The organism is Sphingopyxis sp. GC21, assembly GCF_025727575.1.
In the GTDB taxonomy this organism is placed as follows: domain Bacteria; phylum Pseudomonadota; class Alphaproteobacteria; order Sphingomonadales; family Sphingomonadaceae; genus Sphingopyxis; species Sphingopyxis terrae_A.
Window position 1 is genome coordinate 681116 of record NZ_CP095845.1, and the last position, 57671, is coordinate 738786.

General features: G+C 66.8%; 53 protein-coding genes (2 of these 53 running past the window's edge). 27 read left to right on the forward strand and 26 right to left on the reverse strand.

The annotated features are described in order from the left end of the window. The 14 genes from MU856_RS03275 to MU856_RS03340 form a co-directional block, all read left to right on the forward strand. Positions 1-255: the 3' portion of a TonB-dependent receptor domain-containing protein gene (locus tag MU856_RS03275; protein ID WP_062902103.1), read on the forward strand. It extends 2496 nt beyond the left edge of the window; 255 of the gene's 2751 nt are visible here — the last part of the coding sequence; its start codon lies beyond the left edge, outside the window; it ends in the stop codon at positions 253-255. Between the two features lie 173 nt (positions 256-428). Further along, a complete protein-coding gene (locus MU856_RS03280) occupies positions 429-1307 on the forward strand; it encodes a type II secretion system protein N (protein WP_062902104.1) in 879 nt (292 codons plus the stop codon). Positions 1308-1312: 5 nt separating this feature from the next. Beyond that, the gene (gene gspD, locus MU856_RS03285; RefSeq protein ID WP_058811989.1) at positions 1313-3505 is read left to right on the forward strand and encodes a type II secretion system secretin GspD; all 2193 of its coding nucleotides are present in this window, start codon (positions 1313-1315) and stop codon (positions 3503-3505) included. Continuing rightward, positions 3502-5004, forward strand: coding sequence for a GspE/PulE family protein (locus MU856_RS03290; RefSeq protein WP_263588364.1), 1503 nt, complete (start codon positions 3502-3504; stop codon positions 5002-5004). The genes gspD and MU856_RS03290 overlap by 4 nt, the downstream gene beginning before the upstream one ends. Continuing rightward, complete coding sequence (gene gspF / locus MU856_RS03295; RefSeq protein WP_062903155.1) at positions 4997-6214, forward strand: type II secretion system inner membrane protein GspF; 1218 nt, start codon at positions 4997-4999, stop codon at positions 6212-6214. Before MU856_RS03290 ends, gspF begins: the two co-directional genes overlap by 8 nt. 12 nt (positions 6215-6226) lie before the next feature. Then, positions 6227-6706 (forward strand): type II secretion system major pseudopilin GspG, encoded by a 480-nt coding sequence (gspG, locus tag MU856_RS03300; protein WP_040589238.1) that lies wholly within the window; start codon positions 6227-6229, stop codon positions 6704-6706. Next, positions 6681-7169: a GspH/FimT family pseudopilin gene (locus MU856_RS03305; protein WP_062903157.1), complete on the forward strand. Its 489-nt coding sequence runs from the start codon at positions 6681-6683 to the stop codon at positions 7167-7169. The genes gspG and MU856_RS03305 overlap by 26 nt, the downstream gene beginning before the upstream one ends. Further along, the gene (gene gspI, locus MU856_RS03310) at positions 7159-7536 is read left to right on the forward strand and encodes a type II secretion system minor pseudopilin GspI (protein WP_062902105.1); all 378 of its coding nucleotides are present in this window, start codon (positions 7159-7161) and stop codon (positions 7534-7536) included. Before MU856_RS03305 ends, gspI begins: the two co-directional genes overlap by 11 nt. A 35-nt stretch (positions 7537-7571) precedes the next feature. Next, on the forward strand, positions 7572-8261 hold the full coding sequence (gene gspJ, locus MU856_RS03315; protein WP_263588365.1) for a type II secretion system minor pseudopilin GspJ: 690 nt from the start codon (positions 7572-7574) through the stop codon (positions 8259-8261). After that, positions 8258-9265, forward strand: coding sequence for a type II secretion system minor pseudopilin GspK (gene gspK, locus MU856_RS03320; protein ID WP_263588366.1), 1008 nt, complete (start codon positions 8258-8260; stop codon positions 9263-9265). Before gspJ ends, gspK begins: the two co-directional genes overlap by 4 nt. A gap of 1 nt (position 9266) precedes the next feature. Next, entirely contained in the window at positions 9267-10412 is a 1146-nt protein-coding gene (gspL, locus tag MU856_RS03325) for a type II secretion system protein GspL (protein ID WP_062902107.1), read from the forward strand. Next, positions 10409-10891: a type II secretion system protein GspM gene (gene gspM / locus MU856_RS03330; protein ID WP_062902108.1), complete on the forward strand. Its 483-nt coding sequence runs from the start codon at positions 10409-10411 to the stop codon at positions 10889-10891. Before gspL ends, gspM begins: the two co-directional genes overlap by 4 nt. Continuing rightward, the gene (locus MU856_RS03335; RefSeq protein ID WP_263588367.1) at positions 10891-11610 is read left to right on the forward strand and encodes a type II secretion system protein N; all 720 of its coding nucleotides are present in this window, start codon (positions 10891-10893) and stop codon (positions 11608-11610) included. Before gspM ends, MU856_RS03335 begins: the two co-directional genes overlap by 1 nt. Position 11611: 1 nt before the next feature. Next, entirely contained in the window at positions 11612-12385 is a 774-nt protein-coding gene (locus tag MU856_RS03340) for a prepilin peptidase (RefSeq protein ID WP_062902110.1), read from the forward strand. Here the strand turns inward: MU856_RS03340 and pal are convergent. The 14 genes from pal to MU856_RS03410 form a co-directional block, all read right to left on the reverse strand. Next, positions 12372-12887: a peptidoglycan-associated lipoprotein Pal gene (pal, locus tag MU856_RS03345; protein ID WP_174531846.1), complete on the reverse strand. Its 516-nt coding sequence runs from the start codon at positions 12885-12887 to the stop codon at positions 12372-12374. The genes MU856_RS03340 and pal overlap by 14 nt on opposite strands. A gap of 112 nt (positions 12888-12999) precedes the next feature. After that, entirely contained in the window at positions 13000-14367 is a 1368-nt protein-coding gene (tolB, locus tag MU856_RS03350) for a Tol-Pal system beta propeller repeat protein TolB (protein WP_082819925.1), read from the reverse strand. A 5-nt stretch (positions 14368-14372) separates the two neighbouring features. Beyond that, positions 14373-15197, reverse strand: a complete 825-nt coding sequence (locus MU856_RS03355) for a hypothetical protein (RefSeq protein ID WP_062902111.1) — start codon at positions 15195-15197, stop codon at positions 14373-14375. 10 nt (positions 15198-15207) lie between these two features. Beyond that, positions 15208-15723, reverse strand: coding sequence for a protein TolR (gene tolR, locus MU856_RS03360; RefSeq protein WP_086456699.1), 516 nt, complete (start codon positions 15721-15723; stop codon positions 15208-15210). Then, on the reverse strand, positions 15723-16421 hold the full coding sequence (gene tolQ / locus MU856_RS03365; protein WP_003039244.1) for a protein TolQ: 699 nt from the start codon (positions 16419-16421) through the stop codon (positions 15723-15725). Before tolQ ends, tolR begins: the two co-directional genes overlap by 1 nt. Further along, entirely contained in the window at positions 16415-16879 is a 465-nt protein-coding gene (locus MU856_RS03370; protein ID WP_058811999.1) for a YbgC/FadM family acyl-CoA thioesterase, read from the reverse strand. The genes tolQ and MU856_RS03370 overlap by 7 nt, the downstream gene beginning before the upstream one ends. Positions 16880-16981: 102 nt before the next feature. Further along, a complete protein-coding gene (gene ruvB, locus MU856_RS03375; protein ID WP_062902113.1) occupies positions 16982-18022 on the reverse strand; it encodes a Holliday junction branch migration DNA helicase RuvB in 1041 nt (346 codons plus the stop codon). Beyond that, entirely contained in the window at positions 18015-18425 is a 411-nt protein-coding gene (locus tag MU856_RS03380; RefSeq protein WP_062902114.1) for a GFA family protein, read from the reverse strand. Before MU856_RS03380 ends, ruvB begins: the two co-directional genes overlap by 8 nt. Beyond that, positions 18422-19021, reverse strand: coding sequence for a Holliday junction branch migration protein RuvA (gene ruvA / locus MU856_RS03385; RefSeq protein WP_062902115.1), 600 nt, complete (start codon positions 19019-19021; stop codon positions 18422-18424). The genes MU856_RS03380 and ruvA overlap by 4 nt, the downstream gene beginning before the upstream one ends. A gap of 49 nt (positions 19022-19070) precedes the next feature. Then, positions 19071-19544 (reverse strand): crossover junction endodeoxyribonuclease RuvC, encoded by a 474-nt coding sequence (gene ruvC, locus MU856_RS03390; protein WP_062902116.1) that lies wholly within the window; start codon positions 19542-19544, stop codon positions 19071-19073. A 105-nt stretch (positions 19545-19649) separates the two neighbouring features. Further along, positions 19650-20396, reverse strand: coding sequence for a YebC/PmpR family DNA-binding transcriptional regulator (locus MU856_RS03395; protein ID WP_003039229.1), 747 nt, complete (start codon positions 20394-20396; stop codon positions 19650-19652). 82 nt (positions 20397-20478) lie between these two features. Next, complete coding sequence (locus tag MU856_RS03400) at positions 20479-20796, reverse strand: YbjQ family protein (RefSeq protein WP_058812003.1); 318 nt, start codon at positions 20794-20796, stop codon at positions 20479-20481. A 216-nt stretch (positions 20797-21012) separates the two neighbouring features. After that, entirely contained in the window at positions 21013-21255 is a 243-nt protein-coding gene (locus MU856_RS03405; RefSeq protein ID WP_003039223.1) for a DUF2312 domain-containing protein, read from the reverse strand. A 63-nt stretch (positions 21256-21318) separates the two neighbouring features. Next, entirely contained in the window at positions 21319-21639 is a 321-nt protein-coding gene (locus MU856_RS03410; RefSeq protein WP_062902117.1) for a DUF1244 domain-containing protein, read from the reverse strand. A 113-nt stretch (positions 21640-21752) separates the two neighbouring features. On the opposite strand from MU856_RS03410, the gene pyk reads away from it, so the two are divergent. The 6 genes from pyk to MU856_RS03440 all read left to right on the forward strand — a co-directional run bounded on the left by pyk (position 21753) and on the right by MU856_RS03440 (position 30604). Next, positions 21753-23207: a pyruvate kinase gene (gene pyk, locus MU856_RS03415; RefSeq protein WP_003039219.1), complete on the forward strand. Its 1455-nt coding sequence runs from the start codon at positions 21753-21755 to the stop codon at positions 23205-23207. Between the two features lie 205 nt (positions 23208-23412). Next, positions 23413-24186, forward strand: a complete 774-nt coding sequence (locus tag MU856_RS03420; RefSeq protein ID WP_003039216.1) for an arginyltransferase — start codon at positions 23413-23415, stop codon at positions 24184-24186. A 254-nt stretch (positions 24187-24440) separates the two neighbouring features. Beyond that, positions 24441-26876, forward strand: a complete 2436-nt coding sequence (locus MU856_RS03425) for a cyclic nucleotide-binding domain-containing protein (RefSeq protein WP_263588368.1) — start codon at positions 24441-24443, stop codon at positions 26874-26876. Beyond that, positions 26876-27769, forward strand: coding sequence for a hypothetical protein (locus MU856_RS03430; protein ID WP_263588369.1), 894 nt, complete (start codon positions 26876-26878; stop codon positions 27767-27769). Before MU856_RS03425 ends, MU856_RS03430 begins: the two co-directional genes overlap by 1 nt. Before the next feature lie 10 nt (positions 27770-27779). After that, positions 27780-29717, forward strand: coding sequence for a cytochrome c3 family protein (locus MU856_RS03435; RefSeq protein WP_263588370.1), 1938 nt, complete (start codon positions 27780-27782; stop codon positions 29715-29717). Between the two features lie 38 nt (positions 29718-29755). Then, positions 29756-30604: a metallophosphoesterase gene (locus tag MU856_RS03440; protein ID WP_062902120.1), complete on the forward strand. Its 849-nt coding sequence runs from the start codon at positions 29756-29758 to the stop codon at positions 30602-30604. Here MU856_RS03440 and MU856_RS03445 read toward each other — a convergent pair. From MU856_RS03445 to MU856_RS03480, 8 genes are all read right to left on the reverse strand, one after another. Next, a complete protein-coding gene (locus MU856_RS03445) occupies positions 30601-31362 on the reverse strand; it encodes a haloacid dehalogenase type II (RefSeq protein WP_263588371.1) in 762 nt (253 codons plus the stop codon). The two genes, MU856_RS03440 and MU856_RS03445, sit on opposite strands and share 4 nt — an antisense overlap. Positions 31363-31435: 73 nt before the next feature. After that, complete coding sequence (locus tag MU856_RS03450; protein ID WP_263588372.1) at positions 31436-32395, reverse strand: D-2-hydroxyacid dehydrogenase; 960 nt, start codon at positions 32393-32395, stop codon at positions 31436-31438. A 76-nt stretch (positions 32396-32471) separates the two neighbouring features. Continuing rightward, on the reverse strand, positions 32472-33926 hold the full coding sequence (gene cysS / locus MU856_RS03455) for a cysteine--tRNA ligase (protein WP_412072813.1): 1455 nt from the start codon (positions 33924-33926) through the stop codon (positions 32472-32474). Between the two features lie 52 nt (positions 33927-33978). Beyond that, positions 33979-41475 carry a hypothetical protein gene (locus MU856_RS03460; protein ID WP_263588374.1) on the reverse strand — a complete coding sequence of 2499 codons (7497 nt, stop codon included), beginning with the start codon at positions 41473-41475 and terminating at the stop codon, positions 33979-33981. A gap of 2 nt (positions 41476-41477) precedes the next feature. Next, positions 41478-43271 carry a ShlB/FhaC/HecB family hemolysin secretion/activation protein gene (locus MU856_RS03465; protein ID WP_263588375.1) on the reverse strand — a complete coding sequence of 598 codons (1794 nt, stop codon included), beginning with the start codon at positions 43269-43271 and terminating at the stop codon, positions 41478-41480. Between the two features lie 177 nt (positions 43272-43448). Then, positions 43449-44213 carry a hypothetical protein gene (locus MU856_RS03470; protein WP_263588376.1) on the reverse strand — a complete coding sequence of 255 codons (765 nt, stop codon included), beginning with the start codon at positions 44211-44213 and terminating at the stop codon, positions 43449-43451. After that, on the reverse strand, positions 44200-46287 hold the full coding sequence (locus tag MU856_RS03475) for an adenylate/guanylate cyclase domain-containing protein (protein WP_263588377.1): 2088 nt from the start codon (positions 46285-46287) through the stop codon (positions 44200-44202). Before MU856_RS03475 ends, MU856_RS03470 begins: the two co-directional genes overlap by 14 nt. Before the next feature lie 4 nt (positions 46288-46291). Beyond that, positions 46292-49402 (reverse strand): CHAT domain-containing protein, encoded by a 3111-nt coding sequence (locus tag MU856_RS03480; protein WP_263588378.1) that lies wholly within the window; start codon positions 49400-49402, stop codon positions 46292-46294. A gap of 215 nt (positions 49403-49617) precedes the next feature. Here MU856_RS03480 and MU856_RS03485 point away from each other — a divergent pair, with 215 nt between their 5' ends. From MU856_RS03485 to grxD, 3 genes are read left to right on the forward strand one after another with little or no spacing between them, the layout of a single operon-like run. Beyond that, positions 49618-49944, forward strand: a complete 327-nt coding sequence (locus MU856_RS03485; protein WP_003039183.1) for a DUF1476 domain-containing protein — start codon at positions 49618-49620, stop codon at positions 49942-49944. 26 nt (positions 49945-49970) lie between these two features. Then, positions 49971-50204: a BolA/IbaG family iron-sulfur metabolism protein gene (locus MU856_RS03490; RefSeq protein WP_062769264.1), complete on the forward strand. Its 234-nt coding sequence runs from the start codon at positions 49971-49973 to the stop codon at positions 50202-50204. Positions 50205-50252: 48 nt separating this feature from the next. Further along, positions 50253-50582: a Grx4 family monothiol glutaredoxin gene (gene grxD, locus MU856_RS03495; protein WP_003039178.1), complete on the forward strand. Its 330-nt coding sequence runs from the start codon at positions 50253-50255 to the stop codon at positions 50580-50582. Positions 50583-50649: 67 nt separating this feature from the next. On the opposite strand, the gene MU856_RS03500 is transcribed toward grxD, so the two are convergent. Beyond that, positions 50650-50964 (reverse strand): DUF2218 domain-containing protein, encoded by a 315-nt coding sequence (locus MU856_RS03500; protein WP_263588379.1) that lies wholly within the window; start codon positions 50962-50964, stop codon positions 50650-50652. Between the two features lie 11 nt (positions 50965-50975). Then, positions 50976-51542: a PadR family transcriptional regulator gene (locus tag MU856_RS03505; RefSeq protein WP_003039172.1), complete on the reverse strand. Its 567-nt coding sequence runs from the start codon at positions 51540-51542 to the stop codon at positions 50976-50978. A gap of 450 nt (positions 51543-51992) precedes the next feature. Between MU856_RS03505 and rplJ the strand changes: the two genes are divergently transcribed. Both rplJ and rplL read left to right on the forward strand, forming a co-directional pair. Beyond that, a complete protein-coding gene (gene rplJ / locus MU856_RS03510; protein ID WP_003039169.1) occupies positions 51993-52508 on the forward strand; it encodes a 50S ribosomal protein L10 in 516 nt (171 codons plus the stop codon). A gap of 56 nt (positions 52509-52564) precedes the next feature. Continuing rightward, complete coding sequence (gene rplL / locus MU856_RS03515; protein WP_003039166.1) at positions 52565-52939, forward strand: 50S ribosomal protein L7/L12; 375 nt, start codon at positions 52565-52567, stop codon at positions 52937-52939. Positions 52940-53077: 138 nt separating this feature from the next. On the opposite strand, the gene MU856_RS03520 is transcribed toward rplL, so the two are convergent. Then, positions 53078-54097, reverse strand: a complete 1020-nt coding sequence (locus MU856_RS03520; RefSeq protein WP_263588380.1) for a hypothetical protein — start codon at positions 54095-54097, stop codon at positions 53078-53080. 144 nt (positions 54098-54241) lie between these two features. Next, positions 54242-55684 carry a carotenoid oxygenase family protein gene (locus MU856_RS03525; RefSeq protein WP_263588381.1) on the reverse strand — a complete coding sequence of 481 codons (1443 nt, stop codon included), beginning with the start codon at positions 55682-55684 and terminating at the stop codon, positions 54242-54244. Between the two features lie 51 nt (positions 55685-55735). Between MU856_RS03525 and MU856_RS03530 the strand changes: the two genes are divergently transcribed. Both MU856_RS03530 and MU856_RS03535 read left to right on the forward strand, forming a co-directional pair. Then, positions 55736-56356: a TetR/AcrR family transcriptional regulator gene (locus MU856_RS03530; protein ID WP_263588382.1), complete on the forward strand. Its 621-nt coding sequence runs from the start codon at positions 55736-55738 to the stop codon at positions 56354-56356. Positions 56357-56447: 91 nt separating this feature from the next. Beyond that, positions 56448-57671: the 5' portion of a sensor domain-containing diguanylate cyclase gene (locus MU856_RS03535; RefSeq protein ID WP_263588383.1), read on the forward strand. The gene runs 576 nt beyond the window's last position; the window shows 1224 of its 1800 coding nt (coding positions 1-1224); the start codon lies at positions 56448-56450; its stop codon lies off the right edge, out of view.

Here is a 57671-nt window from a genome sequence, read left to right on the forward strand (position 1 = left end):
TATGCATCCGATCGCGTCACGCGGCGCGGCCCGTCGGGTCAGCCCGACATCTTCGAACGGCCGGGCATCCAGGTCGATTTCGTCGCGCGCCAGGGTATCCCGCTGTTTGGCAAGGAACTCGAACTCAAGTTCGAGGCCCGCAACATCTTCGGTACGAAATACAAGGAAATGCAGGAAAGCGGCGACAACCGCATCTATTACAACCTGTACAAGACCGGCACGACCTTCTCGCTGGGCGGGTCGCTGAAATTCTGAGGCATCCCTTGCCAGCCGCTCCGGCCGCAGCGCCGGGGCGGCACTGGCGGGTGCCGGCGCCAGCCCGGACTCGCCCCTCTGACAAAAAACTGTAATCTTCCCGTCAACTGATTGTCACGGACGGCGCCTAGGCGATTCGCGAGATAGGTTTCAGCTGGGGGACAGATAGGGTCATGGCGACGCTGATGAGGGGATCGGCCGTTCGGCTGCCGCACTGGCTGCGTGCCGGCAGGCGGGCGCCGCGCGATGCCGCGCCGCTGATCGGCGTCGTCATCCTCGGCGCACTGCTGATCTGGCAATGCGTCAATCTCCTCTGGGCGTTGATCGTTCCGCTCGCCCCGCTCGGCGCGTGGCAGCCGCAGACCGCGGTCATCGCATCGCCGGCCGAACGCCGCGCGATTTTCTCGAGCTTCGACCCCTTCTTCCGCAGCGGGCCGCAAGGGCCGGCCAGCGCGACGGTCACCTCGCTTGGCCTGACGCTGTTCGGGATCAATCTCAACGAAGCGACCGGCGGGGGCTCCGCGATCATCGCGAGCGATGACGGTCTACAGAACAGCTATGCCGTCGGCGACGAGATCGCGCCGGGCGTCAAGCTGGTCGGCGTCGCCTTCGACCATGTGCTCCTCGACCGCGGCGGCACGCGCGAAAGCCTGTTTCTCGATCAAAGCGGCGACGCGCCGGTCGCCAATCCCGCAGCGCCGTTGCCCGCCCCGACGCCCGAGGTCGGATCCCCCGGTGCAGCGACCAACGGCACCACCGCGAGCGGCGAGATGTCGCCCGCCGCGCTCAAGGCCGGCATCGGCTTCGCGCCGCGCACCGAAGGCGGCAAGGTCACCGGCCTTTCGGTCCAGCCGCAGGGCGACGGCGCCGTCTTCCGCGCTGCGGGCCTGCGCCCCGGCGATGTCATCCGTTCGGTGAACGGCCGTCCGATCGGATCGGCCGCCGATGCCGCCGCGCTCGCCAGCCAATTTGCGCCCGGCGCGCGCGTCTCGCTCGAGGTCGAGCGCGGCGCGAGCGTCGTTCCCGTCGCCCTGTTCCTTTCGAAACAATAGGTTTTATGCGCCTCAAACTCTCTCTCATGCTGGCCGCCGCCCTTGTTTCGGCGACCCCCGTTCCCGTGCTGGCCCAATATACGCTGAACGTCCGCGACGCCGACGTTCGCGCCTTCATCCAGGATGCGGCGCGGATCACGGGGCGGACGTTCGTGATCGACGGGCGTGTCAACGGCAAGGTATCGGTCGTCACCGACCGGCCGCTGTCGCGCAGCGAATATTTCGAAATTTTCCTCTCGACGCTGCGCGCGAACGGACTGGTCGCGGTGCCCAATCCCAACGGCAGCTATCGCATCCAGCCGATCGACGGCGCGGCGACGCAGCCGACGCGCATCGGCAGCGGCGGTGCGGCGCAGAACCAGTTTGTCACCGAAATCATCCGGCTGCGCCATATCGACGCGATGGCGGCTGTCGAAACGCTGCGCCCGCTGGTCAGCCCGCAGGGCTCGCTGACCGCAAACCGCAATGCGAACAGCCTCGTTGTTGCTGATTTCGCCGACAATATCCGGCGCATCCGTGCGCTCGCGTCGAGCATCGACCGCGATACATCGACCAGCGAGGTCGTTGCGCTGAAAAACGCTGGCGCGCGCGAAATTGCCGCCGCGCTTCAGGCGCTGGTCCCGGCGGCGGGCGAGGGCGCGCAGGCGCCGGTCGCGATCGTTCCGATCGACAGCAGCAATGCGGTGGCACTGCGCGGCGATCAGGCGATGGTTGCGCGCTTCGTGTCGATGGCGCGCGACCTCGACATGCGCGCAGCGGGCGGTACCGAATTGCGCGTCTATTGGCTGGAACATGCCAATGCCGAAACGCTGCTCCCGACGCTGCAACAGCTTGTCGGCGGCGGCAGCGACCCGGCGCAGAAGGCGGGATTGCCGCCGGCATCCTCATCGTCTTCGTCGGGTGGCAGCGGCGGCACTCCGGCCCCCGCGGCCACGACCACCGCCAGCGCCGCGCCGACCACGGTCAGCGGGGCGGGCGGCAGCATCGCGACGCGCGGTCCGGCGATCGTCACCCGCTACGAAGGCGCGAACGCGATCATCGTCGCCGCCAATGCCGATGTGCAGCGGATGCTCGGCGAACTGATCCGCCAACTCGACGCGCGCCGTCCGCAGGTGCTTGTCGAGGCGATCGTGGTCGAAATCGGCGACGATGCGGCAAAGCGCCTCGGCGTCCAGTTCCTGCTCGGCGGCAAGAATATCCCCTTCGCCGCGACGAGCTATGGCAATGCCCAGCCCAATATCCTGACGCTGGGGGGCGCTTATGCCGCGACCAAGCTGACGCAGGATTCGACGACCGTCGACGGCACGACCGTCGTGACCCAGACGTCGAGCGCGCTCGGCAGCAGCCTGCAGGAAGCCGCGGCGGCGTCGCTGCTCTCGGCCACCGGCGGCTTTGCCGGCTTCGCGGGCGACATCGGCAAGAACACGGTGTTTGGCGCGATCATCAATGCGGTGAAATCGGATACGACGTCGAACCTGCTCGCGACGCCGCACATCGTCACGCTCGACAATCAGGCCGCGAAATTCCTGGTCGGGCAGGAAGTTCCGATCACCACCGGCGAGGCGCTGAGCAAGAATTTCGACAATGCCTTCCGCACCGTCCAGCGCGAGGAGGTCGGCATCAAGCTGGAAGTCACGCCGCAGGTCAATGGCGCGGGCGAGGTCAAGCTGTTCCTGCGTCAGGAAGTGTCGAGCGTCGCCGGCCCCGTGTCGTCGCGCAACAGTGACCTCATCCTCAACAAGCGCTCGTTCGAAACGACGCTGACTGTCGACGACGGTCAGATCCTCGCTATCGGGGGACTGCTCAACGACGACGAACGCAAGACGATCGAGCGGATTCCGCTGCTCAGCGACATCCCGCTGATCGGCGAACTGTTCAAATCACGCAGCCGCAGCCGTGCCAAGACCAATTTGATGGTCTTCATCCGCCCGACGATCCTCAAAAATGCCGAGGACAACGCCGCACTGACGGCGCGCCGCTATGGCTATATCCGCGACTTCCAGCTGCGCCGGAATCCCGGCGAGGAACCCGCGATCGACACGCTGGTGCGGGATTATATGGGCACGACGCCGCCGCTGCCGAGCGCGGCGACGGCCGCCGACGTGACGGTCGGGCCGGGGGAGCAGCCTGCGCTGCGCCGTCCGGACGGCAGCGTCACGCCCGTCGATGTGCCGCCGTCCGAGGGAGGCCAGCCGTGACCGACGCTGTGCCGGCCGCCGCGCCGCAGACGGTGCCGGTCGACATCCCCTATGGCTTCGCGCGCGGTCACGGCGTCGTTATCGCACCCGACGGTGAAGGCTGGCTCGCGACGCTGCGCGAGGGGAGCGACCCGGCGGTGCTGATCGAGGTAAAGCGCTACCTCGCCGCCCCGCTGCGGGTCGTGACGGCAAGCGTCGCCGATTTCGACCGGCTGCTCTCGGACCATTATGCGGTCGACGCGTCGGCGGCGGCAATGGCAGGCTCGCTCGATGGCGGCGACATCGATCTGATTGCGAGCGGCATGCCGAGCGCCGAGGATCTGCTCGACAGCGCCGATGATGCCCCCGCGATCCGCCTCATCAACGCGATCATCGCCGAAGCGGTGCGCCAGGGGGTCAGCGATATCCATATCGAACCCTATGAGAGCGGCCTTGTCGTGCGGATGCGCGCCGACGGCGTGCTGCGCGAACATCTGCGCATGCCCCCGCATGTCGCGCCCGTCGTCGTCAGCCGCATCAAGGTCATGGCGCGGCTCGACATTGCCGAACGCCGAGTGCCGCAGGACGGTCGCATCGCGCTGACGCTGGCGGGCAAGGCGATCGACGTCCGCGTGTCGACGCTGCCCAGTCGCGCGGGCGAGCGCGTCGTCATGCGCATCCTCGACAAGGATACCGCGGGCATCGATTTCGACGTGCTCGGCCTGTCCGGCGAGGCCGACCGCATCCTGCGCGAGGCGCTGGCCGAACCCAATGGCATCATTCTCGTCACCGGGCCGACGGGTTCGGGCAAGACGACCACGCTCTATGCAGCGCTGAAGCAACTCAACGACGGTCAGCGCAATATCCTCACCGTCGAAGATCCGGTCGAATATGCGGTCGAGGGCGTCGGCCAGACGCAGGTCAATGCGAAGGTCGGGCTTGATTTCGCGGCGGGGCTGCGCGCTATCCTGCGCCAGGACCCGGACGTCGTGATGATCGGCGAAATCCGCGACCGCGAAACCGCCGATATTGCGGTGCAGGCATCGCTTACCGGCCACCTCGTCCTGTCGACCGTCCACACCAACGACGCGGTCGGCGCGATCACGCGCCTCAAGGATCTGAAGGTCGAACCCTTTCTGCTCGCCTCGACCCTGCGTGCCGTGCTCGCGCAGCGTCTGGTGCGCAAGCTGTGCCCGACGTGCCGCGAGCCGGTGCAGGCCGACAATGGCATTGCCGCGATGCTCGGCCTCGACATCGGCACCGTGATCTGGCGGCCCAAGGGCTGCGATGAATGCGGACATACGGGCTTCAAGGGCCGGATCGGCGTGTTCGAGGCGATCAAGGTCGATGAGACGGTGCGACGCTACATCTATGCCGGCGGCGACGAGTCGATGATCGCGAAGCACGCCTTTCTGAAGGCGCCGACGCTCGCCAGCGCGGCCCGCGCGATGGTCGCAAAGGGGATCACGACGCCGGAGGAAGCGATCCGCATCGCGCGGCGCGAGGATGTCGATGCCTGATTATCGCTATGTGGCGATCGATCCCCAGGGCCGCGAGCGCAAGGGACGATTGACCGCCGCCAACGACGACGCTGCGCGAGCCAACCTTGCCGCGCGAAAATTCCATATCGTCGCGGTCGAGGAAGCGGGTACGCGCGCCGCGCCGGCGCGGTCGCTTTTCGCCTTTCGCAGCGCGCGGTTGAGCGCGAAGGAACTGGCGCTCTTCACGCGCCAGCTTGCGACGCTCGCCGAAGTCGCGCCGCTCGAAGAGGCGCTGCGCACGTTGACGCGCCAGAGCGAGGCCGAAAGCGCGCGCGCGGTGATCGGCGATGTGCATGCGGGCCTGCTTGAAGGCCGCCGCCTTGCCGACGCGATGGCACGGCAGCCGGCCAGTTTCCCGCCGCTCTACCGCGCGATGGTCTCGGCGGGCGAAACCACGGGTAGTTTGACGACGATCCTCGCGCGGCTGGCCGACCTGCTCGAACGCCAGGCGCAGGTGCGCGGCAAGCTGATCGCCGCGCTTGCCTATCCTGTGGTGCTCGCGGTTGTCGCGATCGGGGTCGTCGCGGCGCTGATGATCTTTGTCGTCCCGCGCGTCGTCGAACAATTCGACGACGTCGGGCAGCAACTGCCTTTCCTGACCCGCGCGGTCATCGCGGTTTCCAGCTTTGCGGCGAACTGGTGGTGGCTGATGCTGCTGCTGATCGCGGGCGCGATTTTCGGCTGGGTCAGCGCGATGCGCCGCCCAGCCTTCAAGGCGGGGGTCGATGCCCGGTTGCTCCGCCTGCCGCTGCTCGGCCGCCTGCTGCGCGACCTCTATGCCGCCCGCTTCGCCCGGACGCTCGCGACGATGGTGTCGAGCCGGCTGCCGCTGGTCGAGGGGTTGCGGCTCACCGTGCCGACAATCCGCAACGCCGCGCTTGCCAGTGCAACCGGCCGCATCGTCGATCAGGTCCGCGCGGGCAGCAGCCTGTCGTCGGCGCTGCGCGATGCCGGCGTGTTTCCGCCGCTGCTCGTCTACATGACCGCGAGCGGCGAAAGCGCGGGTCGACTCGAACAGATGCTCGAACGCGCCGCCGATTATCTCGAACGCGAATTCGACCGTTTTACCGCCGCTTCGATGGCGCTACTCGAACCTGTCATAATTGTCATTATGGGGTCTTGCGTCGCGCTTATCATCCTTTCCATCCTGCTTCCGATCCTCCAGTTGCAGAACCTTGCAGGGCTATAATAAATGTCGCTGATGCAGCTTTTCCTTCGCCTGATGCTCGATCCCTCACGCCCGCCGCGGCGCCGCCGCAAGCGCGACGAGCGCGGCTTCACGCTTACCGAATTGATGGTCGTTATCTTCATTATCGGGCTGCTCGCGACGGTCGTGCTGATCAACGTCCTGCCCAGCCAGGACAAGGCGATGGTGACGAAGGCTAAGGCCGATATTGCGACGCTGGAGAATGCGCTCGAACAATATCGGCTCGACAATCTGACTTATCCGGCGACGACCGACGGGCTGAACGCACTGTCGACGCCGCCGCCGTCGCTGGCGCAGCCCGAACGCTACCGCCGCGGCGGCTATATCAAGAAACTGCCGAGCGATCCTTGGGGACGTCCCTATAATTATCAGGCACCCGCCGCGAACGGAAAGCCGTTCGACGTCTGGTCGCTCGGCGCCGATGGCGCGCCCGGCGGGACCGACGAAAATGCCGACATTCACGGGGACAGCTGACCGCGGTCGCCTCCGGCGCGGCAAGGCGCGCGGCTTCACGCTGGTCGAACTGATGGTCGTTCTGACGATATTGGCGCTGGCCGCGACCGCCGTCGTGCTGACCATCCCGGGCGAGGAACGCAGCGTGCGCAACGAGGCCGATCGGCTGGCGGCGCGGCTCGCCGCGGCGCGCGACGTCGCGGTGGTCGAGGGGCGCAGTGTCGCGGTCAATTTCGCGCCGTCGGGCTATGGTTTCGAACGTCGCATCGACGGTGCCTGGGCGCCTTTGCCCGGCCGGGCCTTTGCGCAGCGCAATTGGCCCGCCGATATTCGCTTCGCCGCTGGCGACGGGCAGGGCGCGGCGCGCATCTTGTTCGACCGCGTCGGCACCAGCCCAACGCCGCAGGCGGTGGTGCTGGCGGGCGGCGACGCGCGCGAAGTGGTCCGCGTTTCGGCAACCGGAGAGGTCAGCCGTGATCGCTAGGCCGTCCATCGCCGGCCAGCGCGGGTTCACGCTGCTCGAAATGCTCGTTGCGCTCAGCATCATCAGCATTGCGGCGCTGACGCTCGTCCGGCTCGATGCCTATGCGGTGCGAACCGCGGGCGATCTCGACGAGAGCACCGTCGCGGGCATCGTCGCGCAGAATCGTGCCGTCGAACTCTGGACCGATCCGGCGCCGCCGACGATCGGCGCCAGCACGACCAGCGTGACCAATGCCGGGCGCAACTGGCGCATCGAACAACGCATTGCGCCGACCGCCGACGACAGCCTGCTGCGTATCGACCTGATCGTCCGGCCGGAGACGGGGCGCGGGCAGGCGGCGCTGACGATCATCCGGGCGGCGCGATGAGGCACATTCGCATTTCTTCTCCCTTTGCCCTGAGCTTGTCGAAGGGCCGTCCTTTCTTCGGCGTCAAAGAAAAGAGCGGTGATTCGACAGGCTCAGCACGAACCGAGGTTGCGATAGGCCAGCACGGCTTCACCCTCGTCGAAATGCTCGTTGCGCTGTCGCTCTTTGCCGCGATCGCGGCGATGGGGGTGAGCCTGCTACGCAGCAGCGTTGACACACAAGAGGCGGTACAGACGCGGCTCAAGGCCATGAGCGGGATGAACCGCATCCGCGCGGTCATGGCGAATGATTTGGCGCAGGCGGTGCAGCGGCCGACGCGCGGCGCGGCGGGCGAGGCGGTTCCGGCCTTCACCGGCTCGGCGAACGGCTTCGCCTTCGTTCATGCGGGCGCGGCGACGATCGAGGGAGGCGCGCGGCCCGATGTCGAACGCGTCGGCTATGCCCTGATCGGAGGTGAGTGGCGCCGCGCGGTGCAGCCGACGCTCGACGGCACGACGCTCGGCGACGGTGACCGGCTGGTCGGCGACGTTTCGGCGGCTGCGGTGCGCTACCGCGACGAGCGCGGCAACTGGAGCGAAAGCTGGTCGAGCGATCCCGACGACCGTTTGCCGCGCGCGGTCGAGGTGCGATTGACCCGTGCCGGGCGGCCGCCGCTGACGATGCTGTTCCTGACCGCGCCGACGCTCCCACCACCGCCGCCTTCGCCGACTGGGGCGACGCCATGACCGGGCCGACACGGGACGATCGCGGGGCGGCGCTGCTCAGCGTGTTGCTGCTCGTCGCGGTCATGGCGGTGATCGCAGCGACCGCGCTCGACCGGTTGACGCTTGCGACGCGGATCGCGGGCAGCGCCGCGACGGTCGATCAGGGACGCGCCTATGCCTTTGCCGCCGAACAGATTGCGCTGCGGCGCGTCGCCAATCTGGTGGCGCGCGATCCGTCGCGACTGTCGAATGATGGCGATTGGCTCGACCGCGATTTTATCCTGCCGCTGCCGGGCGGGCAGGGGAGCGCGCGACTGAGCGATGCCGACAATTGCTTCAATCTCAACAGCCTGGCCGCCGAAACCGCGCCGAGAAAGCTCAGCCAGCGGTCGGGCGCTACCGCGCAATTTACCGAGCTGATGGTGCTGCTCGGTATCGACCGCGGGCAGGCGATGGCGATTTCCGGCGCGGCGGCCGACTGGATCGACAGCGACGGCAACGACGGGCCGCTCGGCGCCGAAGACGGCGTCTATCGCGCGCTCCCCGGCGCCTACCTGCCCGCAAACCGCAAGATGGCCGATGTCAGCGAATTGCGCGCGGTGCGCGGCGTGACGCCCAAAATCTATGCGCGGCTGAAGCCGTGGATATGCGCGTTGCCGCGCGCCGAACCGGTGAAGCTGAACGTCAACACGCTGCGCCCCGAACAGGCGCCGCTGATCGCGATGCTGATGCCGGGGCAGATCAGCATCGCCGATGCGCGGGCGGCGCTGGCGGCCCGGCCCGCTGGCGGCTATGGCAGCAGCGTGCGATTCTGGGAGGCGCGCTCGCTCGCCCGGCTCGATCCGCCCACCGACGTGGGCGAACAGGCCGCGGTGACCAGCCGGTGGCTCACGCTGACGACGCAAGTGACGATTGGGGACGGGTTTTTGACGGCACATTCGCTTATCGACGTCAATGGCGGCGCGCCGGGCGCCGGTCAGGCGCCGCCGGTCATCGTCCGCCGGGACTGGGGCGAGGCCGACTGACGTGGCGCGGACGCTGATCCTCTGGCTGCCGTCGGCGGCGGCGCTCGGTGGCGACGAACCCGCACGGCCCGCCTGGCTGCGCATCGACGATGGCGTGATCGTCGACAGCGGGCAGGACGACGGCTGGGTCGACGCCTGGGAGAAACCACAGGACGACGCGGGCGACGATCGACTCATTGCACTCGCCCCTGCAGGCGACGTGCCGATCCATTGGCGCGCCTATCCCGATGCGGCCCCCGCGCAGGCGGCGGCGGCGGCGCGGATCGACGCGCTGCGCGACAGTCTGGGCGACGCGGCCGGACTGCACATCGTGGCCGGTGAGCCGGCCGAGACCGGACAGGCGGTGCCGGTGGCCGTCACCGCCCACGCCGCGATGACGGCCTGGACTGGCTGGCTCGCGGCAGAGGGGCTGACCGCCGCGGCGATCCTTCCCGCCGCCGCCATCTTGCCGCCGCCCGACGCCGATCATTTGTGGACTGCCGAACTTGGCGGCGAAGCGATCCTGCGCTCGGCCGATCGGGCATGGCGCTCCGATCCGGAAATCGACGCGCTGGTCGCGCAGGAGCGGACGATCGTCCCGCTGGGCGCCGATGCGGCGCGGGAAGCGTTGCTGCTCTCGCTCGCCGCGCCGCCGCTTGATCTGTTGAGCGGAAGCTGGAAGCCGAAGCGCCGCTGGGCGGTCGATCCGGATCTGGTGCGGATCGGCAAGCGCCTGCTCGCGGCGTTGCTGATCGTCAGCCTGCTGATCCCGGTCGCTTATGCGGTGCGCCTTGCCGCCGACACCCGCCGCGCCGATGCCGCAGTTGTCGCGGCTGCGGCGACGCTGGGGATCGAAGCTCCTGATGCGACCGCGGCGGAAGCCGAAGTCGATCGCCGGCTGGCCAGCGCGGGCGGCGGCCCGCTTGCCTTTTCGGTCCCGGCGTCGGCGCTGTTCGATGCGATGCGCGACACGCCGGGGGTGACGCTCAAGACGCTGTCGCACCGCACCGACGGGACGCTGACGACGACGCTGGCGGGGCCGCGCGTCGATGATCTCAACAAGGTGCTGCTGGCGCTGCAGGCGCGCGGCTATCGCGTGACCGCGCAGCCGATGGCGGGCACCGACGGCCAACAGATGGCAAATATTACGGTTCGGGCGGTGCCATGATCGACAGGATGCGCAATTGGTGGGCGGGTTTGTCGCGGCGCGAGCATTGGCTTGTCGGCGTTGCCGCGGCGCTGGCGCTGACGGTGCTCGTCTGGGCGCTCGGCCGTCCGGCCTATGCGGCGCTGGTCGATCTTGGCAGCGACCATGCCGCCGCGATCGAGCGCGAAGGGCGCGTCGCGGCCAAGGTGCATCTTTTGTCGCAGCGTCCGGCGAAAGCGGTTGCCGCCGCCACCGATGCGGTAGCGATCGACCAGTTTCTGGCGCAATCCGCGGGCGAGATCGGCCTGACGCTCGACCGTAACGAAGCGCGCGGAACGGCGCAGGCAACCATCGCCATCGCGACCGCGAAGGCGCCCGTCCTCAACGACTGGCTCGCCGCGCTCGAGACGCAGGGGTTCGTTGTCGATCAGCTCACGGTCACCCCGGCCGCCGACGGCACGGTGGGCATGACCGCCGAACTGCGCAAGGGCGGACAGTGATGGCCCGCTCGCACCGTCTCTGGATCGCCGCCGCGGCACTGCTCGCGCTGCTGCTGATCGCCGCGACCTTTCCGATGCGGCTGGCATTGTCGCTCGCTGGGGTCGCCGACGCGGGCTTCAGCGCGCGGACGGTGCGCGGCTCGGTCTGGTCGGGCGAACTTGTCGACGCGCGATTGGGCGCTCTCCCGCTCGGCACGGTCAAGGCCAGCCTGTCGCCGCTCGCCCTGCTGACGGGCAGCACGGAACTCGCCTTTGCGCGCCAGGACGATCGGCTGGGCGCCTTGTCGGGCCGACTCTACGGCACCAACCCGCGCGGCGCCGCCGACGTTAACGGCGTCACGACGCTCGCGGGCGGCCTCCGCGCGATCCCCGTCGACACCCTCCGCTTCGAAGGCGCCACCACACGCTTCGACAATGACGGGAAATGCGTAGAAGCAAGCGGACGGGTGCAGCTTTCGATCGCGGCGCCGATTGCCGGTCTGGATCTGGCGCGCGGGCTGTCGGGCCCGCTGAGCTGTGCGAACGGGCGTGCACAGGCGGCGCTGAGCAGCCAGTCGGGGATGGAGCGGCTGACGCTGGGGTTTGACGGTCGTGGCGCGTGGCGCGCGCAGTTCGCGATCACCGTCGACGACGATCCGTCGATGGCGGCGGCGTTGACGATGCTCGGCTTCCGTCCGGCGTCGGACGGCTACGTGCTGGCGACCACGGGCCGATTCTGACATGGCGGCGTTCGACGCCTTGCCCTTTGGCATGGGCGTCGGCTTGGCCGCTTTGGCGGGGTTGCTGCTCGGTAGCTTCCTGGCGACGCTGGTGCTGCGCTGGCCGCTGGGGCGGTCGGTGTTGCGCGGGCGTTCGCATTGCGATGCGTGCGGCACGGCGCTGACCGCGCGCGACCTTATACCCCTGCTGTCGGCCATCGCGGCGCGCGGTCGCTGCCGTCATTGCGGCGCACCGATTGACGCGCTGCATTGGCGGGTCGAATTGTTGTCGGCGGCGATCGGGGCAGCGGCGCTCGCGCTGATGCCCGGCACGGCGGGCTGGCTCTGGGCGCTGTTTGGCTGGCTGTTGCTGCCGCTCGCGCTGCTCGACGCGCGGCATATGTGGCTGCCCGATCCGCTCAACGTGGTGCTGGCGCTCGCCGGACTGCTGCTCGCCGGGCCGCTGCTCGAAGTAAGTCTGCTCGATCGCTGGATCGGCGCGGTGGCGGGTGGGCTGGTCCTTGCAGCCATCGCTGCCGCCTACCGGCGCGTGCGTGCGAGCGAGGGGATGGGGGGCGGCGATCCCAAGCTGGTCGCGGCGATCGGGTGCTGGATCGGGTGGCAGGCACTGCCGCTGCTGTTGCTGCTCGCCAGCCTGGGCGGGCTGGTCTGGGCGTTTGGCGCGCAACGAAAAGGGGACGGCCCGCTGTCGATGCGGGCCGTCCCCTTCGGTGTGTTCGCTTGCACCGCCGCTTGGGCGACGGTGCCGCTTTGGCCGTTGATCAGCGGCCGATAACGACCGTCACCGCGCGGCGGTTCTTCGCCCAGGCTTCCTCGTTCGATCCGAGTTCGGCCGGCCTTTCCTTGCCATAGCTGATGACATTCATACGGCTCGGGTCGATGCCGAGCGAGGCGAGATAATTCTTCGCAGCGTTGGCGCGGCGTTCGCCGAGCGCGATATTATAGTCGCGGGTACCGCGTTCGTCGGCATGACCTTCGATCGTCACGCGCACCGCGGGATTGCGCTGCAGCCATTGCGCCTGGCTTTGCAGCGTCGCCATATCCTCTGCATCGACATTATATTGATCGAAGCCGAAGAAGATGCGGTCCGAGGCGACGTTGGCGATGAAGTCCTGCTGCGACCCCGGAACGACCGCATTGGGGTCGGTTCCCGTACCGGTCCCGGTGTCGGTTCCTTCGGGGGCTGGCGGCAGCGTTTCGGGGGCCTTCTTCGAACAGGCACCCACAGTCAGCATGGTGATCGCCGCGATCATCGCGGTGGTTTTGCGTATCGTCATGTCGTCTGTCCTTTTTGTTGCGTTTTCAGTCGTGGCGAAATGCGATGAACGTCAATTTAACACAGGATTGAACCCCGCGGTTTTCCTTTGGTTCCGCGCGCGCCGGCGCGCCTCAGGGCAGGATCGGGCCCCAGCTCGGGTCGGACCCGTCCTGCGGCGTCGGCAACCGGCGCAGGTTCACGCCGGTCAGGTCGACCTGCCAGATCGTCGATTTGCCCTCGCGGCCCGATGTGGTGCGGAAGAACTGGATCACGCGGCCGTTGGGCGACCAGGTCGGCGCTTCGTCCTGCCAGCTGTTGGTCAGCAGCCGCTCGCCGCTGCCGCTGGGGGTCATCACGCCGATGCGGAACTCGCCGCCGCCCATTTTGGTGAAGGCGATCAGGTCGCCGCGCGGCGACCATTCGGGCGTCGCATAGCGACCGCCGCCGAAGCTGATCCGGCGCTGATCGGACCCGTCAACATTCATCGTATAGATTTGCTGGCTGCCCGACCGGTCGCTTTCGAAGACGATCTTCTTGCCGTCGGGCGAAAAGCTGCCGCCGACGTCGATGCCGGGGGCATTGGTCAACCGCACCGGCGTGCCGCCTTCGGTCGAGATGCGATAGATGTCGGTGTTGCCGCCGACCGCCATCGAAAAGAGGATCTGCCGGCCATCGGGCGACCAGCGCGGCGCGAAGGTCGCGTTGCGGCTTTCGGTCACCAGCTTCTGCGTGCCCCCATTGACGTCATAGATGAAGACGCGGACGCGGTCGTTCAGATAGCTGACATAGACGATCTTCTTGTAATCGGGCGAGAAACGGGGAGACAGCGCCAGCGCCTGACCATTGGTGATGAAGCGGTGGTTGCCGCCGTCCGAATCCATGATCGCAAGGCGCTTGATCCGGTTCCCCTTCGGCCCGCTCTCGGCGATATAGGCGACGCGGCTGTCGAAGAAGGGCGATTCCCCCGACAGACGCGAATAGATGGCGTCGGCGCATTTGTGCGCGGCACGGCGCCAGTCGCCCGGCTGGATTTCGAAACCCTGCCGCACCAGCTCGCTGCCGAGCTGGGTGTCATAGAGATAGCAGCCGACGACGAAGCCGCCGGTGCTGTTCGTCTGGACGAAGCCATGGACGACATTTTCGGCGTTGCGCGCCTGCCAGTCGGCGAAGCGCGGCGCGCGCACTTCCGCCATGCTGATCGCGCGAACGCTGCCGGGGCCGAGCGGCGCGTAAAGCCCGCTGCGTTCAAGGTCGGCGGCGATCACATCGGCGATCTGCCGCCCCAGATTGTCGGTGCGCAGCCCGGCGACGGTGGTGACGGCAGGCGTGGCGAAAGCGGGAACCGCGATGACCGTGCGGTCCTGGGACAGCGTGCCTTCGATCGTTTCGCGCGGTTCGGTGGGGACCGCGAGGGCGGGTGTGGGCGATGCGACCTGCGCCAACGCCGGGGCGACGGACAGCATGAGCGCGAGCGGGAGGGCGATGGAGCGAAGCGGCATCTCTCTTACCTCTTGATGAAATCGAGCGTGTAATTCTGCCAGAAGCTGTAATTTTCCTCGGGCAGGTCGAAGGGGGCGGCGAGTTCGATGGCACGCTTGGCGCATTCCTGATGCCGCTGGACCTGGAATTTGTTGCTGTCGTTCTGGCCGCTCGTCTCGACGCTGGTAAATCCGGCGAGCGCCCCCGACTGGGTCAGGCGGAATTTGACCACGGTCTTGAGTTGATCGACATCGACGCCGCTGATGCGGCATCCGTTCCAGCGCGGACCGACGGCGGCCTTGATGCTGACGTCGATCGAGCGCTTGACCTCGGCCGCCGTCGCGGCGGCCGGTGCGCCCTTGGAAGCCGGTGCCTTTGGCTGCGAACGGCTCAGCCCGTCGACGATGCCGTCGAGACGGCCAGTGGGCCGCGACGACTGTTTTTTCGGTTCGGCCTTGGGTGTCGGCCGCGGCGGCGCCTTCTGGGCCGCTGGCGGGGATTTCTTGGGTGTCGCCGGAACGGGCTTCGCGACCTGCTTTGGTGCAGGGGCGGGCGTCGGGCGGACGACGGGCTCGGGCAGCGGCGGCGTCGGCACCGGTTCGGGCGGCGCGGCGATATCGGCCGCATCCTCTTCGCCCAGCCGTGCGGCGGGGGGATTGGCGTTGATGACCGGCGCGGTCGATTGCGGCGCCGTCTCCGCGATCAGATCGACCTCCATCGGCGGATTGTCGAAACGGCGCTGGCCCGCGGTCCATTGCACTGACAACAGTACGATAATCACGACATGCGCGGCGACGGCCACGGCGATGCCGCGTCCCTGTGTTGCCCCATATGCCCGCGTTTCGGCCATGATCTTGACCCTATGGCTGCGTTTCTGAACCGTCCGTGACCGCGCTTTCGGCGGCAGCGGCGGTATCGGTGTCGGCGCCTGTCGTCACCAGCGCGATACGCGACAGGCCGGCGCGGTTGAGTTCGCCCATCACGCGCATCACCCGGCCATAGTCGAGCCCCTTGTCGGCGCGCAGCATGATCTGGCGCGGCTTGTCGCCGTCCTTCGTTTCGCGCGCGATGGCATCGAGGCGGGCCGGCAGTTCGGCCTCGGGGACGACCTGATCGCCGATATACAGCGTGTCGTCGGCATTGATCGACAGTTGCACCGGCTCCTGCTCCTCGGTTTCGATCGGCTTGGCCCGGCTTTCGGGCAGGTCGATCGGCACCGCCGAGGCAAGCAGCGGCGCGGTGATCATGAAGATGATCAGCAGCACCAGCATGACATCGACGAGCGGGGTGACGTTGATCTCCGACATCGGCGCCCGGCGCCCGCCGCGCCCGCGACGCCGGCCGCCGACGCCGCCCGAAGGTCCGGTCATCGCCATCAGGCTTCGACCTCCAGTTCGCGGCTGAAGGTCGCGTGCAGGCCATCGGCAAAGCGGCCGAGCCGCGATTCGAGCCGGTTCAGCCGCTGCGAAAAGGCGTTATAGGCAATCACCGCGGGAATGGCCGCGAACAGCCCGATCGCGGTTGCGAACAGCGCCTCGGCGATCCCCGGCGCAACGACGGCGAGGCTGCTGTTGTTCGACGCGGCAATCGCGGTGAAGCTGCGCATGATCCCCCACACCGTCCCGAACAGGCCGACGAAGGGCGCAACCGAACCGATGGTGGCCAGCGTGCCGATCTTTTCGGCGAGCCGATCGACCTCGCCGGCGACGGCGCTGTTCATCGCAATGCCCAGCCGTTCGCGCGTTCCTTCACGGTCGATGACCTTGCTCCGCGTCGAACGGCGCCACTCGCCGATCCCCGCAGCCAGCACCTTCGCGCTCGGCAATTCTTCATTGCCATTCTTGTCGTAGAATTTGTCGATATTGTCGGCGCGCCAGAAATCGCGCTCGAAGCTGTCCGACGCCTTCATCATTTTGCCGACGCCGCGGCCGTGGGTGAAGATCACCGCCCACACATAGATGGACGCGGCGAGCAACCCGATCATTACCGCCTTCACGATGATATCGGCCTGCAGGAACAGCGCGATGGGGGACAAGGTCGCCGCGTCGGCGGCCAGCTTGATATTGTCTAGCAAGGGATGGTCTCTCCATTCATGATCGCGGTAAAGCGGCTGGCCCACCCGGCGGGCTGGCGGCGCGGCCGGCCCTCGGGCGACAGAAAGGCTGCGGTAACACGCCCGTTGGTTAACTCGTCCTGACCGCGAAGGATGCGTTGCGCGATAATCACGCTCGCGCCGCGCACCGCCTCGACGGTGCTGATAACCAGCAAATCGTCGTCGAGCTTGGCCGGGCGTACATATTTGATCGCAAGGTCGGTTACGGCCCAGGCGCCTTCGCCCGCTTCCATCGCCGCGCGCTGGTCGATCCCGGCGATGCGCAGCATGTCCGACCGGGCACGCTCCATATAGCGCAGATAATTGGCGTGATAGACGATGCCGCTGAGGTCGGTGTCCTCGAAATAGACGCGCAGCCGGTAATGATGCGCGGCCCCGACAAAGGCGCCGGGGATGAAAGGAGGCGGAACGTCAACCATAGTTGCGAGCGATAGCGATGCTTCGACTCGTCGCAAAGCCCTCTTGAACGGTTCGTCGCAGCGCGGGGCCGGTTGACGGATTCAAAGCCGCACTTTTCCGTCCTATTTTGCCGCGCCGCCGCCAGAATCGAATAGTCCGTCCTGCACGCCAGCGGGCGGATTGAGGCCCAGATGCTTCCACGCGCTGGCGTTGAGGCAGCGGCCGCGCGCGGTGCGGGCGATCAGGCCGATCTGGAGGAGGTAGGGTTCGATCACATCCTCGATCGTGTCGCGCGGCTCGCTGAGGCCCGCCGCCAGCGTTTCGGCCCCCACGGGCCCCCCGCGATAGATGTCGGCGATCATGGTAAGGTAGCGGCGGTCCATGGCGTCGAGGCCCAGCGCATCGACCTCCAGCCGGTTGAGCGCCGCGTCGGCCACCCGCGCGTCGACGATCTGCGCCCCCGCCACTGTCGCAAAATCGCGCACGCGGCGGAGCAGGCGCCCGGCGATGCGCGGTGTGCCGCGCGAACGCTTCGCGATTTCGAGCGCGCCGTCGGGCGCGATGCCGAGGCCGAGCAGGCGGGCGGCGCGGCCGATCACCTGTTCGAGTTCGGCATGCGTGTAGAAATTGAGCCGCACCGGGATGCCGAAGCGATCGCGCAGCGGCGTCGTCAGCAGCCCCTGCCGGGTGGTCGCGCCGACGAGGGTGAATTTGGGCAGGTCGATCCGCACGCTGCGCGCCGACGGCCCTTCACCGATCATGATGTCGAGCGCGCGGTCCTCCATCGCGGGATAGAGGATTTCCTCGACCGCAGGCGACAGGCGATGGATTTCGTCGATGAAGAGGACGTCGCCATCCTCCAGATTCGTGAGCAGCGCGGCAAGGTCGCCCGCCTTGGCGATGACCGGGCCGCTGGTCGACCGGAAACCGACGCCCAGCTCCTTCGCAACGATCTGTGCCAGCGTCGTCTTGCCCAGCCCCGGCGGGCCGAAGAAGAGCACATGGTCGAGCGCATCGGCGCGCGCCTTTGCCGCCTCGATGAAGATGCGCAGATTCTCGCGCGCCGCCGCCTGACCCACGAACTCGGCGAGCGACTTCGGCCGCAGCGCGGCGTCGGCATCCTCGGGGGTGCGGATCGGCGTCGTCAGGGCGGGCTCAGTCATAATGCTCTATTGCCTCGCCGGTGATCGAAACCCAAGGCTCCTTGCGTTCCTCATACACCGAATAGTCGGGGACGAAGCCGTGGCCGGGCGCGAAATTGCCGAGCGGGATCGCGTAGGCATCGTGATAGGGGCGCGCGCGATACCAGACGCCCGAACCGCAGGTGCCGCAAAAGAAGAAGTCGGCGGTGTTGCCGCTGTCGCCGGTATATTGCCACATCTTCGCGCTCGCTTCGCCCTCGATGCGGACCTGCTCGACGGGAAAGCGGACCTGCGCGGCAAAGGCGCTGCCGCTGCGCGCCTTGCACTCGCGGCAGTGGCACACCGACACGCGGATCGGCTCACCGGTGCAGGCGATGCGGATCTGGCCGCAGCGGCACGAGGCGTGGCGGGTGAGGGCGGTCATTTCGCCGCCTTTTTGAGCGCGACGCGAACCAGCGCATCCAGAGTGGCGCCCGCGCCCAGTTCCTCGCTCGCCGCGCCGACGGCGGCGCTCGCTTCGCCAGGTTTGAAGCCGAGGCCGGTGAGGGCGGTCACGGCATCGCCGAGCGGGCCGGCGGCCGGGACGGCCGCGGGACCGGTGCCGGCGATCCCGCCCAGTGCGCCTGCCTTGTCCTTCAGTTCGTGCGCGATGCGTTGTGCGAGCTTCGGTCCGACCCCGTTCGCGCGCGCGATCATCGCGCTGTCGCCGCTGGCGAGCGCGCGTTGCAGGTCGGCGACTTCGAGCGCGGAGAGGATCGCGAGCGCGACCTTTGCGCCGACGCCCTGAACGCTGGTGAGCAGCCGGAACCAGTCGCGTTCCTCGGCGCGGGCGAAGCCGAGCAGGCGGAGGAAATCCTCGCCCACCAGCATTTCGGTGTGGATGGTGACATCGCCGCCGACCGGGCCGAGCGCGTCGAGCGTGCGCGCCGATGCCTCGACCAGATAACCGACGCCGCCGACATCGATCACCGCATGGCCTGCGCCGCTGCTGTCGAGCCTTCCAGTGAGTTTTGCGATCATTTCGCCGTGCTAGCGCGGTAGGAATGAAAAGGGAACAAATTTGAAATCATCAGAAGCGCGGCCGGTGGTTCGCATGGCAGATCGCGACCGCCAGCGCGTCGGCCGCGTCGGCGCCCGCGACCTTCGCGCCCGGCAGCAGGATACGCAGCATCGCCTGCACCTGCTCCTTCGCCGCGCCGCCGGTTCCGACGATGGCCTTCTTGACGAGGCGCGGCGCATATTCGGCGACGGTCAGCCCGCCGCGCGCGCAGCCGAGCAGGACGACGCCGCGCGCGTGCGCGAGCTTCAGCGTCGATTGCGGATTGTCGTTGACGAACACTTCCTCGACCGCTGCCTGCGCCGGGGCATGGTCGGCGATCACGGCCGCGAGTGCAGTATCGAGATACGCCAGCCGGTCGGGCAGGGGCGCCTTTGCGTCGGTCTTGATCTGACCGTTGGCGATGTGGCTGATCCGGCTGCCCTCGACGCGGATGATGCCCCAGCCGGTGCAGCTGAGCGAGGGGTCGAGGCCGAGGATGATCATGTTAGAAGCCCCTCCCGCTTGCGGGAGGGGTTTGGGGTGGGCAAGCGGCGCGCCGTGCATCGGCCCACCCCCGGCCCCTCCCGCAAGCGGGAGGGGAGGGGTTTGTCATCCGAGCTTTTCCATCACCGCGTCGGGGATTTCGTAATTGCCCCACACGGTCTGCACATCATCGTCGTCGTCGAGCGTGTCGATCAGCTTGAACAGCGTTTGCGCGACGCTTTCGTCGGCGACTTCGCTTTTCAGCGTCGGGCGCCAGGCGAGTTTCACGCCTTCGGCTTCGCCCAGCTTGGCTTCGAGCGCCTTTGCGACTTCGTGCAAGGAATCGACGCTGGTCCAGATGTCATGGCCGTCTTCGGTCGATTCGACATCGTCGGCGCCCGCATCGAGCGCGGCTTCGAAGACGGTGTCGGCATCGCCCGCACTTGCCGCATAGCTGATCATGCCGAGCCGGTCGAAGCCGTGGCTGACGCTGCCCGACGTGCCGAGGTTGCCGCCATTCTTGCTGAACGCGGTGCGCACGTTGGTCGCGGTGCGGTTGCGATTGTCGGTCAGCGCCTCGACGATCAGCGACACGCCGCCGGGGCCATAGCCTTCGTAACGGATTTCCTCGTAATTCTCGCCATCATTGCCCGCGGCCTTGTCGATCGCGCGCTGGATATTGTCCTTGGGCATCGACTGCGCCTTGGCGGCGTTAACCGCCGCGCGGAGGCGGGCATTGGCGTCGGGATCGGGCAGGCCCATCTTCGCCGCCACGGTGATTTCGCGGCTGAGCTTCGAAAAGAGGCTGCTGCGCTTTTTGTCCTGCGCACCCTTGCGGTGCATGATGTTCTTGAATTTGCTATGGCCGGCCACGGCCTACCTCCCTTAACGGAAAAATCTGGGGCCGCCCCTAGCGCGAAGCGCGGTCGCAGACAACTACGGGCGGCGGCGCCGATCAGACAACCACGGCGGTTCCCGAAGCGCTGACCATCAGCATCGACCCGTTCTGGCCGAGCACTTCATAGTCGAGATCGACACCGATCACGGCGTTGCCGCCAAGGCGCGCGGCTTCGGCTTCCATTTCCCCAATCGCTTCCTTGCGGGCGCGGGCGAGGACATCTTCATATTTGCCCGAGCGGCCGCCAACGATGTCGGTGATGCTGGCGAACAGGTCGCGGAACAGGTTCGCGCCAACGATCACCTCGCCGGTAACGATGCCCAGATATTCGCGGACCGGATGGCCTTCGACAGCGTTGGTCGTGGTGCTGAACATATCTTCCTCCCTGGCGTCTGCGGTCAATGCTTCAAGCGGAGAGGCGGTGCCGGACCGCCGGTTTCGCGGAAGTTGTCAAACTTGTCGCTCCCCTCCGGTGCCATGATACCCGTCACGCCGAAATTGCCTGGTGGACCGGGCAAAGGAAGGCGTGACGGGTGACATGGCGAAGGGGGTGGCGCGGCCCGATAATGTAGGACAGCGATTTTTCGGAGTTCAGACGATGCCGAGCGCCGATTTGTAAACGTCGAGGATCGCTTCCATTTCCTTGCGGTCGTGGACCGGCATTTTGCGCAGGCGCACGATCTGGCGCATGATCTTGGGATCATAGCCCTGCGACTTCGATTCCAGATAAACGTCGCGAATATCGTCGGCGATGCCCTTTTTCTCTTCTTCCAGCCGCTCGATGCGCTCGATGAAAAGGCGCAGTTGTTCGTCGGCAGTCGTGGCTTCGCTCATTTTATGCTCCGATGGATATGGATGGTTGTGGCGAGAATCGCCTCGGGCGTCCGATTAGCGGGGTCAGGGATTCTTGGCCATGCTTTCTTCCATGCGGGCAAGCTGCTGAGGGGTGGCGACAACGTGAAAGCGCGCCTTCCATTCGGCGGTCGGCATGCCGTGGACGATGGCGCGGGCGCTTTCCTTGTCGAGGTCGCCCGCTTCGGCGATCCAGTCGCCCAGGCAGTTGCGGCAAAAACCCGCGAGGCCCATCAGGTCGATATTCGCCGCGTCGCTGCGGTGGCGGAGCAGGCGGACAAGGCGGCGGAAGGCCGCCGCGGCGACGGCATCGTCGATGCTGTCGAGGGGGTCGGCGGTCATCGGTTGGTCATCGCTGCACGACATGACATTCTCCGGTCTGTGGATGAATAGCTATACGGCGGTTGCGCTTCGGCAGGCAACGCGCCATGCCACGCGGCCGTAGCGATATTGTAGATCAAGAGACAAGCGGAGCAATCGTGGTCCAGAGCTTTACCCCCCGCCAGCGCAAGGTGCGTATTCTTGCCACGCTCGGTCCCGCGAGCGCCAATGCCGAAATGATTGCCGCACTGCACCGCGCCGGCGCCGACGCCTTTCGCGTCAACATGAGCCATGGCGACCATGAAGGCCATGCCAAGGTCATCGCGGCGATCCGCGCGCTGGAAAAGGAAACGGGGCGGCCCACGACGATCCTGGTCGACCTGCAGGGGCCGAAGCTGCGCGTCGGCACCTTTCGCGACGGGCCGGCCGAACTGGCGACAGGCGCCACCTTCGTTCTCGATACCGACAAGGCGCCGGGCGATGCCAGCCGCGTCCACCTTCCGCATCCCGAACTGTTCGCCGCGCTCGAACCCGAAACGCGCCTGCTGGTCGATGACGGCAAGCTGGTGCTGCGCGTCAAGAGCGTCGCCCCCGACCGCATCGAGACGCTGGTCGAGGTCGGCGGCAAGATTTCGGACCGCAAGGGCGTCAACGTCCCCGACGTGGTCGTGCCGCTCGCCGCGCTGACCGAAAAGGACCGCCGCGACCTTGCCTTCGCGCTCGACCAGCATGTCGACTGGATCGCGCTTTCCTTCGTCCAGCGGCCCGAGGATGTTGCCGAGGCGCGGCGGCTGATCGGCGGCAAGGCGGCGCTGCTCGTCAAATTCGAAAAGCCCGCCGGGGTCGCGCGGCTGGAGGAAATATTGGAGATCGCCGACGCCGCGATGGTCGCGCGCGGCGACCTGGGCGTCGAATTGCCGCCCGAGGCGGTGCCGCCGCTGCAAAAGCGGATCGTTGCGGCGGCGCGGCGGATGGGCAAGCCGGTCGTGGTCGCGACCCAGATGCTCGAATCGATGATCGTCTCGCCGACGCCGACCCGCGCCGAAGTGTCCGACGTCGCGACCGCCATATATGACGGCGCCGACGCGATCATGCTCTCGGCCGAGACGGCGGCGGGCGCCTGGCCGGTCGAGGCGGTGACGATGATGGATTCGATCGCGCGCTCGGTCGAAAGCGATCCCGACTATTACCGGCGGTTGCACTTCACCGAGACGCAGCCCGATGCGACCACCGCCGATGCGCTGGCCGAGGCCGCGGGCAGCATCATCGAGACGATCGCCGCCGATGCGATCATCTGTTTCACCGCATCGGGATCGACCGCGCGCCGCGTCGCGCGCGAGCGGCCGAATGCGCCTTTGCTCGTGCTGACCCCGAAGCGCGATGCGGCGCGGCGCATGGGGCTGCTGTGGGGGGCGCATGCGGTGCCGACCAAGGATATCGGCAGTTTCGAGGAGATGATCGCCAAGGGCAAGCGCATGGCGCTGCGCCACGGCATCGGTAAGGCGGGGGCCAAGCTGGTGATGATGGCGGGGGTGCCCTTCGGGACGCCGGGTTCGACCAATGTGCTGCACGTCGCGACGCTGACCGGCGACGAACTGCGCGGCTATAGCTGAACCGGACGCCGGCGCGGCCGAGTCGATTCAAATCGAGACAAGAGTTAGCGGCGGATTCAGAAAATTTTCGCGCTGATTCAGTTCGAGACGCTTTAAAATGGTAAATGGACTTTGCACCATTGACCGTGCGCGGCATAGTCGCTGGAACGAAGGCGACGGCGCACCGCGGTGGGGGCGCTTCTGCAAATCCGGAGGTTGAGCCCGCGTGTCCGCACCGTTCCGTTTTCCGCGCTTTTTCGTGACCAGCCCGGCGCCGTGCCCCTATCTGGCCGGCAAGACCGAGCGCAAGGTTTTCACCGAACTGAGCGGCAATAATGCCAATGAGTTGAACGACGCGCTGGGCCGGATCGGCTTTCGTCGTAGCCAGTCGGTCGCCTATCGCCCAAGCTGCGCCGATTGCACCGCCTGTGTGTCGGTGCGCGTCTGTGCAGGCGAGTTCAAGCCGAGCGGATCGCAGAAGCGGACGATCCGCCGCAACGCCGATCTGGTCGTTACCGCGTGCAAACCCTGGGCGACCGAGGAGCAATATGCGCTGCTGCGATCCTATCTCGGCGCGCGCCACCCCGATGGCGGCATGGCCGATATGGATGAACAGGATTTTGCTGACATGGTCGAGCAGACTCCGGTCGACAGCTATATGATCGAATATCGCGAGCCGACCACCGACGGTTCGCGCGGCCGGCTCGTCGGCTGCTGCCTGACCGACCGTCAGGGCGACGGCCTGTCGATGATCTACAGCTTCTTCGATGCCGCCCATCCTCTGCGCGAGGGGCTGGGCACCTTCATCATCGCCGATCATATCCGCCGCGCGTCCAAGGCGGGGCTGCCCTATGTCTATCTGGGCTATTGGATCGAAGGATCGGCCCGCATGGCGTACAAGGCGCGCTTCCGCCCGCTGGAAAAGCTGGGGCCGGAAGGCTGGACGCGGTGCGAGCCGGTGGCCTCCGATCGCATTGCGGCGATGTTCGAGATCGCCTGACCGCCCAAGACGCGGCATTGTCGCTTCGAAAATCAAGTTCGCCGGCCGCCGCGCGCGCGTCGCCGGTTGACCTTTTCCCGCATTGACCTTTTCCCGCATTCAGGGGCATAGCTAGGCTTCCAGGACATAAGTCCGGGTCGCATCCGTAAATTGATCGCCAAATGGGGCCGGCGAGAGGGGGAAGGGATGCTGGTGCGCATGGTCATCTGCAGCAACGGCGACGGGCGCGACGGCGGATCGCGGAGCAATCGCGCGTGAGCGAGGCGGTCAAGGTCGCGATCATCGGATCGGGCCCCGCCGGCCTGAGCGCTGCGGCGCGCGCGGCGCAGCTCGGGCTGGCGCATGTGCTGCTGGAAAAGACCGACCATCTTTCGGATACGATCTTCAAATATCAGAAGGGCAAGCGCGTCCTCGCGACGCCCGAACGGCTCGATTTGCGGTCCGACTGCCGGTTCGCCGAGGGCGCGCGCGAGACGATCCTCGGCAATTGGGATCAGGATGCCGCGAACAACGGCGTCAATGTCGCCTATCAGGCCGAGGTCGTCGAGGTATCGGGGCAGAAGGGCGCCTTTTCGATCAAGACCGCCAAGGGCGCGGTGATCGCGGCGGAAAATATCGTCCTCGCCATCGGCACACAGGGCAATCCCAATCGCCTGCGCTGCGACGGATATGATCTGCCGCACATCATCTATCAGGTCGACGATCCCGAGGATTTCAAGAACCAGCATATCACCGTGGTCGGATCGGGCGACGCGGGGATCGAGAATGCGCTCGGCGTTGCCGAGGAAGCGCTGGAAAACACCGTCACCATTCTGAACCGGTCGAAGGATTTCGCGCGCGCCAAGGCGAAGAATGTCTCCGACATGATGGAGGCGGGCGAGAACGGCTTTCTGTCGATCCGCACCGAAACGCAGCCCAAGCTGGTCGAGCCCGGCTGGCTGACGCTGGAAACGCCGAACGGCGACGAGCGGATCGAATGCGACGTGATCGTCGCGCGGCTGGGGTCGGTCGCGCCGCGCGGCTTCGTCGAATCGATGGGGATCGAATTTACCGGCCCGGACCGCGAAGCCTTTCCCAAATTGTCCCCGACCTTTGAATCGACCGTTCCGGGCATTTTCGTGATCGGCGCGCTCGCGGGCTATCCGCTGATCAAGCATTGCATGAACCAGGGCTATGACGTCGTCGAGTTCATCAACGGCAACAGCGCGCTGACCCCCGCCGACGAAAAGGATCTGGCGGCGATCTTTGCCGATTTGCCGCAGAAAAAATCGGTCAGCGAATGGCTCGACTATCTGCGGACGCGGGTCCGCATCTTCGCCGATGTGTCGCCGCTGCAGATGCGCGAATTCATGCTCGATTCGAAGGTCGCCTTCTATCGCCGCGGCGAGGTGGTGTTCGAAAAGGGCGAGCCGGGATCGTCGCTGTTTGCGATCGCCGACGGTCATGCCGAGGTGGAAGTGGCGCCCGGCGTCACGGTGCCGATCGAACAGGGGTCGATCTTCGGCGAGGTCGGGCTGATCTCGGGCCGCAAGCGCGGCGCGACGATCCGCGCCGGCGAGGACAGCATCTTCGTCGAGGTGTCGCGCACCGCCGCGCTCAAGCTGATGGCCGCGGTGCCGGGGGCGAAGCGCGTCATCAACCGCATCTCGCTCGAACGCCAGTTGCTGCAAATCTTCAAGGGCGGCCTGACCGTCGACGATCTGCAGGAGGTCGTCGACCAGGCCGAGGTCGTGCGCGTGCCCGCGGGCAAGGTGGTCGTGACCGAAGGCGAGCAGGGCGACGATGTCTATGTCATCCGGTCAGGCTCGATGGTCGTCGAAAAGGATATCGGCGGCAAGCCGATCTTCCTGCGCTATCTGCCCGCCGGCAGCTATTTCGGCGAGATGGGCGTGCTCAGCGGCGAGCCGCGCAATGCGACGGTCAAGGCCGCGGTCGGCAGCGAGGTCATCAAGCTGACCGGCGAAAGCTTTCGCAAGATGCTCGCCGCGCGGCCGCAGGTGCGCGCCGCGACCGAGGCGGCGGTCGCCGAACGCGCGGCGATGAACGCCTTCATCGAATCGCGCAAGGCGAGCTATTCGAGCGCGGTCGATCTTTATTCGGACACCGCCAGCTTCATCATGAAGGAGGGGCTGGGCGAGGCGACCGATGCGCTGCTGATCGACGAAAATCTGTGCGTCGGCTGCGACAATTGCGAAAAGGCCTGCGCCGACAGCCACGAGGGACTGTCGCGGCTCGACCGCGAGGCGGGCAAGACCTTCGCGCATCTGCATGTGCCGACAAGCTGCCGTCACTGCGAACATCCGCATTGCATGGCCGACTGCCCGCCGAACGTGATCCACCGTGGCCCCGACGGCGAGGTATTCATGGAACCGGGCTGCATCGGCTGCGGCAACTGCATGCGCAACTGTCCCTATGGCGTGATCCGCATGGAGGCCGCGCCGCCGCCGAAGCCGGGGCTGCTTAGCTGGCTGCTCTTCGGCAAGGGGCCGGGGCCGGGCGAGCCGTCGCCCAAATGGACCAAGAAAAAGCTCGGCGATGAAAAGCCCAAGAAAATCGCGGTGAAGTGCGACATGTGCAAGGGCATCGCGGGCGGGCCCGCCTGCGTGCGCGCTTGTCCGACGGGCGCCGCGATCCGCGTGTCGCCCGAAGATTTTCTGTCGATCGCGCGGCTCGAGGAGGATGCGGGCTGATGGCGAGTCTGTTTCCCAGAAGGCTTTTGGGCCGCCGCAACCGGGCCACCCAGACCGAACGCGTCCGCGAGCGCAAGCATGAGGGCTTTCTGCGCTACGCCAATTTCCGCTGGGCGAAGATTTCGGGCGGCCTCTGCCTGCTCGTCATCACCTCCTATGCGCTGATCGACGTGACGCCGCGGCCCAATGGCGGAAGCTGGTACGGCTATACGCTCGGCACCATCGGCGCGCTGCTGATCCTCTGGCTCACCGCGCTCGGCTATCGCAAGCGCAAGATGACGCGCGATGCCTGGTCGCTGAAGGCGTGGACGTCGGCGCATGTCTATCTGGGGCTGAGCCTGATCATCATCGGCACCTGGCACACGGGTTTCCAGCTCGGCTGGAACGTCCACACGCTCGCCTGGGCGCTGATGATGCTAGTCATATTGTCGGGGCTTTATGGCGTGATCGTCTATGCGACGCTGCCCGCCGCTCTATCGAACAATCGCGACGAGATGACGCAGATGCAGATGCTGGAGGCGATCCGCGCCTTCGACCGCCAGCTGCACGCCGCCGCGCAGCCGCTGTCGCCGGAGGATACCGCACCGGTGCTCGCCTCGCTCGACGAAGATCCCTTTGCGGGAGGTATCAGGGCGCGTCTTTCCGGGCGCTATCCGAAGGACGCGACGGCGGCGGCGCTGCGCGCGCTGTCGCTTTCGCACGGGGGCAACCCCGACGCGCGGCAGAAGGTCATCGGACTGCTTTCGCAAAAGGAAGCCGCACTGGCGCGTCTGCGCGCGCATTTGCGCATCCGGGCGATGCTGGAGATCTGGCTCTATGTGCATGTGCCGCTGACCTTCGCGCTGATCGCGGCGCTGTCGGCACATATCATCAGCGTCTTCTTTTACTGGTGAGGCGGGGATCATGAGCTTCATCCTGCGCCGCATATCAACGACCAAGACGGGCAAGCAGATCGTTCGCGATCAGCCGCTGCCGGGCACCAGCATCACGCTGGGCCGCGACGGCGGCAACACGATCCACGTCGCCGATCTGGCAGTGAACCCGCAGCATGCGACGATCAACAGCGCCGACGGCCGCCATGTGCGGGTGCAGGCGAGCGAGGGGCTGGGGTTCGACCTCAACGGCCGGACGCTCGACACCGCCGACATCGACAGCGCGGCGGGGGCCGAACTGCGCTTTGGCGGTCACCGGCTGACGATCGCGCGCGAAGGGGAGAATATTATCCTTCTCGTCGAGCGGATCGACGAACTGTCGCAATCGTCGAAGGATGTCGACGAGGCCCGGGCCTTTTCGCTCGCCGCGGTGATGCCGGGGCGCCGCATGGGCGCCTGGGCCTTTGCGCTGGTCGTGCTGCTCGCCTTTCTGGTTGGGCCGATCTGGGCCTGGCACAGCTATCGCAGCGTCGATGTCCGCCCGCAGGGCTATCATGCCGACAAGGCGTGGCTGTCGGGGCCGCTGTCGAGCGCACACGCCAGCCTGAAGAATGATTGCCAGGCGTGCCATGTCGATGCGTTCGTCGCGGTGACCGACAAGGCGTGCGTCGGATGTCATACCGGCGAGCATAAGGCGATGAGCGCGAGCCATGCCGATGCCTCGACCGCGATGCTGCTCGCCGCGCGGCACCCGCCGGGTGTCGGCGAGAAAGTCCTCGCCGGCTTCGCCAAGGCGTTCAACAAGCCGCAGGGGCGCTGCGTCGAATGCCACACCGAGCATGAAGGCGCGGGGCCGATGCCGCCGACGCCGCAGAAATTCTGCGCCGATTGCCACGACGGCATGGCCGCGCGGCTCAAGGCGGCGGGCTTCAAGGTCGATGTCGCCGATGCGGGCGATTTCGGCACCGCGCACCCCGAATTCCGCCCACTCGTCCGCGCGGCGCCGGGCGCCAAACCGGCGCGCGCGATGCCCGGCACGGGGTCGCTGGTCGATTATGACGGCCTGAAATTTCCGCACGACGTCCATCTCGCCGCCAACGGCGGGGTGGCACGGATGGCGGCAAGTTTCCGCGGCCAATATGATTTCGGCAAGAAGCTCGAATGTCAGAATTGCCACCGGCCCGATGCCGACGGGGTGCGGATCAAACCCGTCGTGATGGAACGCGACTGTGCGATGTGCCACAGCCTGGCCTTCGAAACCGTCGGCGGCGTCACCCGCACGCTGCGCCATGGCGAGCCCGATCAGGTCGTGGCGGACCTCTACGCCTATTATCGCTCGACCCCGCCGAGCCGGCCGCTGCAACTCGGCGGCATGGAACGGCGGCGACCCGGCCAATATGCCGAGGGTCAGCTTTACAATATCTATTTCCGCGAGGTCGCGGTGCGGCCCAATCGCGCCGCCGATGCGGTGCGCGCGGTCTTCTCCAAGGGCGGGGCCTGTTACGACTGCCACACGATTTTTGCCCCCGCATCGGGCAACAATTGGCGGGTGATGGCGGTGAATCAGACCCCGCGCTATCTGGAAAAGGGCTGGTTCGATCACGATGCGCACAAGGCGACGAAATGCGCCGACTGCCATACCGCCGCGCCGGGTTCGAAGGCGGCCAGCGACCTGCTGGTGCCGGGGCTGCGCCAGTGCCGCGACTGCCATGTGGGCGAGGGCGGCGCGCGGCTGGTGAAGGTCGAGACCGCGACCGAATCGCCGTGCGCCATGTGCCACGAATATCATTCGGACGGCGGCAAACCCTGGATGCCCGCCCGTCAGCGGAAGGTTAACAGCGCGGCAATCACGCATAAACCTCTGGCTGCTATCTATGATGTGAGCCTGATCACAGGCACCGAGGGGCGGGGCCTTTATGATGTGACGTGGCGCACACCTTCCTTGCACGGGGCAAGGCGGGGCGGGTGAGATATTGAAGGCCGCCAGAGGCCGAGCAGGGGACGGATATGCTGATCGCCCAGATCACCGATATCCATATCGGGTTCGATCCGGACAATCCGGCCGAATATAACCGCAAGCGGCTCGACGATGTGCTCGACGTGCTCATCGAGGGCCCAAACCGGCCCGACCTGTTGCTCGCGACCGGCGATATCACCGATCGCGGCGATGCCGACAGCTATCGCCGGCTCGCCACCGCCTTTTCGCGCTGCCCCTTTCCGGTCTGGCCGAGCGTCGGCAACCATGATTTGCGCGACAATTTCCACGCGCAGTTTCCGGGCTTCGACGACGGCAATGGTTTTGTGCAATATGCGATCGAATTGCCCGACGTGCGGCTCGTCACGATCGACACGCTGGAGGAAGGGCGCCACGGCGGCGCCTTTTGCGACGCGCGCGCCGCATGGCTCGACGCCGAGCTCGGCCGCGATACTGCCAAGCCGACCTATATCGTCATGCATCATCCGCCGGTCGAGAGCGGCATCGAGTGGATGAACACCCATCCCGACGAACCATGGGTGCATCGCTTCACCGATGTCGTGCGCGGCCATCCCCATGTCCGCGGCCTGATATGCGGCCATTTGCATCGCAGCGTTACCGTGGCGTGGGAGGGGCGAACGGTCGCGATCTGTTCGTCGACCGCGCCGCAAGTGTCGCTCGACCTGCGCCCTATCGACGAAAATCATCCCGACGACCGCCCGATGATCGTGGCCGAAGATCCGGCCTATGCGCTCCATCGCTGGAACGGCCGTGAGCTCGTCAGCTTTTATGACCATGCCGGCGCGCACACGATGCTCGCCAAATATGACGCGAGGCTGCAGCCGCTGGTGCGCGAACTGAAGGCGGAAAGGCCGGCTTAGGCGAGACCGGCAAGGGCAAGCACGCCCTCGATCCCCCGGCTCGTGATCGCCGGTTCGACGCCCAGCGGTTCGGCGGGGACGCCGAAGCGGTTGACCCAGGCGGTGCGATAGCCGAACCAGGTCGCGCCCACCGCATCCCACCCGCCGAACGCCGCAAAGCCGATCTGTTCGCGCGGAATGTCCCACGCGTCGAGCGCCATCGCATAGGCCTTGGGCGACGGTTTGAAGGCGCTCACGCGGTCGGTACTCAGCGGCGGGTCGAAATAATGGGCGATGTCGTTGCGCCGCATATTGGCGGTGAGCGAGTCGGCGCCGAGGTTCGACAGAAAGGCAAGTCGAATTCCGGCGCCGCGCAGCGTTTCGAGCGCCGGACGAACATCGGGCCAGACGTCGAGTGCATCGTACGCGCCGACAAGCGTCGCGCGTTCGGCGTCGCTCAGCGTTACCTGCATCGCTGCGGCGGTGTGCCGCAGCGCTGCGTCGGCGGTCGTGCGGAAATCGCGGTAACGGCCGGCGGCGGTTTCGAGCCAGCTATAGCCGAACAGCTTGGCCGACCATTGGGCCGCAAAGGCCTCCCCCTTGTCGCCGACGATGGCTTTGACGCGCGCTGCAACGCCGCGCGGGTCGAATATCGGAAATCCGTCGAAGCCGATCGCGCGGATCGGCGCGGCCGCGGCGGCGCGCGAGGGAAGCGCGGTGGCGACGGTCGAAGCCGCGGCGCCGATCAGCAAGGTGCGGCGAGGAAGAACGGGGAGCATGGCAATCCTTTGCGCGACGGGAGAGGTCTCTTCCCATTCGCGCGAAAGGATCGAAAGGTGACGGCGCGGGCGATCAATAACCCAGGGTCAGGTCGACCCGCGGCCCGACCGCTTCACCCTTGTGCCAGCGATCCAGATTTTCAAGGAAGCGCTGCGCCGAGCGGACGAACATCTTGTCCTGCGCGCGGCCCGACAGGTGCATCGTGACATGCGCGTTGTCGAGGCTCCACAGCGCATCGTCGGCGGGCAGCGGCTCGGGGGTCGTCACGTCGAGGAAGGCGGCGGCGATCTGCTTCGCGTCGAGCGCCGCGACCAGCGCATCCTGATCGACCACGCTGCCGCGCGCGATGTTGACGAGCGTGGCGGTCGGCTTCATCGCAGCAAGTTCGGCGGCGCCGATCATGCCATCGGTTTCGGGCGTCGCCGGAACCGCCAGAATCACCCAGTCGAAGTCGCCCAGTTTCGCGCGCCACTGGTCGGGCGTCAGCGTGTTGGGGCCGCCTGAATCTTTAGGGGGCGAGCGGCGCACGATGGTCACATCGACCGCGAAGCCCTTCAGCCGCTCCTCGATCAGCTTGCCGATCGCGCCATAGCCGAGCAGCAGCGCCTTCGATCCGAACAGTTCGACCTTGCCTGGCGAATCCATCAGCCATTCGCGGCGATCCTGCGCCCGCACGACCTCGCGATAGCCCTTGGCCACGGTCAGCATTCCCATCACGACATATTCGGCGATGGTGATCGCGTTGATCCCGGCGCCGTTGGTGACGACCGTCCCGCGCTCCGCGAGCAGATCGAGCGGCATGCCATCGACCCCGGCATAGATGGAGTTGAGCCATTTCAGCCGCGTCGCGGCGGTGATCGTTTCCGCCATGTCGTCCTTGTCGTACATGTCGAACCAGCCGATCTCGGCCTCGGGTGCCATCGCCATCGCCTCATCCTTCGTCGCGAAGAAGCGCGGCTCGACCCAATCGGGCAGGCGGCCTTCGACCAGCGGGCGGATCAGGCCGGACAGGACGGTGACGGTCTTGGTCATTGTGGGCATCTCTTCCGTTCGATTTTGCAACCGATCATGGCGATGTCCGATGCCGCCCGCAAGCGGGAGGCGAAACTTATTCGCCGAGGCGCCAATCCCAACCGAGCGGATCGCCGTCCATCACCTCGACGCCCGCGGCGATCAATTCGTCGCGGAGCTTGTCGGACGTGGCGAAATCCTTCGCGGCGCGCGCTTCCTTGCGGCGGGCGAGGGCGGCTTCTATTTCCTCGTCCGTGATCGTCGCTGCTTTGGGGCGGATGCGCAGATCTTCGCGCAGCAGATCCAGAAGACCGATGCCCAGAACCGCGTCGATGGTCCCAATCGCGGCGCGCTTTTGTCCGGCATCGGTCTTTTTCATCGCGATGACGTCTTCGAGCAGCGTCAACGCGACCGAGGTGTTGAGGTCGTCCGAGATGGCGGCGTCGAACTTGCCGAGCAGTTCGGTCAGTCGGCGATCTTCTACCGCTGCGGCGGGAATGTCGCGCACGGGAGCGACGCCCATCACCAGCCGTTTGAGCCGTGTGAGCGCCGCGCCCAAACCCTCCCACGAAAATTCCAGCTCGCTGCGATAATGCGCTTGCAGGCACATCAGGCGGTAGGCGAGGGGGTGGTAGCCCTTGTCGATCAGCAATTGCGGACGCAGGAATTCGCCCGAACTCTTCGACATCTTGCCGCTGCGTTCGACGAGAAAATTATTGTGCATCCACATCCGCGCGCCGCTGTCGGCCGAGCAGCTATGCGCCTGGTTCTGGGCGATTTCGTTCGGGTGGTGGACTTCGCGATGGTCGATGCCGCCGGTGTGGATGTCGAACGGAAAGCCGAGCAACGCCTCCGACATTACCGAACATTCGAGGTGCCAGCCCGGCGCGCCGCGGCCCCAGGGCGAATCCCATTCCATCTGGCGCGTTTCGCCCGGCGGCGTCTTGCGCCAGATGGCAAAATCGGCCGGATGCCGCTTGCCGTCGACGGGGTCGATCCGGCTTTCGCCTTCGTCAGTCCCGTGACGCGCGAGGCGGCCGTAGTCGGCCACACTCGTGGTGTCGAAATAGAGACCGCTGTCGAGTTCGTAGCAATGCTTGTCCGCGATCGCCTTCGCGAAGTCGATCATCTGCGGCACATAGTCGGTGGCGATCGACCAATGCGCCGGCTGGCGGATGTTCAGCGCCTTGATGTCGGCCCAATAAGCCTCGGTATAATGGCGCGCGATGTCCCAGATCGACTGGGCGCGTTCGGCCGCCGCCTTTTCCAGCTTGTCCTCGCCCGCATCGGCGTCGTCGGTCAGGTGGCCGACGTCGGTGATGTTGATGACGTGGGTTAGCTTGTAGCCCTTGTAGGTCAGCGTCCGGCCCAGCGTGTCGGCGAAGACATAAGCGCGCATGTTGCCGATATGCGGATAATTATAGACTGTCGGCCCGCACGAATAGACGCGCGCTTCGCCGGGGTGGACGGGCGCGAAGGGCTCCAACTGGCGCGTCAGGCTGTTGAACAGCCGCAGCGGTGCGCCGGAAGCGGGGGCGGGGGTATCGGTCATGACCGCGCCCATGCCCCGGCCCGCCCGTCGGCGTCAACTGTGCACACGCGCGTCAGGGCGTCGTCGGCGTCCACAGATCGTCGTTGCCCGCGCCGGTGACCGGATCGTCGAGCAGCGGCGCGCCGCTCAGCGGCTCGATGCCGCGGATCGTGATGAGCGGCACGGGCAAGCCGGTGCCGCCGCCGTCGCCGTCACCATCACCATCGCCGCCAACCTCGTCCTCGACGACATCCTGCACGGGGAATTGGTTGCCGGGATCGATGAAGGTGCAGCCGCCGGTGCTGATGATCAGGCACCCGTTGAAGGTCGACCGCATGTCGATCGTGCCGCTGGTCGGGGTCGAACCGTTCACGGTGAGGAACGGGATGGTGTCGAGCCCGGTGACTTGCCCGTTGGCGCCGAGCCGGACGCCGTTGATGACGATCCGCACGCCCGAAGACGGCGCATCGACGTTCAGCCCGCCCGCAGCGAAGGACAGCCCGCGCCGCTGTGCGTAGTCGGTCCCGGCACCGCTGTTCTGGACATAGAAGCCGCGGGAGGTCGTGACGTTGATGCCGCCGGCGAACAAAGTGCCTTCGTCGCTGGTGACGCCGTCATTCTGTGCGAGGCGCGTGTCGATCGCGCTGGTCGAGGTCGCTGCTTCGACATCGGTGATGGCCGCCGCGGTGGCGACGAAGATATCGTTTCCGCGCAGATCCAGCACGCCTTCGGGAGCGCCATTCGCCGAAAGACGGATGCTGCCCTGACCCAGAATGATCTCGACACGATCGTCGCCCGAAAGCGTCAGCCGGTTTGCGCTCGTCAGGCCGGTCAGTTCGACCGCACCGATCACGCGTGCCCGCCCCGGCGTCTGGAGCGTCAGCGAGCCCGCCGCGCCCAGATTGGAATTGCCCGCCAGCGTGAAGCTGTCGACGATCAGGTCGGTCGCCGCTGCACCGTTGGGCGCGTTGACGGTGATGTTCGTCGCGAACAGCCGCGTCATTTCGGTCGCGTCGGCGTGATAGCCGTTCTGTGTGCCGTTGCCGCCGACGAAGGTGGGCGTGGCGCCATTGTTCGTGAGAGTCAGGCTCTGCGTGGTGCCGGCGGTCCCGACGCGGCCCTGTCCGGCAATCACGATATCGTTCGACGCCAGCGCGATGCGCGGACCGCTGACGATGCCATCGACCTGAATGGCGCCGCTTGCGGTCGCGTTGAGGTCGCCGCCCGCCGACAGGTCGGTCAGGGCGATGCTGCCGCCTGTCGCCGCGAGATCGGCGCTGCCCGCCACGCTGCCGCTTGCGATCGAAAGATTGCCGGTCGAGCGGATCAGCGCATTGCCGACATTGGCGGCAAGCGACGCGAATTGCATCGCGCCGCCGCGAATGTCGATGCTGTCGCCGCTCGCCGTGATCGGCCCGGCGGCGTTGAGCGCATCGACGCCGATCGCGCCGTCGCTGCTCGTGAGGGTGGTCGTCCCGCCCACGGTGATGGCGCCGAAATCGATGGCATCGACGGCCGTCAGCGCGAGATTGCGGCCTGCAGCGATGGCGTCGCCGCTGATCGCACCCGCCGAAGTCGCGACGATGTCGTCGAACGCGTCGAGGTTGGTGAGGACCGTATCGCCTCCCTGCGTGCGGATGCTGCTGTCGCCGCCGGTGATGCCGAGGCCCAGCGTCGTGCCGCCGTCAAGGGCGATCGTCGTCGCCGCCGACAGCAGGATATCGTCGCCCGCCGAAAGGTTGGTCGCGTCGATCGATGCCGCCGACGATGTGATATCGATGTCCGACCCGTCGATGCTCGACGTGCCTTCGCCCTGACCGATGGTAAAACCGTTCCCCGGCACATAGTTGATCAGGAAGCCGTCGAGTCCGGTGCCGTTGGCGTCGAGCCCGTTCGCGATCACCGTTCCGGCGGCGCGGACGTCGATGTCGTCACCCGCCGTGACATTGGTCAGATTGGCGGTCGTACCGGCAAGGGCGAGCAGATCCTCGCCGGCGGTCGCATTGGTGACCGTGGCCGCCTGTCCCGCGTTGACGCCGAACATACGCGCCGCACCGCTGTCGGTCAGCGTGGCGTTGCCCGCTGCATCGGCGAAAACATTGCCGTCGGCGATCGCGCCGGTTGCCGCATCGGCATAGCCGCCATTGGCCGTCGCCGATACGTTGATGTCCGCATCCGACGTCAGCAGGATGTCGCCGCCCGAGACATAGCTCCCGCTGATATTGCCCACCGCGGCGACGACGATCGACCCTGCGACATCGGCATCGCTGATGCTAACCGCGCCGCCGGTGCCCGTCGCGAACAGCGGCCCGGCGCCGGTGACGGGGCCGGTGAGTGCGATGCTGTTGCCGGAGAGGCTGATCGAGCTGCCCGCGTCGATCGATCCGCCGGCGATACCTTCGGCCCCCGGCGCAGTGCCCGAGGCGTTGAGCGTGACGAAGCCGCCCGCGCCGATATTCGCGAACTGGATCGAGACCCCGTCGACCGAGACATAGCCGCCGGCAGTGGAATTGCCGAGATCGACCGCGCCGGGTGCGGTGATGATGATATTGCCGCCGGTGATGATTGAATTGAGCCCGGTACGGAAACTTGCCGCGCTGGCGATGAAATCATTGTCCGCTTCGGCATGTTCGACCGATCCCGCACCGCTCGCGGTCACGAAAATATTGCTTCCCTGCAGCCGATCGACGCCGATCGCGCCGTTGGACGCCGTCAACGACAGGTCGCCGCCCGCGATCAGGAAAGAACCGGTCGCGCCGCTGATGCCCGATCCCGCGGTCGCCGTAAAATCGCCACCGGCGCGGATCGTCGGCGGCGTGCCTTCGCCGAAATCGTGGCGGATATCGATCTGGTCGCCAGCTTCGATGGTCAGATTGCCCGTGATGTCGAACAACCCCGCCGCCTGCCCATAGACGCCGACCGAGCCGTCGCTGCGCAGCGATGCGTTGCCACCGACATTGATGGTGCCATCGGTCGTCGCGACGAAGATACCGCTTGTCGCAACGTCGGTGTCATTGTTCGTCGGATCGGAGATGCCGTAGGTTTCGGCGTCGAGGCTGGCGAAGTCGATGGTGCCGTCGGTGCGGATCTCGATCCGCCCGGCCAGCGCGCCGCTTGCGACCAGCGTCGTATCGCCAAGGTCCATCGCGCCTGGGCCCGACTGGGTTGCCAGCGCCTCGATGACGATACGCCCGCCGCGGTCGGCGAAGATCGCGCCGTTCGCGCCGTTGCCGCCATTGCCGCCCGCGTCGACATTGCCGTCGCCGCCGATGCCGCCGTTGCCCGATGTGCCGGCAACGCTGATGGTGACCGGCGCACCCGCCGAACTGACCGTGCCGCCATTGGCAAGCAGATGGACGACGCCGCCCGAACCCGCCCCGCCATCGCCGCCATCGCCGCCGGTGCTGCCCGGTATTTCGCCATTGAAAGCGCCGTTGCCGCCATCGCCGCCGGTGCCGCCGCTCGCCAGCGTGACCGGCCCGCCGTTCGCGCCGGCGAGGGTGAGCGTCGCATTCTCGCTCGCGACAGCTTCGATCGTGCCGCCGGTGCCATCGCCGCCCTTGCCGCCATCGGGTCCGACGGGGTTCAGGAAGAAGCTGGAATTGCCGTCGCCGCCGCGTCCGCCGGTGCCGCTGGCCATGAAATTGGCCTGGGTGATCGACGCCGCGCCGTTGGCGCCCGTCGCCTCGACGCGCGCGGTGCCGCCGGTTGCCGCGCCGCCATCGCCGCCCGCGCCGTCATTGCCGGTGCCGCCGCCGCCGCCGAGCGCCGAAGCGTCGAGCATGACGCCGAGCGGCCCGGCGTCGAAATCGGTCACGATAAACTGGGCAAGGCCGCCCGTCGCCGCGCCGCCGTCGTTGCCGACCGAGCCATAGCCGCCAAGCCCGCCCGACGCCGTCGCGCGCGCGGCCAGCGTGTTGGCGACCCCGACCGTCGCTGCGAGGTTGATCGTTGCCGTCCCGCCGGTGCCGGATCCGCCGCGGCCGCCGACGCTGATACCCGCAGGGGCGCCGAAGCTGCCGGAATCATAGCTGTTGCCGCCATTGCCGCCGATCCCGCCGGCGTCGGCAATCAGGTCGCCGGTGTCGATCGACCCGTCGGTGACGGTGATCGATGCCTGACCACCCGTGCCCGCACCGCCATCGCCGCCGTTGCCGACCGCGACGCCGATGCTGCTGAAATCCCCGCCACTGCCGCCGCGGCCACCCGCATAAGCCGCCAGCGTGCCGGCATCGATCGCGATCGGCCCGTCGATGACGATCGTCGCGGTGCCGCCCTGTCCATCGCCGCCATTGCCCGCAGGCTGAACCGGGTTCGAGAAATCGTCATAGCCATAATTGCCTTCGCCGCCGACGCCTTCGGCATAGGCGGCCGCGGTCGAGGCGCTGAAGCTGCCGTCCGACAGGGTCATGGTCGCGGTGCCGCCGATACCGTTGCCGGTGCCGGTCAGCGTCGAGCCGCCATAGCCGTTGGCGGTAATCGACATGTCGCCGAAGCTCGCATCGCCGCCGGTCTGCGTATAGCTGATGGTGCCGCCCTGGCCGGTGCCGCTACCGGACCCGGGTTGGCCGCCGAAACCGTTGGCCGACAGGGCGAAGCGGCTTGCGCTCAGCGTGCCGTCGCTCAGCGTGATGACGACATCGCCGCCGACGCCATTGGCCGCGCCAATGCCCGCTCCGCCGGGCGATTCGACATTGCCATAGCCGCTCCCCTCGGCATCGGCCTCAAAATCGCCCAGCGTCATAGTGCCGCCGTTCAGCACCTCGATCAACGCAGAGCCGCCGAGGCCCACCGGGATCGCGCCGCCGGCGGGATCGGTGTTGCCGCCCGAATAGCCGCCCATCGACAGCCGGATCGTTCCGGCAAGATCGATCGTGCCGCCGTCGGCGTGAAGCCCGATGAAACCGCCGAACCCATTGGCACCGCCGACGCTGTTGCCGCTCTGCCCATCGGCATTGAAGCTGCTGAACTGGCTGGGGTCGGTGGCGCTGATGCTACCGCCCCCGCGGGCGAACAGGTCGATGTTGCCACCCTGCGCGGCGCCGGTGCTGCCTGCCGAATTGGCCGAGCTGCCGTTGGCGGTCAGATAATAGTAGCCGGCACCCACCGATCCGCCGTCGGCATTAATGAGGATGTTGCCGCCGTCGCCGGTGCCGCCGCTCGTCGCCACCGTGAAGCCGCCGAAGCTGCCGCCGTCGGCGGTCATCTGCAGCATGCCGTCGGTGGTGATCGACCCGCCGTTCGTCGCGTCGATGCGAACGCCGCCGCCCTGGCCGTTGCCGATATTCTCGCTGCTTGAAACGACGCCGCCGGCGTCGAGCTGGATATAGAAGGTGCTGGCGATCGTCGCGCCGTTGCTTGCGGACAGGCTGACGGTGCCGCCCTGCGAGTCCCCGGAGACGCCCGTATCGCCGCCCGAACTCGAGGCGCCGCCATTTTCGCCGTTGGCGAGAACGATCAGCGAGTTGAGATCGAGGGTGAAGGCGCCATCGGCCGACACCGACGCATCGCCGCCGGTGCCGTCGCCGCCTTGCGGCCCGGTGGCCGCATTGGCGCCCCCGCCGAGGCCGCTTGCCGACAGATAGAGGTTCCCCGGCGCGATTTGGGTCGAATCGTCACCGCTCGCGCTGAAGGACGCGGTGCCGCCGACGCCGTTTCCGGCGGAGGCGGAGAAGATCGATCCGCTCGAACTCGACTGGCTTCCGCCGCCAAAACCCTGCGCATTGATGTCGGTCGAACTCGATATAAAGGTCGTGCCAGGCCCGCCAGCGGTGATCCGCGCCGTCCCGCCTGCGCCGTCGCCCGAGCGGACAAGGCCGGTCTCGCCCTGACCATCGGCGGTCACGCGAACGAAGTTGCTGGCCTGAACCGTGGCGCCGTCGGATATATCGAGCGTGGCTGTCCCGCCCTGGCCGTCGCCACTGTCGTCGGCGACGGTAGGGCCGCTTTGCCCGACGTAGGCGCCGCCGCCGAGCGCGCCGGCATCGACGATCAACGAGCCGACATTCAATGCGCTGCCGGGACCGCTGACGCTGATGCTTGCGGTTCCGCCGATCCCGGTTCCGCCGGCGCCGCTGTCGGAAAATCCGCCCAGACCGCGCGCGCTGACCGTCGCGCTATTGGCCGACACGCTGCCGCCGTTGAGGACGGTCAGACTGGCATTGCCGCCCTCGCCAACGCCGGTCACGACATTGGCATCGCGCGAAGCCGACACGAGGATGTCGGTGCCCGCCGCCAGCCGTCCGCCGTCGACGGTGATTGCCGAGGCCGCTTTCGAACGGACGATGAACTGGCCGGTCGCGCCCACGGCCTGAACCGCGCCGACGTTGATCGTCGCGCTGTTGTCGCCCTCAAACAGCGCATTGCCCTGAACGAGAATCCGGCCAAGCTGCGGCGGCGGGACGAAGGCTCCGCCGACCGGCGGAATCGTATCGATGGGCTGGCCCAGAAAATCGCCACTCGCGCGCGCGATCGTGCGGCTGCGGAACAGCGTGTCATTGACCGTGATATTGGCCCCGACGCTGTTCGCCGGTGCGGTGTCGATCGCGCCCCCGGTAATGTTATAGCCCGCCGACAGGACGACAGCGCCGTCGGAATCGGTCACCGCCGAAACGGCGTCCTGATAGCCGATCTGGCCCGACACGAGCATCGATACGGCGTCATTCTTGGGAATGGCGACCATATAGATGCGCTGGGCGCTGCCGCTGACCTGCTGTTCCGGTCCCGTCGTGACGCCGCTGTGGCTGATGACCTGACCGCCCTCGGCGCCGGTCAGGACGTTGATGTCGAACAGGCCCGCATTGATGCGGATGTCGGCCTGTTCGGCGGCGACATAGGCCGCCGACCCGTTGACGTTGACGATGCCGTCCTGGACGATGCGTGGGGCGACGAGTGCGACATAGCTGCCGCCCGCCGCGCCCATGTCGGCGGTGATCGAGGCGCCTGCGTCGATGCGGATCGCGGCGGTGCTGCCCGACGCGCCGCGAAAGCGAATTTCGCCCCCCGGTCCGAAAAGACCGCCGGTCGTGTCGATATCGTTGGCGGTGAGGAGAAGGCTGCCGACGTTGATCGCGCTGCCGCTGTTCAGCAGGATGCCGCCGGCGTTGTAGAACCAGATGCTGCCGCCTGGCCCGCTGACGGATGAATCGAAACTGTTGATCGTGCCGCTCAGCGCGATCTGCCGGCTCAGCGACCCACCCGATCCGTTCACGAAGCGGTTGAGCACGACATAATTGCCGTTGCCGCTGAAATTCCAGACGTTGCCGGCCGGCAGGAAGTCGATGTCGCCGCCGGTCGGAGCGTTGTCGGTCGGAACCCAATTGATGATCGTCTGCGATCCGCCGGTGGTCACGGTTGTCGCACCGGGTCCGGGCGGCGAGATGGTCGCACTTCCGCTCACGACGGTGCCCGTCCCGGCGACCTGCGCCAGCGCCGGCCCGCCATAGGCAAGCGCGGCAAGGCCCGCGGCAATCGCGCAGCCCTGCAACAAGTGGCGCTTCGCCGTCCGTGCGGCGGGAAGGCTGGTGTTTGCGGTTTTGCGCATGGCGGTCGTTTCCGGTTCGAATTGCATGATCAACGAGCCCTCACACCGAATTGCGTCGTCAGGGACAGCAGGAAGCGCGGGTCGGGCTTTTGCGCCATCAGCGCCGGCCGGTTCAGCGGCACCGCGACGGTCATGTCGAGCCGGCCGAGCGTGCCATAGGCAAGCCGCACGCCGCCACCGGCGGAGAACAGCTTTTGCGGATTCAGGCCGTTGAAGCTGCTGTCCTTGTTCCAGACCCATGCCGCATCGAAAAAGGCGAAGGGCTGGATGGCAAGCGCCTTGGTATTGGCGGGGACGAACGAGCCGTAGCGGGCCTCGGTCGTCACCGCGACGCCGCTGTCGCCGATCACCGTGCCGGGGTCGAAACCGCGTCCGACGGTGAAATTGCCGCCCGAAAATTCTTCATAGGCGACGAGCGGATCGCTCGCCCATTGCGCGCGCGGCGCCACCGACAGGGTGAATTTGGGCGTCGGTCGCCAGTCGGCCTGTGCGTTGGCGCGCAGCACGAAGGCATCGGGCTTCGCCTCGATCCGGGTAAGCGGAACCGCGCCGGGCAGGAAGCAGGCCGTGCCGCCGGGGCCGCAGTCCTTGCTGGCGCCCAGGAAATCGACGCCCTGGCGCGCTTCGAGCGAGGCGCCGAAGGCCCAGCGCGGCTCGGCCGGGGTGTAGCCGTGCCGGCCCGCGATCGATGCCGGATCGGTCCAGTTGCCATCTATGTGAAGGTTGAAGACGCGCACGCGATCGCGGTTGAGGGGGACGCCGCCGATGGCGATGTCCTGATCGATGATGTCGAGCCCGCCGCCGATCTGAATTCGCTTCGCCTGCGTCAGCACGAGCGGATAGCCGGCGAACAGGCTGATGATCTGCGTATGCGATTTCAGCGGCAGCGTCGCGACATCGGGGCGCGTCCATGCATAGGTATAGCTGCCGCCAAGCCGCAGACCTCCGCCGCCGACACGCATTTCGTGCGACAGTTGCAGCACCTGCTGCTCTTCGAAATCGGCGGTCGAATACAGGCTGACGGTCGTCAGGTCGCCCAAGCCGGTCAGGCCGGCGGCGCGCGCGCGGACCATGCCGCCCCAGCGGCCGACGTCGTGCGACCCGAAATTCTGGATATTGGCGTCGAAAGCGAACGGCGTGCGCGTGACCGTGACCTCGCCGATCACTTCGCCGGGCGCATTGCCGGGACGCAAGGTCAGCCGGGCATCGAGGCCGGGGATGTCGCGCGCGAGCAGCAGATAGCGCTCGGCATCCTCGACATTGAAGATCGGCGCATCGTCGAGATGCGCGAGATAGCGTTGCAGCAGCCGCTCGTTGCTGCCGGCATCGCCGCGCACTTCGACGCGCGCAAGGCGTGCCGAGAGAATGTCAAAGCGGACGGTGCCGTCGCTGATTGTCTGAGGCGGGACGCGCACCGCGGCGAGATAGCCCTTGGCGCGCAGCAGCGTCGCGGCGCGGTCGCGAATGTCGCACACGACCGCGATCGGCAGATCCTGGCCGACCTTGTCCGACCAGGCGGGCGCGAGCATGGCGGTGTCGATCCCCGGCGCGGCGGAGAATTCGGCGCTGCGCAGCGTCACCCGGACATTGGCGAATTCGGGCGCGGCGAGGGGGCAGGGGGCGTGTTCGATACTGTCGTCGGCCGACACGACGCGCTCGCCCGCGGGGGCGATCGGCGGCGGCGCGCTGCGGTCGATTTCCTCGCGCGTCGGGACCGGCGGCGCGCTTTGCGCCGATGCGGCGGCCGGCGCCATCAAGGCGGCGATCGCCACCGAACCGGCGAGCGCCGCACCGAAACCTGTCCTGTCGCCCTTGACCGTCATATTACCCCCAACCCCGAGCGCAGGCGTTTTCGAACGCGCTCCAGCGATCCTGCCGCCCCCACGGGCAGCTAGACCAATTTATCGACCCAAGGAAAGGACTTGCGGCTCTATCCGGCCGCATAGTCTGCAACAAATATCAGACCGGCGCGGCCCCTTCAATGCCCGCCAGCCGTGCGTTCAGCCGCCGCTCGCTTCGGCTTCCCCCATCGTGTCGACGAGCCGGTTGAGCTGCGGGGTGCAGCCCTTTGCCATCAGCGCATCGACCGACGCGTCGGGGGTCGCGGGCACCTCTCCCATCGGCTTGAAGCGGATGGTGACGGGGGCGCTGAGACCACCGCCCGACAGGCGATAATCGACATCATATTTGACCGGCATCGCATCGGACGGCCATTTGCGGAAATTGGCGCCGACGACGAAAGCAACGGTCTGCGTCTTGCCGTCCTGTTCGATCTTCAGAAGCTCGTCGGTGTCCATATAGGGGCGCCACAGCATCAGCGTCGCGGGATCGGCGACGCAGAAGGTGCCGGCTTCGCGATAGTCGATGAACCACAGGTTCGGCGCACGCAGTTCGGCGGGCTTGGGTTCGTCGGGACCGCGCGAAAACCCGCCGCGCGATCGCATCGACGGGCCGCTGGCGAGCATCCGCGTCACCGCGCTGCCCATCGTCTGGTTCGACTGGATCGGGCCGCTGGCGCCATAGGTGCCGGGCCCCGACAGGGTGCGCGTCTTGCCGCCCTGCATCAGCACGATCTTGTCGCCCGCCACCAGGGTCAGCTTGTCGCTGGCCTTCAGCTTTGCGCCGGTCGGATATTTGGACGCCGACGGACCGGTCGATCGCACGACCATCGATTGCGCTGCGGCGGTGCCGGCAACCGCGAAGGCAATGGCGGCTGCGGCGGTGGTCAGGCCCAGGCGGCGGGTCCGGAAGTCAGGAAAGGACATAGCTTTCTCCCTTGTCGGTATCGTTCAGGCGTTCGATCAGGAACATGATGGACAAATCCTTACCCCATTCGGCCGCCAATGCTGTGGCGCAGGTCACATAGGCCTTTTTATCGCCCGCCGCATGCGCGGCAACCAGCGCGGCGATCGCGGCGCGCTGATCGGGGCTGAGGTCGCCGCGCGGGGTGAAGACGTCGACCGGCTGCGCCCGCCCGCGCAGCGTCACCCGGCCCATCGGCACCAGATCGTCGCGCCCCGAGCGCTCGGCGGCTTCGGCCGAGATGAGGACTCCGGTCTTCAGGCTCTTGTTCGCCGCCTCCAGGCGCGAGGCGGTGTTCATGCTGTCGCCGAGCGCGGTATATTGGATGCGATCCTCGCCGCCGAAATTGCCGACGATCGCGTCGCCGACATGCAGGCCGACGCGCGTCATGCCGATCGGCGGCACGCCCTCCGCCATATCGACGCGAAAGGCCTCGCCCGCCTGATACATGGCGACCGCCGCCGCCGCCGCGCGCGCACCATCGTCGGGACGGCTGATCGGCGCCCCCCAGAAGGCGACGACCGCGTCGCCGACGAATTTGTCGATCGTCCCGCCATGTTCGAGGACGATGTCCGACAGGCGGTCGAGATATTCGTTGAGCAGCCGCGCCACCGTCTCCGGCGTCACCGCATGGCTGAGCTTGGTGAAACCTTCGAGGTCGGTAAAGACGCAATAGATGTTGCGCCGTTCGCCGTGCAGCGAAAGCTGGTCGGGATCGCGCATGATCTGCGCGGCGACATCGACAGGCAGATATTTGCCGAGCGCCGACTGCGCGAAGGCGCGCTGACGCGAGCCGATCGTGCGCGCCGCGGTGCCGACCGCGGCATAGGCGAGCAGCCAGCCGACCGCCCAGCCGAAGGCGGGCAGGGTCGTCGTGTCGATGCCGTGGCGGTGCAGCCAGAAAGGGAAGGCGACGAAGAAGGCAAGCTGCCCCAGAAAGGCGAGCGCGACCCAGCGCGCACGCATGTCGATCAGGCTGGTCAGTCCCCCGGCGACGACGACGAGGATGGCCAGCACCCACAGCGACGGCCCCGGCACCGGCGCTGGCCAGTCGCCGTCGAGTTGCTGCGCCAGCATATGCGCATGAACTTCGAGCCCGATCATCGTTTCGTGCAGCCCGGTGATCGGATCGACAAAGCGGCTCATTGGCGTGTTGAACTGGTCGTTGTCGATGATGTCGCCGCCGATCAGGACATAGCGTCCGCGCACCAGCTCGGCGAGGCCGGCGAGCATTTCATCGTCCATCGGCACCGCAAATGTGTCGATCGGGATATTGGCGAAGACCGGTTCCTCCTGTCCGGCATTGGCGCGGGCGGGAAGGAGGAAGCGGATATTGCCCTGATAATCGGCGTGGGCGGCGTCGACCGGCGCCAGCGCATTCGCCATCAGCGGCGGCAGAGTCTTCGGCCGGTCGGGCCAACGGCGGATCACGCCGTCGCCGTCGGTGCGGAACAGGACGCTCGTCGGCCGGGTCTTGTCGGTGCGCACGTCGGCGATGAAGGACTGAAGGAATTTCTGCTGTTCGTAGAAGATGGTGTTCGGATTGCTCGCCTGTTCGGCATAGGCGAGCCATGTCGGCGTCGTCATGGCGCGCAACTGCGTCTTGAGCAGATCGTCGTCGGGGCGCGGCGAATCGAAAGCGATATCGATGCCGATCGCTTTCGCGCCCATGCGGTCGATATTGGCGAGTGCGCGCGCAAGCAGCGTCCGGTCGAGCGGCGAGCGGATGCCGGTGTTGAACAGCGTTTCGTCATTATAGGTGATCATGACGATGCGCTGATCCTGCGCGACATGCGGTGCCATCAGGGTCGCGCGCGCATCGTAGAGCGCGCGTTCGGCATCGTTGACGAGCGGCATGTCCCAACTGAAGCGCGCGAACAGCGTCGCGACGATCAGGAACAGGATCGTCGCCGCCATCCGCGACGGACCGAGCTGCATGACGAGACGCCGGACCCGCTTGCGCAGCGGGATCGCCGCCGGGCCGTCGGCAGCTGGCATCGCGTCGGGCGCGGCGTCCGGGGCGATGCTCGCGGCCATCGGGTCAGCGCGCCGCGAGTCGGGTCGAAACTCCGGTGGCGGGGGCGGTGGCCGTCGTCGCGGGGAGGCCGTGCAGCAGCGGTTGCGCGCCGTCGCCGATGATCGCGAACCCGGCCCAATAATAGGGGTGCGAGGTTTGCTCGTCGTCCATCAGCTGGCTTTGCGTCGTCCACAGCGCATCGGCGACGCTTTCGCCCTGAGGGGCCGCGAACAGGCCGCCGATCAGCCGCTTGGTTGCGTCGAAATCGTCGGGCGCCGGCCAGTGGCTTGCGATGACCGAACGCCCCCCGGCGCCGATGAACGATCGGACGAGCCCGTCGAGCGCGCTGCCGCCGCCGCTGGCGACGCCGGCCTCGCGCGTTGCGGCGACCGAGGCGGCGCCTGCGGTATCGCACGCCGACAGGATCACCAGGTCGGCGTCGAGCTTCAGGTCGAAGATCTCCTGGAAGGTGAGCAGGCCGTCCGAATCCTTGTTACCGAACGAGGTGACGAGGGCGGGGCGCGCCGGGCATGACGGCTTCGGCGCGGTGACGAGACCGTGGGTTGCAAAATGGATGATGCGATAGTCGCTAAGGTCGCCGCGCTCCTTGACCGCGGTATCGGTGAAGGCGCCGCCGGTGAGCAGGGTCGAGCTGTCGCGCCCGATGGTGCTGCTTGCGGTCACGAGTTCGGCGGCCGAGATCGGACGTGCCCATTGCGAGGCGCTCCACTGGCAGGTGCCATCGACGCTGTCGCTCGCCGCGCCTCGGATGCCGAGTGAGGGCAGGACACCGCCGGCGAGCGGCAGATTTTCGCCAAGCCCGAAATATTGCCGCCGTGCGGTCGATGGCGGCGCCTGGCGCGCGTTGCGAAAAGCGAGCGCCGATACCGCGGTGCTCGGCCGGGTCGAGCGACCGAGCCAGGCGATGCCGCGCATGTCGAAGGGGTCGGCGGCGGGATCATTGACCCGCTGTTGATAGGCGGCGAGCCCGGTGTCGGAGGTGATGAGCAGGTTGACGGGAAGTTTCAGCATCGCGCCATCGGGTTCGAAGACAAGGTGCTTGACCGCCGGCAGGTGATCGGCGGCCGGGCCGAACAGCTGGACATAGAGTTTGCTCGCGGTGGCCGCGTCGAACGGATAAGTGACGCGGCGCCCGTTTTCGACCGTGGAAATCGTCGAGCGGATCGCATCGACGGCGTTTTCTAGGCCGTCGGCGTCGATGTCGGCGCGCCAGAGCTGGGCATTGCCCGGCTCGATCAGCATCGCATAGACAGCGTCGCCGACGACGAGCATCTTCAGATAGGCTTCGTCGGGGCGCAGTACCTGCTGCAATTCGCCGAGATCGAGCTTGCCCGACGATACGACGCGATATTGCGGGAACGCCGACAGTTTGGCGACGGTTTCGGCCTGCTGGAACGACAGATTGTCGATCTGTGTTTTCACGTCGGTGAGCCGTGCGGCGACCTCGCCGGTCGCGGGGAGCTGGATCAGGCGAGCTTCCTCGATCCGCGCGCGTTCGATGTCGCGATTGAGCGTCGTCGCCTGACGGAACAGCCGGGCGCCGTCGCCGTCGCCGCCCGACAGTTCGCGCGCCAGCACAGCCTGCGTATCGGCGACGCCGGGACGAACCTGGAGCTGGCTGGCGACGAAGAAATCGGCGACGGCGGCGGGATCGGTCGGTGCGCGTGCCGCAAGCAGGCGGTAATAGGGCGCCATGATATTCGCCATGCCGGTCGACGACCGCTGCGTGTCGGCGAGCGCCTTTACCACCGCGTGATAGAGGGCGAGCGCCTCGTCGTCGCGGCCCTGGCGGGTCAGGAAGGCGGCGTAGCGCGCGCGCGCCGAAGCGAGCGCATTGGTTTCGGGATATTCGATCGAGAGCGCATCGACCGATTCGCGGAAGCGCGCATCCGCCGCGCCCATGTCGCCCAGTGCCTCTTCGGTCAGTGCAAGCTCGCCGAGCATCTGCGAACGCAGCCGGACGATCGAAGTGACACGCCCCTGCCGCACGGCCAGCGCGTCAGTCAGACCCTTGAGCTGGAGCTGCTTGGCGGTCTTCGCATCGCCGCGGAGGCGATCGACGGTGCCGAGCAGATGCGTCGCCTGTGCGTCGATGATCTGCGCGCGCTCGAGCGGGCTCAGACGCTCGCTGTCCGATGTCTGGCGGATGGCGCGGGCGTTGCTGCCGCTGTTGACCCCCGCGGTGATCGCAGGGGTCAGCGTGACGCTGCCCTCGGCGGCTTCGATCGATGCGGTGGTCGGCGGCACCGGACGCTGCAGGATTTCGGCAGCGCGCGCATAGTCGCGCTGGTTGAGCGCATCGATCGCCTGAAAATTGCGCCGCAGCCGCAATTGCACCGGGTCGCTCGTCGGGATCGCATCGACTTCGGCAAACAGGCGCGCGGCTTCGGCAAATTCGCCGAGGTTCGATTTCTGAAGCGCGCGGTTAAGCGTGAATTCGCTCGGGTCGATGTCGCCGATCGACGCATCGTTCGCGGTACGGCGCGACAGCGCTTCGAAAAATTCGGCCGCTTCGGCATAGTCGCCGCTGTGGTTGCGGCGATAGCCTTCGGCGAGCGCCCGGTCGAGGTCGATCGTCCCGGCGAGCGTGCGCGCAAAGTCTTCGTCGCCGCCGCCGACCGAAGTGGTCGCGACCTTGATGACGCCCGGTGCGACCTTGTGCCGGCGGATCGACTGGAGCGCGAGCGTCAGCGCATCGCCATAAGCGGCAAAGCCTTCGGCGGTGTAGGCGGTCGCGCCGTCCATTTCGATGCGGCTCGCCCATTCGACGCTGCTGCCCTTGATCGTGCAGCGACCATCGGCGCCGCAGACAATGTTGGGATCGCGCGCCGCCGCCAGTCGCTGCACCGCCTCGGCTTCGCTGGCACGCAGCGCGCGGATATAACCGACGGGCTGGCTCGCGTCGCGGCAGACGATCACCCAGGCGCGGTCGAACATGCCCTTGACGACGGCGTCGCGGACCGTTGCCTGCACCTCGCACAGCGAGCCGCCCTGGCTGCCGATCGAAAAGCTGTCGCGGAGCGTCGGGTCTTCGCCTTGCGCCCAGGCCGGGACAGGCGGCGATAGGGCGAGCAGCGCCAGCAAGGACAGGCGAAACGCAGGTCGTACGGTCATCACGATATTCCCCCAGGGTCACGGCATCGGGCACCTGGCCATCTGGTTGGCGGCAAGGCGCAGTCTGTTGCTGCGGTACGACCCATTCCCGTTGCGGCGGACCCTAAACCCCTTGTGGCGAAAAGGGAAGTGATCTGCCGCACAGGCGGCTTGCGCGCCGAGGCGCGGCCACCTATCTGCCATCCCGACAGGGTCAATTTCCAAAAGAGGGTGAAATGAGCGGATTCGACGATCGTGAACGGGCTTTCGAGGCGAAGTTCGCCCGCGACCAGGAGGTGCAGTTCCGCATCACCGCACGCCGCAATCGCCTGCTCGGCGAATGGGCCGCCGAGCGCATGGGGCTGACGCCCGAGGAAACCGACGCCTATGCCAAGGCGGTCGTGCAGGCCGATTTCGAGGAGGCCGGCGACGAGGATGTGATCCGCAAGCTGGCTGGCGACCTGACCGCCGCCGCGGTCGAGATCAGCGACGCCGAAATCCGCTCGATGCTCAACGAAAAGACGGCCGAGGCGCGCCGCCAGTTCATCGACACGCAGAACTGATCGCGGAACCAGGCAGGACATCCGGCATGGGCATGCGCGAATCCGATTTGCGGGCGATGATCGAGGCGGCGCTTCCCGACGCGGAGGTGACGATCACCGATCTTGCCGGCGACAATGATCATTATGCGGCGCATATCGTCAGCGAATCCTTTCGCGGATTGAGCCGCGTCGCGCAGCACAAGGCGGTCTATGCCGCGCTCGGCGGGCGCATGGGCGGCGAACTTCACGCCTTGCAATTGACCACCGCCATCCCTTCATAGGGGTATGACCCCAATGCGGCGCGCCCGCGCCCGTGCCGGAGACCTGTTATGACCGAAGCCACTCACGACCGCATTGCCAAGCTGGTCGCCGACAATCCCGTCCTGCTCTTCATGAAGGGCACGCCGCTTTTCCCGCAGTGCGGCTTTTCGTCGCGCGCCATTGCGATGCTCGACCGGCTTGGCGTCGAATATGCCAGCGTCGATGTGCTGCAGGACATGGAAATCCGGCAGGGCATCAAGGAATTTTCGGACTGGCCGACGATCCCCCAGCTCTATGTGAAGGGCGAATTCGTCGGCGGCAGCGATATCATGATGGAAATGTGGGAAGCCGGTGAGCTGCATCAGCTCGTCAACGGTCTTCCCGCGCGCGCCGACTGACATGACGCAGACCATCGGCTGACCGGCCGGGCCGGCGGTATAGACCGCGCGCCCGGCTCGACCTTGCCTATTGCCAGTCGACACGCAGCGGCGCTTCGCGAAAGGCGAAGCGGTCGAGATGACGCGCGACCGCGCCCTTCAGTGCCTCGAGCTGGCCTTCGGCGCTCGCATCGATGCGAACCGACAGCGCGGCTTCGCCGGCGTCGAAGGTGACCAGCCCGTCGCCGGGCCAGTCCGCTCCGCGCGCGTCGTGCGGAAAGGTGACGGTGCCGTGATCGGCGGTGAAGGCGACCGCCAGATTATGCTGCCAATGCTTGCAAAGCTGCTGCAGATATTTGCTCGCATGCGCCGTGGGGACCTGCGCGGTGGCGGTATGGGTCATCTGAGCCTCCATCAAAGCCGCTCGATCTTCTGTGCCGCTTCGTCGATCCGCGCCACAATCTCGTGGAGCGTGGCTTCGTCGAGCTCGCGGTCGCGCAGCCGGTTCATCAATACGGCACGCAAATTGCCCATCGCCCGGCGCACTGAAGCGCTGTCGGTGCGCTGCTGCTCATCGCCGACTTCCGCCAGCCGCGCCAGCAGTTCGTCGACGAGCGCGGCATTGGCGTCGAGTTCGGCCTGACCCTCCGGCGTGATCGCGAAGAGCTTCTTGGCGCCCTCGCTGTCGGCGGCGGCAATCTGGCCCATGTCGTCGAGCAAGGTGAGGGTAGGGTAGATCACGCCGGGGCTGGGCGCGTAGGCGCCGCCCGTCAGTTCCTCGATCCGCCGGATCAGGTCGTAGCCGTGGCGCGGTTCGTCGGCGATCAGCCGCAACAGGACGAGGCGCAGTTCGCCGCTGTCGAACATCCGGCGACGCCGGCCGCGGCCCTCGTCATCGTGGCCGTGACGGCCACCAAAGCCGCGCCCGCGGCCGAAGCCGGGTCCGAATCCGCGCCCGCCGTGTCGCATGCCATGGCGCATGCCGCATCCGCGATCGCCTCTATGTCCATGAAAGTGCATGTCTTTATCCTTCAGACTGTTTTTAGATAGCTCTAAGATATATCTTAAATAAAATTGCGCAAGGGGTTTTGCGATTTTGTGCGCGAGCGCTCTGTGGCCGGAGCGGCTATTTCCCTTGACTCGCTGCGGCTCGCCGCTATTAGGCGCCCCCGTGTTGTCAGGGTTCCGATCCTGGCAATTCCGTCCGAGACAGTTGGTGCGGGGGATTTGCTCCGCTTAATTTCCAGCCTAGACGGGGAACAGTCTTTTTCGGTCGCCCGCCTGTATCCAGGCGCCCGCGGCTTGACCGACCCCATCGGACATCGCCACGCAACGGACAGACGGGATGCGTCCTTTCTGGCCTTTGCGTTCGTTAGCCGCCCGGCGGCGCGCCCTGTTGCGCGCATTCGGGCACAGAGTGGAGAAACAGGCATGGATCGTGCTCAAAAAGCCGATGCCGTATCCTCGCTGAACGCTACGCTGTCGAATGCGGCTTCGGTTGTGATCGTTCGCAACCTTGGTCTTACCGTCGCCCAGTCGACGGTGCTTCGCCAGCAGATGCGCGACGCGGGCGCGAGCTTCAAGGTCGCGAAGAACCGCCTGGCCAAGATCGCGCTCGAAGGCACGCCCTACACCGGCATCAGCGATTATCTGACCGGTCCCACGGCTATTGCCGCTTCCACCGATGCGGTGGCGGCTGCGAAGATCGCCGTGGAATTTGCCAAGACCAACGACAAGCTTGAAATCGTTGGCGGCGGCATGGGGGATGTGGTCCTCGACGTGGAAGGCGTGAAGGCGCTCGCTTCGCTGCCGTCGCTCGACGAGCTGCGCGGCACGCTTATCGGCCTGCTTCAGGCTCCGGCCACCAAGGTTGCCCAGATTGCGGCAGCCCCGGCTGGTCAGCTGGCGCGGGTCTTTGGTGCCTATGGCGCCAAGGAAGCGGCATAAACCCTACCTACCCTTACCAATTCACCGGGCTATCCCGGTTCTGATGGAGAATGAAAATGGCTGATCTTGCTAAGATCGTTGAAGACCTGTCGGCGCTGACCGTTCTGGAAGCTGCTGAACTTTCGAAGATGCTCGAAGAAAAGTGGGGCGTTTCGGCCGCCGCTGCTGTTGCTGTTGCCGCTCCGGCTGCTGGCGCTGGCGCTCCGGCTGCTGAAGAAAAGGACGAGTTCGACGTCGTCCTGACCGGCGACGGTGGTCAGAAGATCAACGTTATCAAGGAAGTCCGCGCGATCACTGGCCTGGGCCTGGGCGAAGCCAAGGCGCTCGTCGAAGGCGCGCCGAAGGCTGTCAAGGAAGGTGTCAACAAGGCCGAAGCCGAAGACATCAAGAAGAAGCTGGAAGCTGCCGGCGCGACCGTCGAACTCAAGTAAGTTCGCTGTCGTTCGCAGCGGTTGCCGCCGGCTCGCGGCGGAACCATGGCGACAAGAAAAAGGGCGGTGCCTTGCGGCGCCGCCCTTTTTCCTTGCGCGACGAACGAACGGGACGCGCGCGCCTGATCAGCCTCTGGCTCAGCCCTTGGCGAAACCGGGGCGCAGGCCCGGGCGCGCGGGTCGGATATCGGGACGATGCACGTCCTGCTGCGCCGGGGCCGGTTCGGGACGCTGGGCGATATCCCACGCGCTGGCCGGCTGGCGGCGCATATCCTTCTGTTCAGCGAGCAGCGCATCATAGTCCATCCGTTCGCGGCGGTCATAGAAGCGCGCGCGCTTCAGCCGCTTCTTGAGCGTTAGGAAGGGATTTTCCTCGCTCGGGCCGGCCATTGCCAGCGCCTCATGGCGGCCCATGCTGCCGTGCGGCGCGGTGGCGAATGCGGGCGTCAAACGCGGTTTGGCGGGCGGCACCGTAATGACGGGCGCGCGATAGGCTTCGGGCGCAGGGGCCGCGACCGGACCATCTTCGTAGCGCGTTTCCTCGGCGACACCATCGGTGCGACGGCGGCGCATCAAGGCGAAGGCTGCGCCGCACGCGAGCAGCAGAGCGGCGGCGCCGCCAGCGATTTCCCAGGGGAAGGCGTCGCCGCCGGCATCGGCGCGCTGCGCGACCACGGGATCTGCCGGTTCGGCAACCGGCGGCGCGAGCGGCGGCGTCAGTGCGCTATCTTCGGCGAGCGTCGATCCGGCTGCGGTAGCCGGTGGGGCTGGTTCGGTTGCGGGGCTGGCCGGGGCTGCGGCGGGCTCGCGGGTCCGCTCGGCCGGTGCGGCTTTCGCCTGACGTTCGGCGCGCGGCGCGGGGAGCGCCTCGGCCTGCGGTTCCGCCACCTTCGGCGTTGCTTCGGTAGCTGGGGGCCCGACGTCGAGCGGCAGACGGATGACCGGCGCAGGTGCGGGCGTCGCAGGCTGCGTCGTCTGCGGAGCCGGTGCGGCGACCGGCGGCACCATCACAACCGGCGGCGCGACGGGTTCGGGCGCCATCGCGGGGGGCGTGGTTTCGGCCGGCGCGGTCTGCGCAAAGGCGGCCGGGGTGGACAGGACCAGGAACGCGGCCATCGCGCTCGTGGCAGGGCGGAGGAGGGGGAGCTTCTTTGTCATAGTGAAAGGAAAACGAACCGCGCGTGAAAAGCGCTGCCAAATGACAGCGCTTTTCACGACGAGCCGTGGCGGCCCGGCGATTGGACGAAGATTCGGCGCGTCGGCGAACCGAGTCGGGGTTGCGACCGGCCGCCGCGCCGTGGCTCAGTCAGCGATCCAATTGCCATGAAAGCCGGGCGGGATCCGGTGCGGCAGATGGATTACCGCTTGCGGCGCGCCGGTAAATTCGTCGGCGTTGAGGATGACGAGCTCGCTGGTCTCGTTGGTCATGTCGACCACCAGGCCGATCAGCCAGCCGTGATCTTCGGCCCCGGCGGCGCTGCGCGGGACGAAGACAAACTCGCCGGGATGGCGGCCGGGGCCGAAATCACGCGCCTCGGTCACGCCGCTTTCCAGATCGTGGCGGAACAGCCGGGTATCGGCGATCGCCATTTCGACCGCGTCACCGCCCGGAATGGCGACGCTGTAGATATAGCGATAGGGGCGGGTGGTCAGGCGCTCGTCGTAGCGCGGAAATTCCTGCGGATGATCGTGTAGAACCGTGCGCGTCGTCGTCCCCGCCGCCGGATCGATGGTCCAGCGTTCCATGCGCGACCGTTCGCTGTCGGGGCCGCGCGTCGAGCGCGCGAACATCGTGTCGTGCGCGACGACATCGACCACCACCTTGCCGTCGGGGGTTTCGAACGCATTGGCGGGGTGAAAGACATAGCAGGGATCGACCGGCACCCACACCACCTCGTCGCCACGGCCTTTCCTGGGGAGGAGGCCGACGCGCGCCGGATGGGCTTCGTTCCACGCATAGGGAAAGCGATAGCCCGCGAGCAGCGATTTTATCGAAAAGGTCACCGGCAGGTCGAACACCAACACGTAATGTTCGGTGATGGCGCAGTCGTGGATCGACGGCCCGTCACGGACCGCGACCGCTTCTTCACGGATCACCTGCGCCTTGTCGTCGAGCACGACGTGCCAGACCTTGTTCATTTCGTCGCCGCGGTAGGTGATCGCATGCGTCTCGCCGGTGAGCGGGTCATGATGCGGGTGCGCCGTGTAAGGGCCAGCGAGGGTGCCGTCGAAGGGGTTGTGGGCGATCGTCATGAGTTGATCGTCGAGTTCGACGGGCTTGCCGCCCGCCTCGACGATCGCAAAGGTACGTCCCGCCAATCCGACGACATTGGTGTTGGGGGCATCGAAGCCGTCGGCGCGCGGGCCGGGGGGGATCGGCTCGCCGAGCTTTGCGCACGCCTCGGTCCCGCGCACCCAGCGGTTGCGATACCAGTGCGCCTTGCTGTCGCCGATGCGCAGCCCGTGGACCATGCCGGCGCCCGTGAACCAGTGGTAGCTCGCGGGATCGGGGGGGAGAGCCGGGTTGGGGCCATTGCGCAGATAACGCCCCGAAAGCGCCGCGGGAATGTCCCCGTCGACGCGCAGGGCCTCGATTGTCAATTCCTCGGTCATCGGTTTGTGGATGCCGGTCAGATAGGGATGCGCTTCGGTGGGGCGGGGCAGGCGTTTGCGGTTGAAATCGGCGACCTTGCCGATGCCCTTGTTGACCGCGCCGCGGATCAGCGTTTCCATATTGCTCGCCATGCCCTTCTCCTTTCGCTTGCGCGACCGACTCGCGATGTTTACAGTGCAAACATGATCGACGAAGATAACAGTGTCAACATGGAAAATGTCGATGCGGTGGCGAAGCCGCGTGGCAAGGGCTATCATCATGGCGACCTGCGCGCTGCGGTGATCGCCGCCGGGATGAAGCGGCTGACCGAGGGCGACGATGCGGAACTCGGCCTGCGCGCGCTGGCGCGCGACGTCGGCGTCAGCGCGACCGCGCTTTACCGGCATTTTCCCGACAAGGAGGCGCTGCTCGACGCGCTGGCCGACGAAGGATTGCGGCGGCTGGGGGCGTTGCAGGCGCAGGCGTGGCTCAAGGCGGGCGGCGGCAAGGCGGGCTTTCTTGCGATCGGTATCGCCTATGTCCGCTTTGCGCACGAAGACCCCGCTATCTTTCGGCTCAGCTTCACGCGCCAGATGCCCGAACGCTATCGCGAAGCGGGGACCGATGGCGGCGAAACCGCCTTCAACCTGCTGCGCGTCGGGGTGTCGCAGGCGCTGCCGCAGCTCGATGCGCCCGACGTCGCGGCGCTCCATGCCTGGTCATTGGTGCACGGGCTGGCAATGCTGATTCTCGACCGCCGGATCGAATGGGACGAAGCGCGGGTCGAACAGGTCGTCGCAATGACTTTCGGCGGGTTCGACTAACGCGATGATTTGCAGAGATTTCGCGCCCGTTCCCGGCTAAACAGGTGGCGATGTTAGCCATTTGTTTTTCAGTTTTTGCCAGATAACGGGCATGACGCGGACACTCCCCCCACGAGTAGAAGCGACGTTCTGGTCGCTGCTGATGGCGCTTGGCTATTTCATGCTCGCCAGCCTGTCGCTGCATGCGACGAAGGGGGAGGACAATATCGCCGCGATCTGGCCGCCGAGCGGCTATTTCCTGGCGTTGCTGCTGTTGATGCCGGGGCGCGCACGACCGGCGGCGATCGGCGCCGCAGCGGCGGCCAGCCTTGCCGCGAACATGCTGAGCGGGGCGCCCTTCCTGATGGCGGCGATTTTCACGCTCGCCAATTCGGTCGAGGCGGGGCTCGCCTTCTGGATCGTTCGCCGCCGCGAGGGCGAGGACCTCTCGTTCATGGCGCCGCGCGCCGTCGCCAGCTTCTGCCTTGCGGTGATCGTGGCCAGCATGGCCAGTGCCTTGATCGCGGGGGGCGGTACGATGCTGGCTTTCGGCGGCATCGGCCTCGACTTCTTCCTCTCGTGGATGACGACCGTGGCGCTCGGCATGCTGATCGTGGCGCCGCCGTTAATCATGCTGACGCGGCTTGTCGCGTCGAAGGCGCTCGACAATGCGACCATGCGCATGAAGATCGAAGCGATCTCGGTGCTCGCGCTTGCGGCGCTGATCACCGCGGTCAGCTTCGAACAATCGCATTTTCCGGCGACATTCCTTCCGGTCATCGCGGTGATCGTCGCCGCCTATCGCGTCGGTCCGTTCGGCGCCGCGGCCGGCATGCTCATCATCGCCGGCATCGCGGCCTGGCTGACCGGGCAGGGGCACGGGCCGGTCGCGGCGATGGAGGCCAGCGTCAAGGAGCAGGTCTTCTTCCTGCAATTCTATCTGCTCGCGCTTCAGTCGACCGCGCTGCCGCTCGCTGCATCGCTCGTCGTCCAGCGCCGGCTCGCCAAACGGCTCGAGCAGAGCAATCGCTGGCTGGTGCAGGCCGAAGCGGCTGCGCTGGTGGGCCATTGGCGCGTCGATCTGATGCGCTGGACGATCCACTGGTCGGACCAGACCTATCGCATCCACGGGCTCGAACCCGGCGCGCCGGTCAGCGTGACGACCAGCGTCGAGCAATATGTCGAAGAGGATCAGCCCGCGGTGAGGGCGATATTGGAAGAGGCGGTGCGCACCGGCGAACCCTTCGAATATCAGGGACGGATCATCCGCGCCGACGGCGCGATACGCTATGTCAAATCGCACGGTTCGATCGAGCGCGGGCGCGGCGGGCGCAGC

What these genes read in the sequence shown, in the direction of transcription:
- MU856_RS03280 (WP_062902104.1), top strand. Translation starts at nt 429, where the DNA reads ATGGCGACGCTGATGAGGGGATCGGCCGTTCGGCTGCCGCACTGGCTG.
- gspD (WP_058811989.1), top strand. Translation starts at nt 1,313, where the DNA reads ATGCGCCTCAAACTCTCTCTCATGCTGGCCGCCGCCCTTGTTTCGGCG.
- gspF (WP_062903155.1), top strand. Translation starts at nt 4,997, where the DNA reads ATGCCTGATTATCGCTATGTGGCGATCGATCCCCAGGGCCGCGAGCGC.
- gspG (WP_040589238.1), top strand. Translation starts at nt 6,227, where the DNA reads ATGCAGCTTTTCCTTCGCCTGATGCTCGATCCCTCACGCCCGCCGCGG.
- MU856_RS03305 (WP_062903157.1), top strand. Translation starts at nt 6,681, where the DNA reads ATGCCGACATTCACGGGGACAGCTGACCGCGGTCGCCTCCGGCGCGGC.
- gspK (WP_263588366.1), top strand. Translation starts at nt 8,258, where the DNA reads ATGACCGGGCCGACACGGGACGATCGCGGGGCGGCGCTGCTCAGCGTG.
- gspM (WP_062902108.1), top strand. Translation starts at nt 10,409, where the DNA reads ATGATCGACAGGATGCGCAATTGGTGGGCGGGTTTGTCGCGGCGCGAG.
- MU856_RS03335 (WP_263588367.1), top strand. Translation starts at nt 10,891, where the DNA reads ATGGCCCGCTCGCACCGTCTCTGGATCGCCGCCGCGGCACTGCTCGCG.
- MU856_RS03340 (WP_062902110.1), top strand. Translation starts at nt 11,612, where the DNA reads ATGGCGGCGTTCGACGCCTTGCCCTTTGGCATGGGCGTCGGCTTGGCC.
- pal (WP_174531846.1), bottom strand. Translation starts at nt 12,887, where the DNA reads ATGACGATACGCAAAACCACCGCGATGATCGCGGCGATCACCATGCTG.
- tolB (WP_082819925.1), bottom strand. Translation starts at nt 14,367, where the DNA reads ATGCCGCTTCGCTCCATCGCCCTCCCGCTCGCGCTCATGCTGTCCGTC.
- MU856_RS03355 (WP_062902111.1), bottom strand. Translation starts at nt 15,197, where the DNA reads ATGGCCGAAACGCGGGCATATGGGGCAACACAGGGACGCGGCATCGCC.
- tolR (WP_086456699.1), bottom strand. Translation starts at nt 15,723, where the DNA reads ATGGCGATGACCGGACCTTCGGGCGGCGTCGGCGGCCGGCGTCGCGGG.
- MU856_RS03370 (WP_058811999.1), bottom strand. Translation starts at nt 16,879, where the DNA reads ATGGTTGACGTTCCGCCTCCTTTCATCCCCGGCGCCTTTGTCGGGGCC.
- ruvB (WP_062902113.1), bottom strand. Translation starts at nt 18,022, where the DNA reads ATGACTGAGCCCGCCCTGACGACGCCGATCCGCACCCCCGAGGATGCC.
- MU856_RS03380 (WP_062902114.1), bottom strand. Translation starts at nt 18,425, where the DNA reads ATGACCGCCCTCACCCGCCACGCCTCGTGCCGCTGCGGCCAGATCCGC.
- ruvA (WP_062902115.1), bottom strand. Translation starts at nt 19,021, where the DNA reads ATGATCGCAAAACTCACTGGAAGGCTCGACAGCAGCGGCGCAGGCCAT.
- ruvC (WP_062902116.1), bottom strand. Translation starts at nt 19,544, where the DNA reads ATGATCATCCTCGGCCTCGACCCCTCGCTCAGCTGCACCGGCTGGGGC.
- MU856_RS03400 (WP_058812003.1), bottom strand. Translation starts at nt 20,796, where the DNA reads ATGTTCAGCACCACGACCAACGCTGTCGAAGGCCATCCGGTCCGCGAA.
- MU856_RS03405 (WP_003039223.1), bottom strand. Translation starts at nt 21,255, where the DNA reads ATGAGCGAAGCCACGACTGCCGACGAACAACTGCGCCTTTTCATCGAG.
- MU856_RS03410 (WP_062902117.1), bottom strand. Translation starts at nt 21,639, where the DNA reads ATGTCGTGCAGCGATGACCAACCGATGACCGCCGACCCCCTCGACAGC.
- MU856_RS03430 (WP_263588369.1), top strand. Translation starts at nt 26,876, where the DNA reads ATGGCGAGTCTGTTTCCCAGAAGGCTTTTGGGCCGCCGCAACCGGGCC.
- MU856_RS03435 (WP_263588370.1), top strand. Translation starts at nt 27,780, where the DNA reads ATGAGCTTCATCCTGCGCCGCATATCAACGACCAAGACGGGCAAGCAG.
- MU856_RS03440 (WP_062902120.1), top strand. Translation starts at nt 29,756, where the DNA reads ATGCTGATCGCCCAGATCACCGATATCCATATCGGGTTCGATCCGGAC.
- MU856_RS03445 (WP_263588371.1), bottom strand. Translation starts at nt 31,362, where the DNA reads ATGCTCCCCGTTCTTCCTCGCCGCACCTTGCTGATCGGCGCCGCGGCT.
- MU856_RS03450 (WP_263588372.1), bottom strand. Translation starts at nt 32,395, where the DNA reads ATGACCAAGACCGTCACCGTCCTGTCCGGCCTGATCCGCCCGCTGGTC.
- cysS (WP_412072813.1), bottom strand. Translation starts at nt 33,926, where the DNA reads ATGACCGATACCCCCGCCCCCGCTTCCGGCGCACCGCTGCGGCTGTTC.
- MU856_RS03460 (WP_263588374.1), bottom strand. Translation starts at nt 41,475, where the DNA reads ATGCAATTCGAACCGGAAACGACCGCCATGCGCAAAACCGCAAACACC.
- MU856_RS03465 (WP_263588375.1), bottom strand. Translation starts at nt 43,271, where the DNA reads ATGACGGTCAAGGGCGACAGGACAGGTTTCGGTGCGGCGCTCGCCGGT.
- MU856_RS03470 (WP_263588376.1), bottom strand. Translation starts at nt 44,213, where the DNA reads ATGTCCTTTCCTGACTTCCGGACCCGCCGCCTGGGCCTGACCACCGCC.
- MU856_RS03475 (WP_263588377.1), bottom strand. Translation starts at nt 46,287, where the DNA reads ATGGCCGCGAGCATCGCCCCGGACGCCGCGCCCGACGCGATGCCAGCT.
- MU856_RS03480 (WP_263588378.1), bottom strand. Translation starts at nt 49,402, where the DNA reads ATGACCGTACGACCTGCGTTTCGCCTGTCCTTGCTGGCGCTGCTCGCC.
- MU856_RS03485 (WP_003039183.1), top strand. Translation starts at nt 49,618, where the DNA reads ATGAGCGGATTCGACGATCGTGAACGGGCTTTCGAGGCGAAGTTCGCC.
- MU856_RS03490 (WP_062769264.1), top strand. Translation starts at nt 49,971, where the DNA reads ATGGGCATGCGCGAATCCGATTTGCGGGCGATGATCGAGGCGGCGCTT.
- grxD (WP_003039178.1), top strand. Translation starts at nt 50,253, where the DNA reads ATGACCGAAGCCACTCACGACCGCATTGCCAAGCTGGTCGCCGACAAT.
- MU856_RS03500 (WP_263588379.1), bottom strand. Translation starts at nt 50,964, where the DNA reads ATGACCCATACCGCCACCGCGCAGGTCCCCACGGCGCATGCGAGCAAA.
- MU856_RS03505 (WP_003039172.1), bottom strand. Translation starts at nt 51,542, where the DNA reads ATGCGCCATGGCATGCGACACGGCGGGCGCGGATTCGGACCCGGCTTC.
- rplJ (WP_003039169.1), top strand. Translation starts at nt 51,993, where the DNA reads ATGGATCGTGCTCAAAAAGCCGATGCCGTATCCTCGCTGAACGCTACG.
- rplL (WP_003039166.1), top strand. Translation starts at nt 52,565, where the DNA reads ATGGCTGATCTTGCTAAGATCGTTGAAGACCTGTCGGCGCTGACCGTT.
- MU856_RS03520 (WP_263588380.1), bottom strand. Translation starts at nt 54,097, where the DNA reads ATGACAAAGAAGCTCCCCCTCCTCCGCCCTGCCACGAGCGCGATGGCC.
- MU856_RS03525 (WP_263588381.1), bottom strand. Translation starts at nt 55,684, where the DNA reads ATGGCGAGCAATATGGAAACGCTGATCCGCGGCGCGGTCAACAAGGGC.
- MU856_RS03530 (WP_263588382.1), top strand. Translation starts at nt 55,736, where the DNA reads ATGATCGACGAAGATAACAGTGTCAACATGGAAAATGTCGATGCGGTG.